This is a genomic window from Modestobacter muralis (assembly GCF_010682105.1).
GTDB lineage: Bacteria > Actinomycetota > Actinomycetes > Mycobacteriales > Geodermatophilaceae > Modestobacter > Modestobacter muralis.
This window is the reverse complement of the sequence record NZ_JAAGWH010000051.1, coordinates 1-41,938: the sequence shown is the minus strand read 5'-3', so window position 1 is coordinate 41,938 and position 41,938 is coordinate 1. Positions and strand designations below refer to the sequence as shown.

At 73.6% G+C, this 41,938-nt stretch carries 37 protein-coding genes, 4 tRNA genes and 1 pseudogene; 5 read left to right on the top strand and 37 right to left on the bottom strand.

Annotation, left to right across the window (positions count from 1 at the left end; translation table 11 throughout):
• From GCU67_RS17270 to GCU67_RS17190, 17 genes and pseudogenes are all read right to left on the bottom strand, one after another.
• Positions 1 to 1,080: pseudogene (locus GCU67_RS17270) on the bottom strand (DNA-directed RNA polymerase subunit beta); the annotation flags it as partial.
• Between the two features lie 572 nt (positions 1,081 to 1,652).
• On the bottom strand, positions 1,653 to 2,036 hold the full coding sequence (rplL, locus tag GCU67_RS17265) for a 50S ribosomal protein L7/L12 (protein ID WP_163612596.1): 384 nt from the start codon (positions 2,034 to 2,036) through the stop codon (positions 1,653 to 1,655).
• A gap of 18 nt (positions 2,037 to 2,054) precedes the next feature.
• Positions 2,055 to 2,699, bottom strand: a complete 645-nt coding sequence (rplJ, locus tag GCU67_RS17260; protein WP_163612594.1) for a 50S ribosomal protein L10 — start codon at positions 2,697 to 2,699, stop codon at positions 2,055 to 2,057.
• Positions 2,700 to 3,080: 381 nt separating this feature from the next.
• Complete coding sequence (gene rplA, locus GCU67_RS17255) at positions 3,081 to 3,800, bottom strand: 50S ribosomal protein L1 (RefSeq protein ID WP_163612592.1); 720 nt, start codon at positions 3,798 to 3,800, stop codon at positions 3,081 to 3,083.
• Between the two features lie 139 nt (positions 3,801 to 3,939).
• A complete protein-coding gene (gene rplK, locus GCU67_RS17250) occupies positions 3,940 to 4,368 on the bottom strand; it encodes a 50S ribosomal protein L11 (protein WP_163612590.1) in 429 nt (142 codons plus the stop codon).
• Between the two features lie 83 nt (positions 4,369 to 4,451).
• Positions 4,452 to 5,459 (bottom strand): transcription termination/antitermination protein NusG, encoded by a 1,008-nt coding sequence (nusG, locus tag GCU67_RS17245; protein ID WP_338105109.1) that lies wholly within the window; start codon positions 5,457 to 5,459, stop codon positions 4,452 to 4,454.
• 44 nt (positions 5,460 to 5,503) lie between these two features.
• On the bottom strand, positions 5,504 to 5,974 hold the full coding sequence (gene secE, locus GCU67_RS17240) for a preprotein translocase subunit SecE (protein ID WP_338105108.1): 471 nt from the start codon (positions 5,972 to 5,974) through the stop codon (positions 5,504 to 5,506).
• A 45-nt stretch (positions 5,975 to 6,019) separates the two neighbouring features.
• A tRNA-Trp gene (locus GCU67_RS17235) sits at positions 6,020 to 6,095 on the bottom strand.
• A 165-nt stretch (positions 6,096 to 6,260) separates the two neighbouring features.
• Positions 6,261 to 7,649, bottom strand: a complete 1,389-nt coding sequence (locus tag GCU67_RS17230; protein WP_338105107.1) for a M1 family aminopeptidase — start codon at positions 7,647 to 7,649, stop codon at positions 6,261 to 6,263.
• A 34-nt stretch (positions 7,650 to 7,683) separates the two neighbouring features.
• Positions 7,684 to 8,106 carry a MaoC family dehydratase gene (locus GCU67_RS17225; protein ID WP_163612586.1) on the bottom strand — a complete coding sequence of 141 codons (423 nt, stop codon included), beginning with the start codon at positions 8,104 to 8,106 and terminating at the stop codon, positions 7,684 to 7,686.
• Complete coding sequence (locus GCU67_RS17220) at positions 8,103 to 8,549, bottom strand: MaoC family dehydratase N-terminal domain-containing protein (protein WP_163612585.1); 447 nt, start codon at positions 8,547 to 8,549, stop codon at positions 8,103 to 8,105. Before GCU67_RS17220 ends, GCU67_RS17225 begins: the two co-directional genes overlap by 4 nt.
• 31 nt (positions 8,550 to 8,580) lie before the next feature.
• Positions 8,581 to 8,745 carry a 50S ribosomal protein L33 gene (gene rpmG, locus GCU67_RS17215; protein ID WP_014742879.1) on the bottom strand — a complete coding sequence of 55 codons (165 nt, stop codon included), beginning with the start codon at positions 8,743 to 8,745 and terminating at the stop codon, positions 8,581 to 8,583.
• 115 nt (positions 8,746 to 8,860) lie between these two features.
• Positions 8,861 to 8,934, bottom strand: a tRNA-Met gene (locus tag GCU67_RS17210).
• Positions 8,935 to 8,992: 58 nt separating this feature from the next.
• Positions 8,993 to 9,065 (bottom strand) — tRNA-Thr (locus tag GCU67_RS17205).
• A 133-nt stretch (positions 9,066 to 9,198) separates the two neighbouring features.
• On the bottom strand, positions 9,199 to 11,739 hold the full coding sequence (locus GCU67_RS17200; RefSeq protein WP_163612584.1) for an EAL domain-containing protein: 2,541 nt from the start codon (positions 11,737 to 11,739) through the stop codon (positions 9,199 to 9,201).
• 454 nt (positions 11,740 to 12,193) lie between these two features.
• Positions 12,194 to 14,212 carry a hypothetical protein gene (locus tag GCU67_RS17195; RefSeq protein WP_163612583.1) on the bottom strand — a complete coding sequence of 673 codons (2,019 nt, stop codon included), beginning with the start codon at positions 14,210 to 14,212 and terminating at the stop codon, positions 12,194 to 12,196.
• On the bottom strand, positions 14,209 to 14,490 hold the full coding sequence (locus GCU67_RS17190) for a hypothetical protein (protein ID WP_163612582.1): 282 nt from the start codon (positions 14,488 to 14,490) through the stop codon (positions 14,209 to 14,211). Before GCU67_RS17190 ends, GCU67_RS17195 begins: the two co-directional genes overlap by 4 nt.
• 166 nt (positions 14,491 to 14,656) lie before the next feature.
• On the opposite strand from GCU67_RS17190, the gene GCU67_RS17185 reads away from it, so the two are divergent.
• Positions 14,657 to 15,088, top strand: coding sequence for a pilus assembly protein TadG-related protein (locus GCU67_RS17185; protein ID WP_163612581.1), 432 nt, complete (start codon positions 14,657 to 14,659; stop codon positions 15,086 to 15,088).
• A 47-nt stretch (positions 15,089 to 15,135) separates the two neighbouring features.
• Here GCU67_RS17185 and GCU67_RS17180 read toward each other — a convergent pair.
• Positions 15,136 to 15,217: transfer RNA gene (locus GCU67_RS17180), tRNA-Tyr, on the bottom strand.
• Positions 15,218 to 15,304: 87 nt separating this feature from the next.
• Between GCU67_RS17180 and GCU67_RS17175 the strand changes: the two genes are divergently transcribed.
• On the top strand, positions 15,305 to 15,796 hold the full coding sequence (locus GCU67_RS17175; RefSeq protein ID WP_163612580.1) for a YajQ family cyclic di-GMP-binding protein: 492 nt from the start codon (positions 15,305 to 15,307) through the stop codon (positions 15,794 to 15,796).
• A 77-nt stretch (positions 15,797 to 15,873) separates the two neighbouring features.
• Here the strand turns inward: GCU67_RS17175 and htpX are convergent, their stop codons facing one another.
• Complete coding sequence (gene htpX, locus GCU67_RS17170; RefSeq protein WP_163612578.1) at positions 15,874 to 16,740, bottom strand: zinc metalloprotease HtpX; 867 nt, start codon at positions 16,738 to 16,740, stop codon at positions 15,874 to 15,876.
• 213 nt (positions 16,741 to 16,953) lie between these two features.
• On the opposite strand from htpX, the gene GCU67_RS17165 reads away from it, so the two are divergent.
• Both GCU67_RS17165 and GCU67_RS17160 read left to right on the top strand, forming a co-directional pair.
• Positions 16,954 to 18,945 carry a 2-oxoacid:acceptor oxidoreductase subunit alpha gene (locus GCU67_RS17165; RefSeq protein ID WP_246215288.1) on the top strand — a complete coding sequence of 664 codons (1,992 nt, stop codon included), beginning with the start codon at positions 16,954 to 16,956 and terminating at the stop codon, positions 18,943 to 18,945.
• The gene (locus tag GCU67_RS17160; RefSeq protein ID WP_338105106.1) at positions 18,942 to 20,054 is read left to right on the top strand and encodes a 2-oxoacid:ferredoxin oxidoreductase subunit beta; all 1,113 of its coding nucleotides are present in this window, start codon (positions 18,942 to 18,944) and stop codon (positions 20,052 to 20,054) included. Before GCU67_RS17165 ends, GCU67_RS17160 begins: the two co-directional genes overlap by 4 nt.
• Positions 20,055 to 20,200: 146 nt before the next feature.
• Here GCU67_RS17160 and pdxR read toward each other — a convergent pair whose 3' ends face one another.
• Positions 20,201 to 21,628: a MocR-like pyridoxine biosynthesis transcription factor PdxR gene (pdxR, locus tag GCU67_RS17155; protein ID WP_338105105.1), complete on the bottom strand. Its 1,428-nt coding sequence runs from the start codon at positions 21,626 to 21,628 to the stop codon at positions 20,201 to 20,203.
• A gap of 21 nt (positions 21,629 to 21,649) precedes the next feature.
• Between pdxR and GCU67_RS17150 the strand changes: the two genes are divergently transcribed.
• Complete coding sequence (locus GCU67_RS17150; RefSeq protein WP_163612577.1) at positions 21,650 to 22,312, top strand: pyridoxamine 5'-phosphate oxidase family protein; 663 nt, start codon at positions 21,650 to 21,652, stop codon at positions 22,310 to 22,312.
• Here GCU67_RS17150 and GCU67_RS17145 read toward each other — a convergent pair.
• From GCU67_RS17145 to GCU67_RS17065, 17 genes are all read right to left on the bottom strand, one after another.
• Entirely contained in the window at positions 22,296 to 23,492 is a 1,197-nt protein-coding gene (locus GCU67_RS17145) for a PQQ-dependent sugar dehydrogenase (protein WP_163612575.1), read from the bottom strand. The two genes, GCU67_RS17150 and GCU67_RS17145, sit on opposite strands and share 17 nt — an antisense overlap.
• 34 nt (positions 23,493 to 23,526) lie before the next feature.
• Entirely contained in the window at positions 23,527 to 24,603 is a 1,077-nt protein-coding gene (locus GCU67_RS17140) for a polyprenyl synthetase family protein (RefSeq protein ID WP_246215287.1), read from the bottom strand.
• Between the two features lie 63 nt (positions 24,604 to 24,666).
• Positions 24,667 to 26,199, bottom strand: coding sequence for an NADH-quinone oxidoreductase subunit NuoN (gene nuoN / locus GCU67_RS17135; protein WP_163612573.1), 1,533 nt, complete (start codon positions 26,197 to 26,199; stop codon positions 24,667 to 24,669).
• The gene (locus GCU67_RS17130) at positions 26,199 to 27,749 is read right to left on the bottom strand and encodes an NADH-quinone oxidoreductase subunit M (RefSeq protein WP_163612571.1); all 1,551 of its coding nucleotides are present in this window, start codon (positions 27,747 to 27,749) and stop codon (positions 26,199 to 26,201) included. Before GCU67_RS17130 ends, nuoN begins: the two co-directional genes overlap by 1 nt.
• A gap of 19 nt (positions 27,750 to 27,768) precedes the next feature.
• The gene (nuoL, locus tag GCU67_RS17125; protein ID WP_163612570.1) at positions 27,769 to 29,673 is read right to left on the bottom strand and encodes an NADH-quinone oxidoreductase subunit L; all 1,905 of its coding nucleotides are present in this window, start codon (positions 29,671 to 29,673) and stop codon (positions 27,769 to 27,771) included.
• 7 nt (positions 29,674 to 29,680) lie between these two features.
• The gene (gene nuoK / locus GCU67_RS17120) at positions 29,681 to 29,980 is read right to left on the bottom strand and encodes an NADH-quinone oxidoreductase subunit NuoK (RefSeq protein WP_163612568.1); all 300 of its coding nucleotides are present in this window, start codon (positions 29,978 to 29,980) and stop codon (positions 29,681 to 29,683) included.
• Positions 29,977 to 30,786, bottom strand: coding sequence for an NADH-quinone oxidoreductase subunit J (locus GCU67_RS17115; RefSeq protein WP_163612566.1), 810 nt, complete (start codon positions 30,784 to 30,786; stop codon positions 29,977 to 29,979). Before GCU67_RS17115 ends, nuoK begins: the two co-directional genes overlap by 4 nt.
• On the bottom strand, positions 30,783 to 31,373 hold the full coding sequence (gene nuoI, locus GCU67_RS17110; RefSeq protein WP_163612564.1) for an NADH-quinone oxidoreductase subunit NuoI: 591 nt from the start codon (positions 31,371 to 31,373) through the stop codon (positions 30,783 to 30,785). The genes GCU67_RS17115 and nuoI overlap by 4 nt, the downstream gene beginning before the upstream one ends.
• Entirely contained in the window at positions 31,366 to 32,775 is a 1,410-nt protein-coding gene (nuoH, locus tag GCU67_RS17105; RefSeq protein WP_163612562.1) for an NADH-quinone oxidoreductase subunit NuoH, read from the bottom strand. The genes nuoI and nuoH overlap by 8 nt, the downstream gene beginning before the upstream one ends.
• Entirely contained in the window at positions 32,772 to 35,168 is a 2,397-nt protein-coding gene (locus GCU67_RS17100) for an NADH-quinone oxidoreductase subunit G (RefSeq protein ID WP_163612561.1), read from the bottom strand. Before GCU67_RS17100 ends, nuoH begins: the two co-directional genes overlap by 4 nt.
• Positions 35,165 to 36,508 (bottom strand): NADH-quinone oxidoreductase subunit NuoF, encoded by a 1,344-nt coding sequence (nuoF, locus tag GCU67_RS17095; RefSeq protein WP_163612559.1) that lies wholly within the window; start codon positions 36,506 to 36,508, stop codon positions 35,165 to 35,167. The genes GCU67_RS17100 and nuoF overlap by 4 nt, the downstream gene beginning before the upstream one ends.
• A 1-nt stretch (position 36,509) precedes the next feature.
• Positions 36,510 to 37,511, bottom strand: a complete 1,002-nt coding sequence (gene nuoE / locus GCU67_RS17090) for an NADH-quinone oxidoreductase subunit NuoE (RefSeq protein ID WP_163612557.1) — start codon at positions 37,509 to 37,511, stop codon at positions 36,510 to 36,512.
• Positions 37,508 to 38,830, bottom strand: coding sequence for an NADH-quinone oxidoreductase subunit D (locus tag GCU67_RS17085; RefSeq protein ID WP_163612555.1), 1,323 nt, complete (start codon positions 38,828 to 38,830; stop codon positions 37,508 to 37,510). The genes nuoE and GCU67_RS17085 overlap by 4 nt, the downstream gene beginning before the upstream one ends.
• Positions 38,827 to 39,510, bottom strand: coding sequence for an NADH-quinone oxidoreductase subunit C (locus GCU67_RS17080; protein WP_163612553.1), 684 nt, complete (start codon positions 39,508 to 39,510; stop codon positions 38,827 to 38,829). The genes GCU67_RS17085 and GCU67_RS17080 overlap by 4 nt, the downstream gene beginning before the upstream one ends.
• Positions 39,507 to 40,181 carry a NuoB/complex I 20 kDa subunit family protein gene (locus GCU67_RS17075; protein ID WP_163612551.1) on the bottom strand — a complete coding sequence of 225 codons (675 nt, stop codon included), beginning with the start codon at positions 40,179 to 40,181 and terminating at the stop codon, positions 39,507 to 39,509. Before GCU67_RS17075 ends, GCU67_RS17080 begins: the two co-directional genes overlap by 4 nt.
• Before the next feature lie 6 nt (positions 40,182 to 40,187).
• Positions 40,188 to 40,550, bottom strand: a complete 363-nt coding sequence (locus GCU67_RS17070) for an NADH-quinone oxidoreductase subunit A (RefSeq protein WP_420846365.1) — start codon at positions 40,548 to 40,550, stop codon at positions 40,188 to 40,190.
• Between the two features lie 639 nt (positions 40,551 to 41,189).
• Positions 41,190 to 41,938: HNH endonuclease signature motif containing protein (locus GCU67_RS17065; RefSeq protein ID WP_163612549.1), on the bottom strand; the 749-nt coding region annotated here is incomplete at its 5' end.

The following is a 41,938-nucleotide window of genomic DNA, read 5'->3' as shown; positions in this document are numbered from 1 at the left end:
GTCGTCGACGTCGAAGTCGGGCTCGCCGGCGTGCAGACGCACGACGTACTCGATCGTGGCGACGATGTCGTCCTCGGTCAGCGTCGAGGTGCCCTGGGCGACCCCCACCTGGAGCTTCTTGTTCACCTTGTAGCGACCGACCCTGGCCAGGTCGTAGCGCTTGGGGTTGAAGAAGAGGTTCTCCAGCAGCGCCTGCGCGGACTCACGCGTCGGCGGCTCGCCCGGGCGCAGCTTGCGGTAGATGTCCAGCAGCGCCTCGTCCTGGCCGGCGATGTGGTCCTTCTCCAGCGTGGCCAGCATGGTGGGCGACCACTGGAAGTGCTCGCGGATGCGGTCCTCGCTCCAGCCGAGCGCCTTGAGCAGCACGCTGACCGGCTGACGCCGCTTGCGGTCGATCCGGACGCCGACGGTGTCGCGCTTGTCGACGTCGAACTCCAGCCACGCACCGCGGCTGGGGATGACCTTGGCGCTGTAGACGTCCTTGTCCGACGTCTTGTCCAGGGTCTTGTCGAAGTAGACGCCCGGGGAACGGACCAGCTGGGAGACGACGACGCGTTCGGTGCCGTTGATGACGAACGTGCCCTTGCTCGTCATGACCGGGAAGTCGCCCATGAACACCGTCTGGCTCTTGATCTCGCCGGTGGTGTTGTTCATGAACTCGGCGGTGACGAACAGCGGCGCCGCGTACGTCATGTCCTTGTCCTTGCACTCCTCGAGGGACGCCTTGACGTCCTCGAAGCGCGGGTTGGAGAAGGACAGCGACATCGAACCGCTGAAGTCCTCGATCGGGGAGATCTCCTCAAGGATCTCCGCGAGACCGCCGACGGCGTCGGCCTGGTCCTCGGGGGCGAGGGTGGCCTTCCACGCCGGGCTGCCCACCAGCCACTCGAAGGAGGCGGTCTGCAGCGCGAGCAGGTCCGGGACCTCGAGGGGCTCCTGGATCTTGGCGAACGAGACGCGGAGCGGGGCACCGGGGGTCTTGAGCTGGGCGGCGCCGCCGGTGCGGGGACCGACCTGGACGTCGACCGGGGTGGTGCTGGGATCAGTGGTGGTGGTGCTGGTGGGGCGAGAGCCTGCCAAGATGCGTCCTTCCAAGGACCTCACGACGTGCGGGCGGGTGCTTTTCGTCCTGGGTCGTCGTCGGTATCGGCGAGGCTGACCGCTTCGGCCGGACACCGCCGGGGAGGTCAGCACGAGGTGGCCGGTCGACGTCGTCCGGGCGGAGGACGTCGTGGGGTCCGGGCACCTCTGGTGACCCACGTCGGCGGGGTGGGCAGTCAGAGGGCAGCGCAACAGGAGACCCTACCCCTGCTGGGCGCCGCTGTCCACGTCGCTGGGCGACGGAGCCGGGGCCACCTCCGGAGGGGGAGCCGTGGCGGGGCGTCGCGTGCGGGCGGACCAGCCGCCGCACCCCGCACCGGGGGCGACGAGGAGTGCTCTCGATCACCGATGATGCCAGTGCCGGGGCCCGCGTCGAGCAGCCACGCCGGGCGCCGGCAGACGGGGGCAGTGGACTCCGGCGGGTCGCCGCGACTGGTCGGGGACGCGGACAGGGGCCGCTCCACCGGAGTGGAACGGCCCCTGTCGGGCGTGCGGGTGGTGCTACCCGGCGAGTGCCGGGGCCCCGGCGGCCTGGGCCACCGGGAGGGGGGTCACTTGACGGTGACGGTGGCGCCGGCGCCCTCGAGGGAGGCCTTGGCCTTCTCGGCAGCGTCCTTGGCGACCTTCTCCAGCACCGGCTTCGGCGCGTTGTCGACCAGGTCCTTGGCCTCCTTGAGGCCGAGCGAGGTCAGCGTGCGCACCTCCTTGATGACCTGGATCTTCTTGTCGCCGGCAGCCTCGAGGATGACGTCGAACTCGTCCTGCTCGACGGGGGCCTCGGCAGCGGGGCCGGCCGGACCGGCAGCCGCGACGGCCACGGGGGCAGCGGCGGTGACGTCGAAGGTCGTCTCGAACTGCTTCACGAAGTCAGACAGCTCCAGGAGCGTCATCTCCTTGAAGGCGTCGAGGAGCTCGTCGGAGGAAAGCTTGGCCATGGGTGTCTCCTAGGGGGTTCAGTCGGTGCTGACCGCGGTGTCCGCGGCAGCATCGGTCGTGTCGGGGGTGGTGTCAGCAGCAACGGTGACGTCGTCGGTCGCGGCGTCGTCGGCGGCAGGGGCGTCGGCGGCGGGCAGGCTCTCGCCGGCCGCCTCCTTCTTCTCCTGCAGCGCGGCGGCCAGCCGGGCGACCTGCGACAGCGGGGCCTGGAACAGCCCGGCGGCCTTGGTCAGGTTGCCCTTCATGGCGCCGGCCAGCTTGGCCAGCAGGACCTCACGGGACTCGACGTCGGCGAGGCGGATGACCTCGGCTGCGTCGACCGTGCGGCCCTCGACCACGCCGCCCTTGACGACCAGGAGCGGGTTGGCCTTCGCGAAGTCGCGGATGGCCTTGGCCGCCACGACCGGGTCGCCCTCGATGAAGGCGATCGCGGTGGGGCCGGTGAGCAGCGGGGCGAGGTCGGAGTGACCGACCGCGTCCGCCGCCCGCTTCGTCAGGGTGTTCTTGACGACGGCGTAGCTGCTGCCCGCACCGAGGTCACGGCGCAGCGTGGTCAGCTGCGCCACGGTGAGCCCGCGGTACTCGGTGAGCACGGCCGCACTGGAGTTCTGGAACCGCTCGGTGATCTCCTCGATCACCGCGGCCTTCGCCTGCGTGGGCATGGGCCTCCTCTCGTCTGTCGGGCGACCACCGGCGGCGCGTGCTGCGGGTGATCGGGCCCGGAGACGAGGAACGCCCCGGCGCAGGGCGCACGGGGCGAGGGACGGGCCGCGGATGCGGGCGCTCAGCCCGTGCCACGACGCGTTCGTCGAGCCGTCCACCTGCGCAGGACGTCCGGTGTCCGGACCTTCGATCACACGCGGACGTGCGACGACCAGCGGTCTTGGGGGGAACAGCGAGAAGGGTACACGGGCCACAGGACCCGGCGCCACCGGCCCGGGAACGCCGAACGGCGCCGCCCCAGGGGGACGGCGCCGTTCGGTCAGGCCTCGTTCAGAGGCTCGCCCCGAGCGTGCGAGGGGTGAGGAGAACGAGGTCCTTCGTCAGGCGTTGACCTCGTCGACGGTCAGGTTGCGCGTGCGGTTCGGGTCGACCGGGATGCCCGGGCCCATGGTGGTGGAGACGGTGACCTTGCGCAGGTACCGGCCCTTGGCCGCGGACGGCTTGGCGCGGAGCACCTCGTCGAGGGCGGCGGCGTAGTTCTCCACCAGCTTGGTCTCGTCGAAGGAGGCCTTGCCGATCACCAGGTGCAGGTTGGCCTGCTTGTCGACGCGGAAGTTGATCTTCCCGCCCTTGATGTCGTTGACGGCCTTGGTGACGTCGGGGGTCACCGTGCCGGTCTTCGGGTTCGGCATCAGGCCACGGGGGCCGAGGATGCGGGCGATCCGGCCGACCTTGGCCATCTGGTCCGGGGTCGCGATCGCGGCGTCGAAGTCCAGGAAGCCGCCCTGGATGCGCTCGATCAGGTCCTCGGCGCCCACGACGTCGGCGCCGGCGGCGGTGGCCTCGGCGGCCTTGTCGCCGGTGGCGAAGACGATGACGCGGGCGGTCTTGCCGGTGCCGTGCGGCAGGTTGACCGTGCCGCGGACCATCTGGTCGGCCTTGCGGGGGTCGACGCCGAGGCGGATCGCGACCTCGACGGTCGCGTCGTACTTGGTGGTCGAGGTCTGCTTGGCCAGCCCCGCGGCCTGCAGCGGGCTGTACAGCGAGTCCTGGTCGACCAGCTCGGCGACCTTGCGGTAGTTCTTCCCGTGCTTCGCCATGGTGGTGCTCCTCTCCCCCGCTACCGGGGGGTCATGTGGTGAACGGGCCGGCGAAGGCCCTCCCACGACTACGTGGTGGAACGGCCCTCTCGCAGGGCCCCGCCGCGAGCTCGCTCGTGGCGGGGGGCGAGAGGGTCCTTCACTTGACCGTGATGCCCATCGACCGGGCGGTGCCGGCGATGATCTTTTCGGCCTGGTCGAGGTCGTTCGCGTTCAGGTCCTCCATCTTGACCGTGGCGATCTCGCGGACCTGGTCACGGGTGACGGTGGCGACCTTGGTCTTGTGCGGCTCGCCCGAGCCCTTCTCCACACCGGCGGCCTTCAGCAGCATGCGGGCTGCCGGCGGCGTCTTGGTGATGAAGGTGAAGGACCGGTCCTCGAAGACCGAGATCTCCACGGGGACGATGTCCCCACGCTGCGACTCGGTCGCGGCGTTGTAGGCCTTGCAGAACTCCATGATGTTGACGCCGTGCTGGCCGAGCGCCGGACCCACGGGCGGCGCAGGGGTGGCCGCGCCGGCCTTGATCTGGAGCTTGATGACCGCGGTCAACCGCTTCCTGGGGGGCATGACTTCCTTCTTCGTGACGGGATGGAGATGGCCCCGTCGCAGGGCCCCAGTGCGAGTTTACGAGCGCTGGGGGGCGACGGGGTTCAGATCTTGGAGACCTGCGTGAACGACAGCTCGACCGGGGTCTCGCGGCCGAAGATCGAGACCAGCACCTGCAGCTTCTGCTGCTCGGGGTTGATCTCGTTGATGGTGGCCGGCAGCGTCGCGAACGGCCCGTCCATGACGGTGACGGACTCGCCGACCTCGAACTCGGCGACGGCGGCCGGGCTGGCGGCGGGAGCCGTCTCGGTCGCGGCGGCGGAGGTCTCCGGGATCGCGGTGACGAGGAGGTTCACGACCTCGTCGATGCTCAGCGGGGAGGGCTTGGAGGTCGCGCCGACGAAGCCGGTGACGCCGGGGGTGTTGCGCACAGCGCCCCACGACTCGTCGTTGAGGTCCATCCGGACGAGCAGGTACCCGGGCAGCTTCTTGCGGTTGACCTGGGTCCGCTTGCCGTTCTTGATCTCGGTGACCTCCTCGGTGGGCACCTCGATCTGGAAGATGTAGTCCTCCATGTCCAGCGACGTGATCCGGGACTCGAGGTTGGTCTTCACCTTGTTCTCGTAGCCCGCGTAGGAGTGGATCACGTACCAGTCGCCGAACTGGCTCTTCAGCGTGCTGCGCAGGGCCTCGGCCGGGTCCTGGTCCTCGGCGACCGCTTCCTCGAGGGTCTCGGTGACCAGCGGGTCGTGGTCCGGCGCCGGCTCGGCGAGCGGGTCGGCGACCAGGACGTCGTCCACGGACCCACGGGAGTTGCCGTTGCCGGACACCGACGCGTTGCCCATCGGGTTGTCGGCGGTCAGGTCCGGGCTGTCGAGCGACCCCTCGACGGCACCCGTCTGACGGACGCCGGACTCGCTGTCGGGGGCGACGTCGACGTCCTCGGTCTCGGTGTCCTGGTCGGCGGTGTCGATGGACCCCTCGGCGGACCCGGTGCTGTCGTCGGTGCCCGTCTCGAGGTCGGTGCTGCCGCGCTCGTCGAACCGGGCGTCGTCGAGGTCGATGGCCTCGACGGCGCTGTCGGTCTCGAAGGGTTCACGGGGGTCGGTCACAGGTGTCTCTTCCTTCTGGAGGGTGGTGCAGTCGCGAGGCGCGGTCAGCCGAAGACGGCGAGCACGCCCTGGGCGAAGAGGATGTCGAGGCCGGCCACCAGGGCCACCATGACCGCCACGAAGACGATCACGACGGTCGTGTAGGTGATGAGCTCCTTGCGACCGGGCCAGATGACCTTGCGCAGCTCGGCGACGACCTCGCGGAGGAACCGGGTGATGCTGCGCTTGCGGCGCAGCTCCGCGACCCGGGCCCGCTCGGCGTCGGCCCGCGACCGGGTCTTGTCGCCGGTGGGACCGTCGGTGCGGGCGGCAGCGCGCGCGGCGCGGCCACGGCGGGCGACGGAGGCGGCGACGGTCTTGTCCTCGTCGGTCGCTGCCTCGTCGGCGAGCTCGGCCTCGGCGGCCTCGAGCTCCGCGGCGTCGTCGACACCCGGGGCCTCGGCGTCCAACGGGTCGACGCCGGGCTGCTCGGCGTCGGGCCGCTGGTCGTCCGGCTCGCCGTCCTTCTCGCTCACAGCGCCTCGCTCACGTCGGTAGGGCTCTCTTCGGTCGTCGGACGGTGGCAGGGGTGACAGGACTTGAACCTGCAGCCTGCGGTTTTGGAGACCGCTGCTCTGCCAATTGAGCTACACCCCTAGGGGAAGCCGGCCCGCGTGCGGCGCGGCCACGTCACGCCCCCCGAGAGGGGCCTCCGGGGCACGCCGGTGGCGGGGTCCCACTGGCCCCAGCCGACGAGTGTACGGGACCGTGCCCCCGGGCAGCGAACACGCCCGGCACCACCCTCCGGACGGGGGCCTCCGGTCAGCGCGGGAGGTCCTCGGGGTCCAGCGCGCCGGCCTCCTGCAGCACGGCGAGCGCGGCCGGCAGGTCGGCCAGGGCGGCCGCGACGTCGGCCGGCGTCGCGGTCGTCCACGCCGCGGCGTCGGCGTAGCAGCGCAGCGCGGCGTCGAAGGCGTCCGCGCCGGACCGCTCCCGGGCGGTGAGCAGCACCGCCCCGCCCGTGACGTAGACGGCCCGGACGTAGGCCCGGTCGTCGGCGAAGTCGGCCATGGACCCGCCGACGTCCCCCTCGGTGGCCAGGTCGCGGGCCACCGCGGCGGCCGGCGGCTGCCCGGTGACCGACTCGGCGTAGCTGGCGAGGGACTCGTCCAGCCACGGGTCGCGGAACTGGCTGTTCCCGACCATCCCGTAGAACCACATGTGGGCGACCTCGTGCACCAGCACCTGCTCGTCGGTGCTGGCCAGCAGGACCGACGACGGGTACTCGATCCCGCCGCCGAGGTCGGGCAGCCACGGCACGGTGAGGGTCGCGTAGGGGAACGGGCCGAACCGTGCCGTGAGCGCCTCGATCGCCGCGGCGGTCTCCCTGGCCAGCCGTGCGGGGTCCCGTCCGGCACCGGGCAGCACACCGGTGGTGACCCGGACGCCGTCCACGTCGGTCTCGGCGGTCGTGAAGGCGCCGACGGCCACGCTCACGTCGCGGGCGACCGGCTCGTGGGACGTCCAGGTGCGCCGGCCGTCCCGCTCCCTGGTCGGCTCGGCCTGGTCGCCGGTCATCAGCACGGTGAGCTCCGCCGGCGCGTCCACCGAGACCGTCGTGTCGGCGACCGGGCTGCTGGCCGTCTCCCCGGTGAGCGCGGTGAACGGGTCCCGCGCCCAGCCGACCCCCGGCTCCCAGGCCAGCAGCGGCGCCCCGCTGGCCCACCAGGAGACGTCGGGTGCGGTGCCGAGCCGCTCGAAGCCGCCGCCGCCGAGGCGCAGCGTGAAGTCCAGCGCGACCTCGGTGGACTCCCCCGCCGCGAGCGTCCGGGTCAGGGCGACGACGTACCGGCCACCCGGGCCGGCCGCCCCGGCGTCCTCGTGGCCGCCACCGCCGACGTCGGCCCCGCGGACGGCACCGACGGTGAGCTCGTTGCCCCGCGAGGTGGTGTCCGGGCCGTTGGGCACCAGCCGGAACACCAGCTCGTCGGTGGGCAGGTCCGGGGTGAAGACGACGGTCTCGGTGCCGGTCACGGTGCGCCGGTCCTCGGCCAGGGAGAAGGCGAGGTCGACCACCGGCCGGTCCGGGTCCGGCGCCGCCCGCCCGGCCGCACAGCCGCCGGACGACGAGGCCACCGCGGCAGGCGCCTCACCGGGCCCGGAGTCCGTGCACCCGGTGACGAGCAGCAGGACGGCGAGCGGCGCGAGCACCCCGCCCCGGCGCACCGTCGTCCGCCGGGTTCGGTCAGCCCAGCGCGACGACGGCGCGGGCCAGGGAGAGGACCTTCTCGCCGCCGCTGGTGACCGTGAGGTCGACCCGCACCCGGCCGTCCTCCAGCAGGGCGGCGACCCGGCCCCGGACGGTGAGCTCGGCACCGTCGGCGTCGTCGGGGACGACGACCGGCCGGCTGAAGCGGACGGAGTACTCCACGACCGCGCCCGGGTCGCCGGCCCACGCGGTGACGGCGCGGGCGGCGAGGCCGGCGGTGAGCATGCCGTGGGCGATGACCCCGGGCAGGCCGACCTCACGGGCGACCCGCTCGTTCCAGTGGATGACGTTCAGGTCACCGGAGGCGCCGGCGTAGCGGACCAGGTCGGCGCGGGTGACGCGGGAGACCTGCTCGGGCAGCTCGGTGCCCACGGCGACGTCGACCGGCCGGGGGCTCATGCCGTGCCCCGGGCGACGAGCATGGAGTGGGTGGTGCAGACCGGCTCGCCGTCCTCCGTGGCCAGGTCGACCCGGGTGGTGAGCATGTCGTTGCCGGCCACGGTGCGCACCGCGTCGATGACGGCGGTGGCGACCAGCCGGTCACCGGCCCGGATCGGGCGGTGGTGGGTGAACCGCTGCTCGCCGTGCACGACCCGGCTGTAGTCGAGGCCGACCTCGGGGTCCTCGACGACCGCGTTCCCGGCGCCCAGGCTCAGCACGATGGCGAAGGTGGGTGGGGCGATCACGTCGGGGTGGCCGGCGGCGCGGGCGGCCGCGGCGTCCCGGTAGACCGGGTCGGGGTCGCCGAGCGCGGTGGCGAACTCGGCGATCTTCTCCCGCCCGACCTCGTACACGGCAGAGGGCGGGTAGCTGCGCCCGACCAGTCCTGCGTCCAGCGCCATGCTCCCGCCCTCTCCCCTGCGACCGTCCGGGTCAGCGCGTCTCGCGGTGGACCGTGTGCTTGCGGTCGGTCGGGCAGTACTTCTTCAGCTCGATCCGGTCGGGGTCGTTCCGACGGTTCTTGCGGGTGATGTAGTTGCGGTTCTTGCACTCCTGGCAGGCCAGGGTGATCTTCGGACGGACGTCTGTGGCTGCCATGGGTGCATCCTCGCCTTGTCGGTGGTCGAGAGGTCTCGACGCTCTTCGGGTCGTGCCCGTGTCCGGCAGGGGCCGGACACGACGACGGACCCCGGCTGGCGGGGTCCGTCAGGAGTAGCGGTGACCGGACTTGAACCGGTGACACAACGATTATGAGCCGTTTGCTCTACCAGGCTGAGCTACACCGCCAGGTGACCGCGCGGCCCGGGTCTCACGACTGGACCGGTGGTCGGTGCTCGATCCTACGAGCCCCTTTACGGAATCGAACCGTAGACCTTCTCCTTACCATGGAGACGCTCTGCCGACTGAGCTAAAGGGGCCTTGCTCGGAAGCGATGGAGACTCTACCAAGTCGCTGGCGGCGACTCGGCGGCCCCCCTCGACCGCGCTCGGAGACTGTAACAGGCGGCGTGCACGACGCCGTCCGGAGGCCCGCCGACGGCGGCGTCCCCGCTCAGGTGCGGACGAACAGGCGCCGGTGGGTGGCACCCGGAGGGGCCGACCGGACACCGGTGCGGGCCAGCAGCCAGCCCTCCAGGCGGTCCTCGGGCAGCGGGCGGCTGACCAGGAAGCCCTGCAGCTTGTCGCAGCCCATCTGCGCCAGCAGGTCGCGGGTGACCTCGTCCTCGACGCCCTCCGCGACGACGCGCAGCCCCAGGTTGTGGGCCAGCTCCACGATCGACCGGGCGATGAAGGACTCGTTCTGGCTGGTGGACATGCCCAGCACGAAGGACTTGTCGATCTTCAGCTCGTCGATCGGGAGCAGTCGCAGCTGCGACAGCGACGAGTAGCCGGTGCCGAAGTCGTCCATCGACAGCCGCAGCCCCAGGGAGTGCAGGTCGGCCAGGACGGTGCTGTTGCGCACCGTGTCGTCCACGACGCTGCCCTCGGTGAGCTCGAGGGTGAGCAGCTCACCCGGGACGCCGTGCTCGCGCAGGGCGTTGCGGACGCGGTCGACCAGGTCGGGCTCGACCAGGCAGCGGGCGGAGAGGTTCACCGCCACCGACAGCGCGATGTCCTGGTCCAGCCAGCGCCGGCAGCGGTCCAGCGCCAGCCCCAGCACGTGGTCGGTCAGCGAGCCGATCCGGCCGATCTGCTCGGCCAGGCTGATGAAGTCCTCGGGCGGGATGTCGCCGTAGCGCGGGTGGTGCCAGCGGACCAGGGTCTCCACCGAGACGATGTCGGCGGTGCGGCTGTCGATGATCGGCTGGAAGACCACGCTGATCTGGCCCTCGGCCATCGCCGTCTCCAGCTCGGTGCCCAGCTGCAGCCGGCGCAGGCTCTGCTGGTCCAGCACCGGGTGGTAGGTGGCGACCCCGCCGGAGGTGTGCGCGGCGAGCAGGGCGACGTCGGCGCGCTGGATGAGCGTGCCGGAGTCCGAGCCGTGCACCGGCGCCGCGGCGACCCCGATGGTCAGCGAGACCTCGAGGTCCAGCCCGGCGACGCGCGCCCGGGTGGACGCCGCCTCGCGCAGCCGGCGGGCCGCCCGTTCGGTGGCCGCCAGGGACAGGCCGGGCAGCAGGACGGCGAACTGGCCGCCCTCCATCCGGGCGACGACGGCCTGCGGGGGCGCGTGCTCGCGGAGCAGGCCGGCGGTCACCAGCAGCAACTCGTCGCTGGCCGCGTGGCCCAGGGTGTCGGTGACGTCGGTGTAGCCGTCCAGCGCGGCGAGCACCAGCCCGGCGCGGGCGTCCACCGGGTCGGCCACCAGCAGCGCGTCGATCTCGGCGGCCAGCCGCTGGCGGTTGGGCAGCCCGGTGAGCCGGTCGTGGTCGGCGTCGTGCCGAATCTGGCTGAGCAGCTGCTGCTGGCGGATCGCGGCGTTGACGTGGGTGAGCATCGACTCCAGCGCCCCGCGGTCCTCCGGCCCGAAGGAGAGGGCGTCGCTGCGCCGGTCGCAGACCTCCAGGTAGCCGGGCTCACCGGCGGCGGTCACCACCGGGGCGCCGAGCACCTCGCGGGCCTGGCGGCGGGCCAGCGCCGACAGCTCGTCGACGTCGGCCCGGGACGCCGTGAAGAGCAGGGGCCCCCCGGCCTCCGCGGCGACGACGCGTCGGCGGAACAGGTCATCGGGGTCGCCGGGGCCGTCGTACCAGCCCAGCGGCCCGTCGACGGAGGTCACGACGAGCTGGGGGCCGTCGTCGAGGTAGGGCGGCAGCCACAGCGCGACCCGGTCGGCGTTGAGCAGCTCACGGACCGCGGTGACGATCTCGCGGGTGCCGGCCTCGTCGGGGGTCATGAGCTCGACCCGGCGGGCGAAGTCGTACACGCGCTGGACGGTGCGCCGTTCGCGCGAGGCCCGGGCCGCCTGTCGGAAGATCGCCACCACCCCGAAGACCAGCGGCACGATCAGCGCCCACGCCCACGGTGTCTCGTCGATCACCAGCAGCGCGATGACCCCGACGCCGACGCTCATCGGCCCCACGACGAGGGTCGGCAGCGCGGTGCTCCAGAACTGCCGGCCGGGGAGCCCGTCGGTGAGCGTCACGGCTGCACCCACACCGACCAGCCCGACCAGCCCGGTCACGAGCACCGCCAGCACCAGGGACAGCCAGGTCACCGGCGAGGAGACCTGCAGCGCCGGGAGGACCGCCAGCACGGCGAGGCTCGCCGAGACCTCGGCGACGACCAGTGCCGCGTTGAACACCAGCTTGGCCAGCGGGTAGCGCTGCACGCCCAGGACGACGACGGTGGCGATCAGCCGGGCGGCGACCACCCAGGCCCCGCCGACCTCGACCAACCCGACGACGAGGGCGAGCTCGGTGGGTGAGACGGTCAGCGTCTGCCGGCGGATCTCCAGGTCCAGGCGCAGCGACTCGGCCAGCAGGAAGGCACCGACCAGGAGGACGACCGCGAGCGGGGACGGCGACGCGCCGCTGGACCAGAGCACGGGCACGCCGAGAGCAGCGGCCGCGGCGACCGCCAGCAGCGCGATCGTCCACGGTCGCCGGATGAGAGCGACCACCCGCTCGGGGGCAGCCGTGTCCTCGGCCAAGATGAGCCTGTCTGTCGGTGGGGCTGCGCCGTTTTCCGCAAGGTAACAGCGCAGACCCCCTCCCGGCCTCGTGCCTCACCCGGGCGGGGCACACCCGTGACCGGAGGGACCCCCCGGACGGCGGGGCGTCAGCTCCAGCGCCAGCTGCGGCTCCACCGCCAGCTGGAGCGGGCCACGGTGGTGGGACGCGCAGCGGTGCGGAGGGCAGGCAGGGCGGCCGAGCGGGACATTTGTTCTCCTCGAGTACGCGTCAGACGGGGCTCGCGGCAGCCGCCCACGCGGGGGCAGAGCGTTGTCCGGCACAGACCGCGATTGGGAGACTGCAAGCTGTCACCCACACGGGGCAAGCATTGACACGACCGGGTGAACGTCGCCCGTCGCGTCGTGACTCTCTGCACTCGGACATGACCGTGGGGTCAGCGGCGTGCTGAGCAGCTCTGCTGCGGTCGCCCGCCTAGCGGCTCCGGTCCGGCAGATCGCCCTGCAGGTCGTCGAGCTGGCCGAGGACGTCGGGCTGCGGAGGCAGCGGACGCCCCAGCACCGCCGTCGCCCGCGCGAAGCCCACCTCCGCGGACAGCCCGACCTCCGACGAGCTCCCTGCCCGCGACCCGAGCGCGGCCCCCGCCCACCGCCGGGCGTCCCACGCCGTGTGGGTCTCGCCGTTGTCCGGGCCGATGTCGACCGTGCCGTCGAAGCCGACCTGGCGCTGCACCTCCCCGACGACGGCCTCGACCGCCGGCCCGTACGGGTTCCGCCACGTCACCAGCTTCACCGGCAGGGTGACCGCGACGTCCCAGAGGAGCTGCTGGTCCACCTCCCAGGACAGCGCCCGGGCGTGGGCCAGCACGTAGCCGAGCCGCTGCCCGTACTCCTCCACCGCCACGAAGCCACCCGCGAGCAGGCCGGTGACCGGACTCCCCGGCCCGGCGGCGAGCGCCTCGTGGACGGCGGCGCTGAGGGTCCGCGCGCGGTCGCCGTCGACCAGCAGGTGCCCGAGGCCGCGCAGTGCCGAGTCGGTCGCCGCGTCGACCCCGCCCGCGACCGAGCCGGTCGCGGCGCCCAGCAGGGGCAGGACGACGTCCAGCCGCCCGGCCACCAGATCGGTGACCGCGCCACCGACCGCTGTGCCCAGCACGTCGCCGACCACCACGGGCTGGGTGGTCCCGGGCCGGAGCCCCTCCCCCAGCGCCTGCAGCGCCGAGCTCGCCACCGGGGCGGCCTGCGGTGACCGGGAGGCCAGGCCGATCACCTCGACCAGGTGGTCGACGCCCCCGGGCCGGGACCGGCCGAGCAACCTCGTCCAGGACGCCGGGTCGGAGAGGAGGGCCGCTGCCGCGCCCTCGTCCCCCGCGGCGACCAGGACGGCCAGCACCGCCACCACCGGGTCGGGCAGCGTCGCGGTGGTGCGCTCGACCGCCGTCGCGCCCCGCTCGGCCTCCCGGGCCAGCAGCTGCCCGCCCCAGCCCACCGCCAGGCCGACGCCCCGGCCCGCCCGTCCGCCGGCGGCGAGTGCGGTGAGGACGAGCCCCATCCCGACCGCGACGGCGTCGGGGGCGCTGCTCGGGTCGGCGGTGTCGAGCCGGACCGTGTCCAGCACCTCGGCGGCCCGGCTCCCCGTCCCGGCGGCGCCGACGGCCGAGGCGAGCAGTCCGGCCAGCGGCTCCTGCTCGGCCGCGACGGTCCGGTTGCCCAGGAGGGTCAGCAGCCAGGTCACGCCGTCCTCGTCGAGCCGGCCCAGCAGCGCGTCGGCGAAGGCGGGCGCCGCGGCGTAACCGGTCCAGCGGCGGGCCGCGGCGTCCAGCTGCTCCGCCGTGCCCGGGCCGCCCAGCTCGTCGGCGGCCTGCACACCGAGCGCGGTGAGCGCACCGTCTCCCCAGCCGGGCAGCACGGTGGCCAGCCGGAGCGTGACCCGCTCGACGTCCCCGGGGCGGGCGGTCCCGCCGAACGGGGCGCTCAGCGAGCCGAGCAGCGCGGCGGCCGAGGCGGCGTCGTCGGCCAGGTCGGCCAGCAGCGCGCCGTGCTGGGCGCCGCGTGCGGCGTCGTCGCCGACGACCTCGCGGACCAGCGCGACGGCCGCGGGCGGGACGGTGGCGCCGGCGTCCGGGGTGTCGGCGAGCAGGGTGGCCAGCCGGGTCGCCGAGGAGTCGAACTGGTGCCGCTGGTCCTCGCGCAGGGAGGCGACCCGGGCCAGGACCGCCGCCCACAGCTCCGCGTGGTCACCCAGCCGGCCCGCGGCGGCGGTCAGCGCGTCGTGCAACCCGGCGGCGACCGTGCCGGCGGCGGCGATCTCCGCGGCGGCCGCCGCCGCGTCGGCGCCCTGCCAGCCCGGGACGGCGGCCGCGGGCTGCAGCAGGTGGACGGTCAGCCCGGCGGCGAACCCGGCCGACGTCAGCTGGTCGAGCACCGCCCCGAGCGCCGCTGCGGAGCCGGGCGGGTCCGGCAGCGGCACCGGCGCCGGCAGGACGGCGCTCATGCGGGCACCCCGGCACCGTGGGCGGGCAGCAGCGACCCGTCCAGGTGCAGCCAGGAGTCCGCGGTGGCGGCCACCGCACCGCCGAGCCAGGACAGCTCACCGGCCAGGGCGCCGCCGGCGGTGGACACCGTCTCGGCGAACCCGGTGACGGCGGCGCCCAGCGGGCCACCGACCGCAGCCGGGTCGACGGCGGTGCCGGCCTGGGCGGCCCGGACGGACGCACCGTCCAGCACGGCGGCCAGCGCGTGGAGCTGCTCGGGGAGGACCTCGATCGCCATGACCGGGGAGTGTGCGGCCCGGGACGGCGTCGGCGGGGGCGTCGTCCACAGGGAGCGGGCCGCCACAGTGGGGGACACCGGTCGTCGTCCACACCGTCCACAGGCGCTGTCCACAACCGGTGGACAGTCGTGCGCCCGGTCGTGGGCAGGCCCTACGCTCCCGAGCGTGCGCCCGAGCCGGCCCGACCCCGAGGCGGGGTCCTCGCTGCCCTTCGTCCTGGTCTGCTGGCTGGTGGCGGCACTGATGGTGCTGGGCGGGATCGCGGCCTCCGACGCCTTCCTGGAGCAGCAGGAGGTGCAGTCGATCTGCGACGGCGCCGCCCTGGCCGCCGCCAACCAGGCCGACGAGGCCGCCGTCTACGCCGGCGGGGTGGGTGAGCAGCTGCCGCTGACCCGGGCCGCCGCCGAGGCCGCGGTCGCCGACCAGCTCGCCGACGCCGGGAGCACGCTGGACTCCTGGTCGGCGGAGACCGACGGCGCGGAGGTGACGGTGCGCTGCACCCGGTCGGTGCACATCGCCTTCGACCAGGTGTTCCTGGGCGGCCGGCCGCTGGAGCGCACCGCGGTGGCCAGCGCCCGCGCGCCCACCGTCCCGTGAACGAGGACGGCCCCCGACCGTGAGGTCGGGGGCCGTCGTACCAGGTGTGGCGGGTGAAGGGTTCGAACCTTCGTAGGCTAAGCCGGCGGATTTACAGTCCGCTCCCATTGGCCACTCGGGCAACCCGCCGTGGTGGTACCGAGAGATCGTACAAGACGGGGGACGACGTCCTCGCCGGGTCCCGGCGGGGTGTCTCCCCACAGAGGAGGAACCGACATGGCCGATGCGTCCTTCGACGTGGTCAGCAAGGTCGACCGGCAGGAGGTCGACAACGCCCTCAACCAGGCCGCCAAGGAGCTCTCGCAGCGGTTCGACTTCCGCGGCGTGAACGCCACCATCACCTGGGCCGGCGAAGAGGGGGTGACCCTGCAGGCCGACACCGAGGACCGCGTGGTCGCCGCCCTCGAGGTCTTCCGCGAGAAGCTGGTCAAGCGCGGCATCTCGATGAAGGCCCTGGACGCCGAGGACCCCCAGTCCTCGGGTCGGATCTACAAGATCTCCGCGACGATCAAGCAGGGGATCGCCTCGGACAAGGCCAAGGAGATCGCCAAGGCCATCCGGGACGAGGGCCCCAAGGGCGTGCAGGCCCAGATCCAGGGCGACCAGCTGCGGGTCACCGGCAAGAAGCGCGACGACCTGCAGGCGGTCCAGCAGCTGCTCAAGGGCAAGGACTTCGAGATCGCCCTGCAGTTCGACAACTACCGCTGAGCTCAGGCCCCGCGCAGGGCCCCACGGCGCGCCGATCGTGACGTGGGGCCCGAGGGGTCCTCCAGCGGGCCGGGGGGTCAGAGCTGGCCGCACTCCCGGGCCATCTGCTGCAGCCGGGCGATCCGCTCGGCCATCGGCGGGTGGGTGGCGAACATCGACGCCATGCCCTGCCCGCGGAACGGGCTGGCGATCATCAGGTGGCTCTGGGTCACCAGCCGGTCGTCCTGCGGCAGCGGGCGGGCGGCCACGCCCCGCTCGAGCGCGCCCAGCGCGGCGGCCAGCGCCAGCGGGTCGTGCGACAGCTGCGCCCCGGAGGCGTCGGCCTGGTACTCGCGGCTGCGGCTGACCGCCATCCGCACCAGCCCGGCGGCGACGGGGCCGAGGAAGACCAGCAGCAGCCCGCCGCCACCCCCGCGTTCGTCGGACCGGCCCCCGAAGACCGAGGCGAACATCGCCAGGTGCGCCAGGTAGGTGATCGCGGTGGCCATCGCACCGGCGACCGAGCTGATCAGGATGTCGCGGTTGTAGACGTGCGAGAGCTCGTGGGCCAGGACCGCGCGCAGCTCCCGGCGGTCGAGCAGCTCGAGGATGCCCTGGGTGCAGCACACCGCGGCGTTGCGCGGGTTGCGGCCGGTGGCGAACGCGTTGGGCTGCGCGGTGGGGCTGACGTACAGCCGCGGCATGGGCTGGCGGGCCTCGGTGGCCAGCTCGCGGACGATCGCGTAGATCTGCGGCGCCTGGGTCTCGGTGACCGGGAAGGCCCGCATCGACCGCAGCGCCAGCGAGGCGGAGTTGAAGTAGGCCCAGCCGTTGACGCCCAGGGCGAGCAGCAGGGCGACGAAGAGCCCGGTGCGGCCGGCGACCAGTGCCCCGGCGGTCATGATCAGCCCGGCCATGAGGCCGAGCAGGACCGCGGTCTTCAGGCCGTTGTTCCAGCGTTGCACGAGAGAGGAACGCCCCCCGGGCAGCACCCGTTCCCGCCGCCCCTGTGAGGTCGCGGGGGTCAGGGCAGGCTGTCCTGTGTGGCTTCGCTCACGTTGGGTGCACCCGGGACCGGCCCCGGCCACCCGCACGTAACCTGAGCGGTCGGAGGTACCTCACTGATGACTGGCACCAATCCCGGAATCACGCCCGCGGCGAGCGGCGTTGCCCCGGGCATGCACACCGCAGCCGATGCCGAGTTCCACGCTGCCGAGACCCACACCGCCACCGGCGGCCTGGTCAAGAGCGTGGTCGCCCTCGACCGAGTCGTGATCCGGCTGGCCGGCGACTCCGGCGACGGCATGCAGCTGACCGGCAACCGCTTCACCAGCGAGACGGCGGCCTTCGGCAACGACCTGAAGACGCTGCCGAACTTCCCCGCCGAGATCCGGGCGCCCACGGGCACCCTGCCGGGCGTCAGCTCCTTCCAGCTCCACTTCGCCGACCACGGCGTGATGACCCCGGGCGACGCCCCCGACGTCCTCGTCGTGATGAACCCGGCGGCGCTGAAGGCCAACCTGATGGACCTGCCCGGCGGTGGCCTGCTGATCGCCGACTCCGACGAGTTCACCCCGCGCAACCTGGCCAAGGTCGGCTACGCGAGCAACCCGCTGGAGGACGGCTCGCTGGAGGGCTGGCAGCTGGTCAGCGTGCCGCTGACCTCCATGACCACCGAGGCGCTCAAGGACTCCGGGCTGGGCAAGAAGGAGGCCGAGCGGAGCAAGAACATGTTCACCCTTGGCCTGCTGTCCTGGATGTACCACCGGCCGACCGAGGGCACGATCCGCTTCCTGGAGCGCCAGTTCCGGCGCAAGCCGCTGATCGCCGCGGCCAACATCGCCGCGTTCCGGGCCGGCTACAACTACGGCGACACCACCGAGGCGTTCGCGGTCTCCTACGAGATCAAGCCCGCACCGATGGCCCCCGGGCGCTACCGCAACATCTCCGGCAACCAGGCGCTGTCCCTGGGCCTGGTCGCGGCGGGCCAGCTGTCGGGCCTGCCGGTCTTCCTCGGCGCGTACCCGATCACCCCGGCCAGCGACATCCTGCACGAGCTGAGCAAGCACAAGGCGCTGGGCGTGCGGACGTTCCAGGCCGAGGACGAGATTGCCGGCATCGGCGCGGCGCTGGGCGCCTCGTTCGGTGGGGCGCTGGGCATCACCACGACCTCCGGTCCCGGTGTGGCGCTCAAGGCCGAGACCATCGGCCTGGCGGTCATGACCGAGCTGCCGCTGGTCATCGTCGACGTCCAGCGCGGTGGCCCCTCGACCGGGCTGCCCACCAAGACCGAGCAGTCGGACCTCCTGCAGGCGCTCTACGGGCGCAACGGCGAGGCGCCGGTCCCGGTCATCGCCCCCCGCTCCCCCGGCGACTGCTTCGACGCCGCCGTCGAGGCCGCGCGGATCGCGCTGACCTACCGCACCCCGGTGATCCTGCTGTCCGACGGCTACCTGGCCAACGGGGCCGAGCCGTGGGCGGTGCCGGCGCAGGCCGACCTGCCCGACCTGCGGCCGGTCTTCGCGACCGAGCCCAACGGCGAGGACGGCGAGTTCCTGCCCTACCTGCGCGACCCCGAGACGCTGGCCCGCGCCTGGGCCGTCCCGGGCACCGCCGGTCTGCAGCACCGCATCGGCGGGCTGGAGAAGGCCGACCGGACCGGCAACATCTCCTACGACGCGGACAACCACGACTTCATGGTCCGCACCCGCCAGGCCAAGATCGACGGCATCGCGGCGTCCCTCCCGGCCACCGAGGTCGACGACCCGGACGGCGACGCCCGCGTCGCGGTGATCGGCTGGGGCTCGACCTACGGGCCGATCGGGGCCGCCTGCCGGCGCATCCGCGCCTCGGGCCGGTCGATCGCCCAGGTGCACCTGCGGCACCTGAACCCGCTGCCGGCCGACCTGGGCGAGATCCTGGCCCGCTACGACCGGGTGGTGTGCCCGGAGATGAACCTCGGGCAGCTCGCGATGGTCCTGCGGGCCAAGTACCTGGTCGACGTGCACAGCCACACGCAGGTGCGCGGGCTGCCCTTCCGAGCCGCCGAGCTCGCCGCGGTCCTGCAGGACGTCATCGACGGCACCCCCGCCGGGACGACGCACGAGACCGCCGACCGCACCGACACCACCATCCTGGACACCCCTGCCCCGACGGGAGCAGCACTGTGACGGCCATCGAGCACACCTCACCGCACGTCCACGACCTCGGCATGCCCGGCAACCCCATCTCCGCGGCGATCGCCGAGTCGGTGGAGGCCTCCGGGGAGAAGAACGCCACCCTCAAGGCCAAGGACCTCAAGACCGACCAGGAGGTGCGCTGGTGCCCGGGCTGCGGTGACTACGTCATCCTCAACGCCGTCCAGAGCTTCCTGCCCAGCCTCGGGATCGCCCGCGAGGACATGGTCATCGTCTCCGGCATCGGGTGCTCCAGCCGCTTCCCGTACTACATGAACACCTACGGGATGCACTCGATCCACGGCCGCGCCCCGGCCATCGCGACCGGCCTGGCCGCCTCCCGGCCCGACCTGTCGGTGTGGGTCGTGACCGGGGACGGCGACGCGCTGTCGATCGGCGGCAACCACCTGATCCACACGCTGCGCCGCAACGTGAACCTGACGATCCTGCTGTTCAACAACCGGATCTACGGGCTCACCAAGGGCCAGTACTCCCCCACCTCCGAGGTCGGGAAGGTCACCAAGTCCACGCCGATGGGCTCGATCGACGCCCCGTTCAACCCGGTCTCGCTGGCCCTGGGCGCGGACGCCACGTTCGTGGGCCGGGCGATGGACTCCGACCGCAAGGGGCTCACCGACGTGCTGCGGCAGGCCGCCGAGCACCAGGGCACCTCGCTGGTGGAGATCTACCAGAACTGCAACATCTTCAACGACGGCGCCTTCGAGCTGCTCAAGGACCCGACCACCGGCCCGATGTGGACCATCCCGCTGGTGCACGGCGAGCCGCTGGTGTTCGGCCCGGGCGGCGCCTCCTGCGTCGTCCGCGACGACTTCGGCGGCCTGCGGATCGCCGAGACCAACCAGGTCGACGCGTCGCAGATCGTGGTGCACGACGCGCACCGCGAGGACCCGTCCTACGCGTTCGCGCTGTCCCGGCTGTCCAGCCAGGACCTGCGCTACTCCCCGATGGGCGTCTTCCGGTCGGTGGCCAAGCCCACCTACGACCGGATGATGACCGACCAGCTCGAGGACGCCGCGGCCCAGTCCAGCGCCACGCTGGACGACCTGCTGGCAGGCAACGACAGCTGGACCGTGTCATCGTGATCCTCCAGATCACCGCGCGGCCAGGTGCCGTGCCCCGGCGGCGCTGAGCCGCTTCCGTCACACGTCGGGAGGGCCTCCGGCCCCCCACTCCGTGCGACCCGCTCCGCGGTCCGTAGAGCCCGTTCCCCTGTCTCGGGGGACGGGCTCTACGCGTTTCTCCGCAGCACCTCGGTGAGCACTGGCAGAACTGCGGTCAGCTCGGCGCGGGTCGGGGCTGCCCAGCCCAGCACGATCCCGGCCGGGCCGTGGTCACCGAGCCGGTGCCCGGAGAGCGGGTCCAGGCGCAGGCCGCGCCCCGCCGCTGCGGCGATCACCGCGGCCTCGGTCGCGTCGTCGGGCAGCGGGACGACGACGTGCGCACCGGCGTCGTCGCCCAGCGCACGCAGCCCGGCGGCGGTCACCGCGGCGAGCACCTCGTCGCGGCGGGCGTGCAGCTCCCGCCGCAGCCGGCGCAGGTGCCGGGACAGGTCGCCGGAGGCCGCCATCGCCGCCACGACCCGCTGCCCGGCGCGGGCGGGACGGGTGCCGGTCGCCGTCCGGCGGGCCAGCAGGGCGTCGCGGACAGCGGGCGGGGCGACCAGCCAGCCGACGCCCAGGGTCGGGCTGAGGAGCTTGCTCGTGGTGCCGAGGTGGACGACGACGTCGGGAGCGAGCGCGGCCAGCAGCGGCAGCGGCGCCACGTCGTAGCGCAGCTCGCCGTCGTAGTCGTCCTCGACGACCAGGAACCCCTCGGCGCGGGCCCGACCGACCAGCGCCGTGCGGCGGGTCGCGGCCAGCCGGCCGCCGAGCGGGAACTGGTGGGCCGGCGTGCAGTAGACGGCGGACAGTCCGGCGGGCAGTTCGTCGACGACCAGCCCGTCGTCGTCCACCCGCAGCGGGACGACCTCCGCGCCCGCGTCGCGCAGCGCCCCGACGGCGCGGCCGTAGCCGGGGTCCTCCACCCCGACCCGGGCGCCGGGCGGCAGCAACCGGGCCAGCTCGCCGACCGCGGCCGAGGTGCCGGCCGTGGCCACCACGTCGGTACCGGTCGCGGGCAGCCCGCGGTGCCGGAGCAGGTGCTCGGCGACGGCGGCGCGGTAGGCCGGCGCCCCGGCGGCGCTGGTGGCCCCGTCGGGTGCCTCGTCCCCGGCCGCCCGCCAGGCCCGGCGCCAGACCGCCCGGTCCAGCACCTCCAGACACGGCGCCCCGGGTCGCAGGTCCGTTCCCGGCACCGGCCGGTCGAGGACGGGAGCAGGCCCGGCGGCAGGGACCACCGGACCGGGGGTGCCCACCACGAACGTGCCCGCGCCGTGCCGGCCGGCGACCCAGCCCTCGGCGAGCAGCTGGTCGTAGGCGGCCGCGGTCACCGTGCGGCTGACGCCCAGCTCGGTGGCCAGCTGCCGCGTGGAAGGCAGCCGGTCACCGGCCCGCAGGCTCCCCTGCGCGGTCACCGCACGCAGCGCGTCGGCCAGCTGGACCGCCAGCGGCACCCGGGAGGTGCGGTCCAGCAACAGGGGCGGGACGTCGACCACGCGGACCTCCGGGGTGAAGTGGCCTCCCAGGATGCCAGCCCAGTGGCTCTCGGGTGAGGCCACTCGCTGCGCGACGATGACCGGGTGACCACACCGCTGTCCCCCACCGCCCGCAGCACCGTGCGCCGGGGCTCGTCTCGCGCCCGCACCGACCGGGCCGAGCTGTACGCCGTCCTCGACGCCGGGCTGGTCGGGCACCTCGGCGTCGTGCTGGACGGCGCGCCCGTGGTGCTGCCCACGGGCTACGGCCGGGTCGACGACACCCTCTACCTGCACGGCTCCACCGGGGCGGCCATCCTGCGCGCCGCCACGGCCGGCGCCCCGGTGTGTCTCACCGTCACCCACGTGGACGGGGTCGTCTACGCCCGCTCGTCGTTCCACCACTCGATGAACTACCGCTGCGCGGTGGTGCACGGCGTGGCCCGCCCGGTCACCGACCCGGCCGAGCGCGAGCGCGGCCTGGCCGCCCTGACCGAGCAGCTGGCCCCCGGCTCGTGGGACGCGACCCGCCGGCCCGACCGCAGGGAGCTGGCCGCCACCGCCGTCCTCGCGCTGGACCTCACCGAGGCCAGCCTCAAGGTGCGCACCGGCCCGCCCGGCGACGACGACCGTGATCTGGCCGCGCCGGTCTGGGGCGGGGTGCTGCCGGTGCGCACGGTGTTCGGCGAGCCGGCGGACGACCCGCTGCTCCCGCCCGGCGTCGGGGTCCCGGCGCGGGTGCGGGACCGGGTCAGCCCCGCGGGGTGACCCGCAGCAGCTGGTCCTCGCCGTCGCCGTTGTCGGTGGTCACGTACAGCGCGCCGTCGTCGCCCTGGACCGGCGAGCGCACCCGGCCGTAGGTGTCCTCCAGCTCGGGCACGCGGAACTGCTCGACCAGCGCGCCGTCGTCCCCGAGGCGCAGCGCGAGCACGCCGGTGTCCTTCTGCACGCCGAGCAGCAGGACGCCGTCGTAGCCGCCCCACTGCGGGCCGGACAGGAAGCCGCCACCGCTGGCGGCGATGGTCGGGTCGCCGGAGGACCACACCGCGGCGATCGCGCCGGGCAGCGCGAGGTCGGTCATCGGCACGCTCTCGTCGTAGTCGCCGCCCTCGCCCTCGGGGGCCCAGCCGTAGTTGCCGCCCGGGACCGACCGGTTCACCTCGTCGTCGCGGTCACTGCCCTGCTCGACGCTGTAGACCGCCCCGGTGCCGGGCTGGACGGCGATGCCCTGCACGTTGCGGTGGCCGTAGGTCCAGATCAGCCGGGTGACCGGGTCCGGCGAGTCGAGGAACGGGTTGCCGGCCGAGGCCTCGCCGGTGGCCGGGTCGATCCGCAGCACCTTGCCCGCCAGGGTGCCCAGGTCCTGCGGGTTGCTGCCGACCGCGTTGTCGCCGGTGCCCACCAGCAGCTGGCCCTCGGTGTCGAAGCGCGGCCGGCAGCCGCCGTGCCGGCCGCTGGACTCGTTGACCGGGATGCCGCCCAGCAGCGGGTCGGCCACCCGGGTGGCCGCCGTCCAGCCCTCGTCGACGGTCCAGGCGATCACCTGGACCTCGGCGCCGTCGTCGGTCCGGACGCCCTGACAGGTGTAGAACCGCCGGTTGTCGGCGAACGCCGGGTCCAGGGTCAACCCCATGAGCCCGGTCTCCCCGTCGGCGAACAGGTCGTCGAGGTCGGCGTCGAGCTCCTGCACGCTGCCGTCGGGGCGCACCGCCGTGAAGGCCCCGCCGCGCTCGTCGACCAGCAGCGTGCCGTCGGGCGCGCGGGCGACGTCCCAGGGGTGGTCGAGGTCCTCCGCGAGGACGTCGACCTGCAGCGCCGGCACCCCCTGGGCGGAGGCGGCGGCGTCCGGGACGTCAGTGGCCGCCTCCTCCCCCTGCTCACCGGGTGCGGCGCTGCAGCCCGCGAGGGCGAGGACGGCGGCGAGCGGGAGGAGGGCGGCGCGGTTCACCCGCCCCAGGATGCCCCGGGATCGGGTGGTGCGTTCAGGAGGTGCGCGTGACCACGTAGGTGCACAGCGCCGACAGCGCCTCGCGGACCGGCCCCTCGGGGACGGCGACCAGCCGGGCGCGGGCCCGGTCGGCGTAGTCGTTGAGCACCGCGGTCGCCCGGGCCAGCGAGGCGGAGGAGCGCAGCAGCGCCAGCGCCTCGGCGTGCTCGGCGTCGTCGACCACGGGGCCGGCGACCAGCTCACGGAGCCGGGCCTCGGCCGGGTCGTCACCGGCCAGGGCGAAGAGCACCGGCAGGGTGGCGATGCCCTCGCGCAGGTCGGTGCCCGGCAGCTTGCCCGACGCCCCGCCCTCGCTGACGATGTCGATCAGGTCGTCGGAGAGCTGGAAGGCGACGCCGACCTCCTCACCGAACGCGGTCAGCGCGGTGACCAGCTCGGCGGGGGCGCCGGCGAAGGTGGCGCCGAAGCGGGCCGAGGTGGCGACCAGCGAGCCCGTCTTGTCGGCCAGGACGCCGAGGTAGTGGTCGACGCGGTCCTCGCCGGGCGCGGCGCCGACGGTCTCCCGGAGCTGACCGGTGACCAGCCGCTCGAAGGTCTTCGCCTGCACCCGCACGGCCTCGGGGCCGAGGTCGGCGAGCAGGTCCGAGGCCCGGGCGAAGAGGAAGTCACCGGTCAGGATGGCGACGCTGTTGGTCCACCGGCTGTTGGCACTCGGCGCCCCACGGCGGACGGAGGCCTCGTCCATCACGTCGTCGTGGTACAGCGTGGCCAGGTGGGTCAGCTCGCAGACGACGGCAGCGGCGACCACCTCGTCGGCCTCGCCGTTCCCCAGCTGGGCGGCCAGCAGCGCCAGCATCGGCCGGAACCGTTTGCCGCCGGCGGCCATCAGGTGACCGGCCGCCTCGCTGACGAAGGCGTGGTCGCTGGCCACCGCGGTGGCCAGCGCCGACTCGACCCGCAGCAGCCCCGCGGACAGCGCGAGGCCGAGCTCGCCCTCGGGCAGCCAGGGGCCCATCGTCGAGGGAGGGGTGGAGGGCCGGTGCCACAGCTGGGTGTCCCGCTGGGTCTCGCTCCCGCCGCCACGTGGGCTGGTGGTGCCGGCTCCGGTCATCAACCGCTGAAGATACAGCCCGCCGGCCCCGGCCCGGACCCGACCACCTGGCTGCCGCCCTGCTCAGCCGACGAGGACGGCCGCGGACCGGGCGAGGTCGAGCACCGTCCCCGGCAGCAGGCCCAGCAGCAGCGTCGCGGCCGCCGTGACGGCCAGCACCACGGTGGTCGGCAGGCCGGGAACCCCGACGGTCGGGCCGTCGGCCGCGGGCTCGGCGAAGTACATGAGCACGACCACCCGCAGGTAGAAGAAGGCCGCCACGGCGCTGGCGACCAGGGCCACCACCGCCAGCGGCCAGGCCCCGGCCTCGATGGTGGCCCGGAAGACGGCGAACTTGCCGGTGAACCCGCTGGTCAGCGGCAGCCCGGCCAGGGCGAGCAGGAAGAAGGTCATCAGCGCCGCCACCACCGGCGACCGCTGGGCGAGCCCGGCCCAGCCGCTGAGGGCGCTGGCCTCCCCGTCGCCGTCGCGGACCAAGGTGAGCAGCCCGAACGCGCCGAGCGTGGTCAGCCCGTAGGCCAGCAGGTAGAACATCGTCGCCGCGAGCCCGGAGCCGTCGACGCCGAGGACGCCGGTGAGCAGGAACCCGGCGTGCGCGATCGAGGAGTACGCCAGCATGCGCTTGAGGTCGGTCTGGGTGAGCCCGAGCACGGCGCCGACGACCATCGACACGATCGCCAGCGTGTAGACCAGCGGCCGCCAGGTGTCCGCCGCGTCGCCGAACCCGACGTACAGCAGCCGGAGCACGGCCCCGAACGCCGCGACCTTGGTGGCCGAGGCCATGAAGGCGGTCACCGCGGTGGGCGCGCCCTGGTAGACGTCCGGCGTCCAGCTGTGGAACGGCGCGACGCCGGCCTTGAACATCAGCCCGACCACGAGCAGGCCGAGGCCCAGCAGCAGCAGCGGCTCGCTGCCGGTCCGGCCCGAGGCGGCGCCGATGTCGGACAGCCGGATGCTGCCGGTGGCGCCGTAGACCAGCGCCAGCCCGTAGAGGAAGAACGCCGAGGCGAAGGCGCCGAGCAGGAAGTACTTGACCGCCGCCTCCTGGGACAGCAACCGCCGGCGGCGGGCCAGCCCGGCCATCAGGTACAGCGGCAGGCTCAGCACCTCCAGCGCCACGAACATGACCAGCAGGTCGTTGGCGGCGGTGAACAGCATCATGCCGCCGACGGCGAAGGAGGCCAGCGGGTAGACCTCGGTCTGCACCCGGGTCGAGGTGGCCAGCTCCCGGTCGCGCACGGTGCCGGCCGGGACCGCGGCGGCGGCGACGAACGCCGAGCGGGCCGGGTCGAGGGCGCGCTCGCTGAACAGCAGCACCGACAGCGCCCCGAGCGCGGCGATGGTGCCCTGCAGGAACAGCGCGGGCCCGTCGACGGCGAGCGCGCCGGCGGCGGTCACCTCCTGGGTGCCGGCCAGCAGGACGGTGCCCACGAGCGCGCCGAGCATCCCCACCAGGGCGAGGGCCACCTGCGTGCGGTGCCGGGCGGCGCGGGGCACGAACGCCTCGACCAGCACACCGGCCGCGGCCGCGCCGAGGACGAACAGCAGCGGCGCGAGGGCGGCGAAGGACAGGTCCGGTGCCTGGATGTCGGGCATCAGCGGGCTCCCCCGAGGTCGGTGAGCGTGGCCTCGACGGCCGGGGTGACCAGGTCGACGAGCGGCTGCGGGTACACCCCGAGGACCACGACCAGGGCCACCAGCGGCGCGACGACGGCGGTCTCCAGCCGGGTCAGGTCGCGCACCCGTGACCGTGCCTGCACCGCGACGGCGGTCGCGCCACCACCGGACGGCGCCGGGGCGTCCTCGTCGTCCGGCGGTGGGCCGTGCAGGGTGCGCTGGACCAGCAGCAGAACGTAGAGGGCGGCCAGCACGATGCCGACGGTGGCCACGATCGTGAACACCGGGCGCTCCGGGAAGGAACCGATGAGCACCAGGAACTCCCCGACGAAGCTGCCGGTGCCCGGCAGCGCCAACGAGGCCAGCCCCGCGACCAGGAACACCCCGGCCAGCACGGGGGCGGTCGCGGCCAGCCCGCGGGCGTCGGCGACCCGCCGCGAGCCGGTGCGGCTGATGACCATCCCGACCACCAGGAAGAGCAGGCCGGTCGCGATGCCGTGGTTGACCATGTAGACCACCGCGCCGGTGGCCGCCTCGGTGGTGAAGGCGAAGATGCCCAGCGCGATGAAGCCGAAGTGCGCGATGGACGTGCAGGACACCAGCCGCTTGAGGTCGCTCTGGCCCACCGCGAGCAGCGCGGCGTAGATGATGCCCGCGACGGCGAGCACCAGCACCCACGGGGCGAGGTCGCGTGAGGCGTCGGGGAACAGCGGCAGGCAGTACCGCAGGAACCCGTAGGTGCCCACCTTGTCCAGCACCCCGACCAGCAGCACCGAGCCCGCGATCGGGGCCTCGGCGCCGGCGTCGGGCAGCCAGGTGTGGAAGGGCACCAGCGGCGACTTGATCGCGAACGCCAGGAAGAAGCCGGCGAACAGCAGTTTCTGCACGCCCGGGTCGATGTCGAGCTGCCGCAGCGCGTCGAAGGCGAACGTGCCCCGGCCGAGCTCGGACTCGCTGACCACGTACAGGCCGATGACCGCGGCGAGCATGACCAGCCCGCCGAGCAGGCTGTAGAGGAAGAACTTCACCGCGGCGTACTGCCGGGCCGGCCCGCCGAAGCTGCCGATCAGGAAGTACATCGGGACGAGCATCGCCTCGAAGAAGACGTAGAACAGGAAGACGTCGGTGGCGGCGAAGACGCCCACCAGCGTCGCCTCGAGCAGCAGCAGCCAGGCCCAGAACACCCGCATCGAGCGCTTCGCCGGGGCGGTGTCATGCCACGAGGCGCCGATCACGACCGGCACCAGCAGGCCGGTGAGCAGCAGCATCGCCAGCGCGATCCCGTCGACGCCGAGGGCGAAGCTGACCCCGAAGTCGGGGATCCAGGCGACGGAGGTGACGTGCTGGAACCGCTCGCCGCCGGGGTCGAAGGAGACGGTGGCCCCGACGGCCAGCAGCAGCACGAGCAGGCTGACCGCGAGGGTGAGCTGCCGGGCCAGCGCCTCGCGGGCCGGCGGCAGTGCTGCGACCACCGCCGCCCCGACGGCGGGGACGACGATCATCAGCAGCAGCCACGGGACGTCTGTCACCGGGTCCTCCCTCGGTCGGTCATCCGGTGGTCCCGGCGAGCAGCGCCCCGGCGATCAGCACGGCGCCGCCGAGGATGCCGAGGGCGTAGCTGCGCACGAAGCCGGTCTGCAGCCGCGCGAGCCGGGACGACGAGCCGCCCAGCCCGGCCGCGGCCCCGTTGACCAGGCCGTCGACGCCGCGGGCGTCGACCCACACCAGCGCCCGGGTCAGCCAGGTGCCCGGCCGCATGAGGAGCGCCTCGTTGACCGCGTCGGCGTACAGCCCGCGGCGGGCGGCGGTGACCAGCGGGGAGACCCGGGCCGGCGCGGTCGTGGGCACCTCGCGCCGGCCGACGACCAGCCAGGCGGTGAGCGCCCCGGCGGCGACCACGGCGGTCACCACCAGCGAGACCAGCGCCGGGGCGACCACGTGCGCGGCCTCGGCGGGCTCGCCGAACACCGGCTCGAGCCAGTCGGTGAGCGGGAAGACCTGCACGAGCAGGAACCCGGCGGCGACCGACCCGACAGCGAGCACCACCATCGGCGCGGTCATCACCGTCGGGGACTCGTGCGGTTGCACGCCCTCACGCCAGCGGGCCCTGCCGAAGAAGGTCATCAGCATCAGCCGGGTCATGTAGAACGCGGTCAGCCCGGCGCCCAGGACGGCGACCCCGCCGAGCAGCCAGCCCGACCAGCCGCCGCGGTTCAGCGCCGCCTCGATGATCGCGTCCTTGGTCCAGTACCCGGACAGGAACGGGAAGCCGATCAGCGCCAGGTAGCCCAGCCCGAAGGTCACGAAGGTGACCGGCAGCCGCCGGGCCAGGCCGCCGAAGCGGCGCATGTCGGTCTCGTCGTCCATCGCGTGCATCACCGAGCCGGCCCCGAGGAACAGCCCGGCCTTGAAGAAGCCGTGGGTGAGCAGGTGCGCGATGCCGGCGGCGTAGCCGACCGGGCCGAGGCCCACGGCCAGGAACATGTAGCCGATCTGGCTGACCGTGGAGTACGCCAGCACCTTCTTGACGTCGTCGAACGCGCAGCCCACGACCGCCCCGATCAGCAGGGTGACCGCGCCGATGACCAGGACGACGGTGCGGGCGGTGGGCGTCGCGTCGTACAGCGGCGCCGACCGGGCGATCAGGTAGACCCCGGCGGTGACCATGGTGGCGGCGTGGATCAGCGCTGAGACCGGCGTCGGGCCCTCCATGGCGTCGGGGAGCCAGGCCTGCAGCGGGAACTGCCCGGACTTCCCGCACGCACCGAGCAGCAGGAGGAGCCCGATCGCGGTGACCGTGCCCCCGGCGAGCAGGCCGACGGAACCGAACACGCCCGCGTAGGACGTCGTCCCCAGCTGGGCGAACATCACGAAGACGGCCAGCGCCAGGCCGACGTCGCCGACCCGGTTCATCAGGAACGCCTTCTTCGCCGCGGTGGCGGCCGCCGGGCGGGTGTGCCAGAAGGCGATGAGCAGGTAGGACGCGAGCCCCACGCCCTCCCAGCCGACGTAGAGGGCGACATAGCTGTTGCCGAGGACCAGCAGCAGCATCGCGGCGACGAACAGGTTCAGGTAGGCGAAGAACCGCCGGCGGGCGGGGTCGTGCGCCATGTAGCCGATCGAGTAGACGTGGATCAGCGCGCCGACACCGGTGATCAGCAGCACGAACACCGCCGACAGCGGGTCGAACAGCAGCCCGGCCTGCACGTCCAGCTCCCCGGTGGACAGGAAGGTGAACAGGTCGACGCTCACCGAGCGCTCGTCGAGCCCGGCCAGCTGCACGGTGCACAGCACGGCGAGGAGGAACGCGGTGGCCACGGTTCCGGTGGCCAGCAGGTGGCCCCACCGGTCGGTGCGCCGGCCGCCGAGCAGCAGCACCGCCGCCCCGGCGAGCGGCAGGGCGATCAGCAGCCAGGAGGCGCCGAGCAGACCGGGGGTCGTGACGGTGTCCATGGCCGGCTCAGTACTTCAGCAGGTTGACGTCGTCGACCGAGGCCGAGCGGCGGGTGCGGTAGACGCTCATGATGATCGCCAGGCCCACCACGACCTCGGCCGCGGCGACCACCATCACGAAGAAGGCGATCAGCTGGCCGTCGAGGCCGCCGGTGGAGCGGGCGAAGGTCACCAGGGTCAGGTTCACCGAGTTGAGCATCAGCTCCACGCACATGAAGACGACGATGGCGTTGCGCCGCACCAGCACCCCGACCGCGCCGATGGTGAACAGCACGGCGGCCAGCACCAGGTAGTTCGCGATCGTCACTCGGTCCCCCTCAGCGTGCCGAGCGCGGCGTCCGGTCCGCCGCCGGTGCGCCGGGACAGCGGCAGCTCGTCGACGACCTGCGGCTCCACACCGGTGCTGGCGCTGGCCGGTGACGGGCTGCCGTCGGGCAGCCGGCCGGGTGCGGCGATGGAGTTGGCCCGGGCGTAGACGCCGGGGCCGGGCAGGGTCTGCGGGTGGTCGCCGGTGAGGAAGCGGGCGCGCGACAGCTCCTTCTGCGACGGCCGGCTGCCGGGCTCGCGCTCGACGTGGGCCAGCACCATCGCGCCGACCGCGGCGGTGATCAGCAGCGCGCTGGTGACCTCGAAGGCCAGCAGGTAGCGGGTGAACAGCAGCTCGGCGATGCCCTCGACGTTGCCGCCCGCCGCACCGTCGCCCAGCCCCTGCGGGACGACGTCGGTGGTGGCCCGGGCGACCCCGGCGCCCACCAGCCCGGCGAAGCCCATGCCGAGCACGATCGCCGCGAGCCGCTGGCCGCGCAGGGTCTCCACCACCGAGTCGGAGGTGTCCCGGCCGACCAGCATCAGCACGAAGAGGAACAGGATCATGACCGCGCCGGTGTAGACGATGATCTGCACCGCGCCCAGGAACGGCGCCCCCTGGACGACGTAGAAGACCCCGAGCACGAGCATGGTGTTGACCAGCCACAGCGCGGAGTGGACGGCGTTGCGCGAGAGCACCGTGCCCAGCGCCCCGGCCAGCGCGATCGGCCCGAGCACCCAGAAGACGACGGCCTCCCCGGTGCCCGGCTGCCCGGCGGTGTCGGCGGCTGCGGCCAGCACGCTCATGCCGGCGTCCCCGCGTCGCGGACGTAGTAGTCGCGCTCGTCGTCGCCCAGCCGCAACGGGTGCGGCGGCTGCTCCATGCCCGGAAGCAGGGGGGCGAGCAGCTGCTCCTTGGTGTAGATCAGCTTCTGCCGGTCGTCGTCGGCCAGCTCGAAGTCGTTGCTCATGGTCAGCGAGCGGGTCGGGCAGGCCTCGATGCACAGCCCGCAGAAGATGCAGCGCAGGTAGTTGATCTGGTAGACCGCGCCGTACCGCTCGCCGGGTGAGAACCGGGCCTCGTCGGTGTTGTCCCCGCCCTGCACGTAGATCGCGTCGGCCGGGCACGCCCAGGCGCACAGCTCGCAGCCCACGCACTTCTCCAGGCCGTCGGGGTGCCGGTTGAGCACGTGCCGGCCGTGGTAGCGCGGCTTGGTCTGCTTGGGCACCTCCGGGTACTCCTCGGTGGTGACCTTCGCGAACATCGCCGCGAAGGTGACGCCGAAGCCCTGCGCGGGCCCGGGCAGCCGGGACGTGCGCTTCGCCGGGGCACCGGTCTCAGCGGGCCGCGTCACCTCGGCGCCGCGGCGCGGTTCGGGCAGGTGCTCAGACATCGCCGTCCTCCTCGGTGGTGAGGGCCGGCGCGCCGACCCCGACGGGTTCGCGGGTGCGCAGCCGTGGGGACGGCGGCACGACCAGGTCCAGCGGGGGCACCGGGAACCCGCCGGCGGCGCTGGAGCTGCCGCGCGGGGGCAGCACCTCGGCGCCGGTGGGCTGCAGTGCGCCGGCCGCGGCGGCCCGGGCGACCACCCGGGTGTCGCGGTTGCGGCGGCGGGAGGCGATCAGCAGGCCGGCGATGACCACCAGCGCGAGCGGCACCCCGACGAACACCGCGATCACGCCGCCGTCCAGGCCGGCCTCGCGGGAGACGGTGCGCATCGTGGCGACGACCAGGATCCAGACCAGCGCCGTGGGCACCAGCACCTTCCAGCCGAAGCGCATGAACTGGTCGTAGCGGAGCCGGGGCAGGGTGCCGCGCAGCCAGATGAAGACGAACAGCGCGGCGACGACCTTGCCGAAGAACCACAGCAGCGGCCACCAGCCGGTGTTCGCGCCGTCCCAGACCGAGATCGGCCACGGCGCGCGCCAGCCGCCCAGGAAGAGGGTCGCGGCCAGCGCGGAGACGGTGACCATGTTGACGTACTCGGCCAGGAAGAAGAGCGCGAACTTCAGCGACGAGTACTCGGTGTGGAAGCCGCCGACCAGCTCGCTCTCGGCCTCGGGCAGGTCGAACGGCGCCCGGTTGGTCTCCCCCACCACGGCGATCACGTAGATGACGAAGGACACCGGCAGCAGGACGGCGAACCAGCCCGGGCCGTTGCCGGTACCCCCGAACAGCGACGTCCCGTTCGCCTGGGCGGCGACGATCTCCGAGGTCGACATCGACCCGGCGTAGAGGAAGACCGCCACGATCGACAGCCCCATGGCGATCTCGTAGCTGACCATCTGGGCGGCGCTGCGCAGCCCGCCGAGCAGCGGGTAGGTCGAGCCGGACGCCCAGCCGGCCAGCACGATGCCGTAGACGCCCATCGCCGAGCAGGCCAGCACGATCAGCACGCCGATCGGGGCGTCGGTGAGCTGCAGCGGGGTGCGCTCGCCGAAGATGCTCACCGTCGGGCCGAGCGGGATGACCGAGAACGCCAGGAACGCCGGGATGGTGGCGATGACCGGGGCCAGGAAGTACACCGGCCGGTCGGCCAGCGCCGGCATGATGTCCTCCTTGAACGCCAGCTTCAGGCCGTCGGCGAGGCTCTGCAGGTAGCCGCGCGGGCCGACCCGGTTGGGGCCGGTCCGCTGCTGCATCCGGGCGACGACCTTGCGCTCGAAGACGATCGCGAACAGCGTCATGGCGACGAGCACGCCGAAGATGCCGACGATCTTGATGAGCACGATCCACCACACGTCGTGCCCGAAGTCGGCCAGCGTGGGCTGGTCGGCGCTGGCCAGGGCGGTCATGCCGCACCGCCGCTCAGGGTGACGACGGCGCCCGGCCGCAGGCCCGAGCCCATGGGCACCCAGACGACGCCCTCGGGCAGGTCGCCCAGCTGCAACGGCAGCGTGAGCGACCCGGCGACGGTGAGCGGGTCGCCCTCGGCCAGGCCCAGCCGGGCGGCGGTCGCGGCACCCAGCCGGGCGACCGGCCGGCGGGCGGTGCCGGCCAGCGCCGGCTCGTCGCGCAGCAGCGTGCCGCCGTCGAGCAGCTGCCGCCAGGAGGCGAGCACCGCCTGTCCCGCGGCGAGCCGCGGAGCCGGCGCCGGGGCGACGTCCGGCCCGGGCGGCGGCGCCTGCGCGGCACCGCCGAGGGCGACCAGCTCGGTGCGGGCGGCGGTGGTGGTCGGCAGGCCGAGGTCGACCCCGAGGTGCTCGGCGATGCCGTGCAGCACGCGGGCGTCGGTGAGCTGGCCGGTGCCGTGCAGGGTGGCGTCGAAGGCGCGCACGCGGCCCTCCCAGTCCAGGTAGGCGCCGGCCTTCTCCGGTGCCGCGGCGACGGGGAGGACGACGTCGGCGTGCGCGGTGACCGCGCTGGGGAACAGCTCCAGGCTGACCACGAACCCGGCGGCGGCCAGCGCGTGGGCGGCCAGCGCGGGGTCGGGCAGGTCGGCGGGGTCGACGCCGCCGACGAGCAGCCCGCCCAGGGCGCGGTCCCGGGCGGCGGTGAGGATGCCGGTCAGGTCGCGGCCGGGGCACGCCGGGAGGTCCACCCCCCAGACCCGCTCCATCTCGGTCCGGTCGAGCAGGGTGGTGAGCACCCGCCCGCCGGGGAGCAGCCCGGGCAGCGCCCCGGCCTCGATCGCGCCCCGTTCCCCGGCCCGACGCGGCACCCAGCCCACCCGGGCACCGGTGGCCCGGGCCAGGGCGGCGACCGCGGTGAACCCGCCGGGCACCTCGGCCAGCCGCTCCCCCACCAGGACGACGGCGCCGGGACGACGCAGCTCCTCGCTGGCGTGCAGACCGGCCAGGGTGCGGGGCTCGTCGCCGGGGACCGTGGTCAGCACGGTCGCCTGAAGCTTCGTCGCGGCGCGGGTGGCGAACGGGACGACGTCGAGCACGCGCAGGCCGTTCTCGCGGACCGCGCGGCGGAGCCGGAGGAAGACGATCGGCGACTCCTCCTCCGGCTCGAAGGCGACCAGCAGCACCGTCGGGGCGGCGCTGAGCTCGTCGTAGGTGACCGCACCGGCGCCGGGTGCGGTCCCGGCGACGGCGGTGGCGAGGAAGGCCAGCTCCTCGGCGGAGTGCGCGCGGGCCCGGGCGTCGACGTCGTCGGTGCCGAGCGCGACCCGGGCGAACTTGGCGTAGGCGTAGGCGTCCTCGACGGTCAGCCGGCCGCCGGGGAGCACGCCGACCCCACCGGCCGCCCGCGCCGCCGCCAGCCCCGCGGCCGCGGCGGCCCACGCCTCCGGCCAGGAGGCGGGGCGCAGCTCGCCGTCCCGCCGGACCAGCGGGGTGGTGAGCCGGGCGTCGCTGGCCGCGTAGCGGAAGGCGTAGCGGCCCTTGTCGCAGGTCCACTCCTCGTTGACCGCCGCGTCCTCCCCGGCGAGACGGCGGGTGACCTCGCCGCGGCGGTAGTCGGTGCGCTGGGCGCAGCCGCTGGCGCAGTGCTCGCAGACGCTGGGCTCGCTGCGCAGGTCGAACGGGCGGGAGCGGAACCGGTAGGTCGAGCTGGTCAGCGCGCCGACCGGGCAGATCTGGGTGGTGTTGCCGGAGAAGTAGGACTCGAACGGCTCGTCGTCGTAGACCGCGACCTGCTCCAGCGCGCCGCGCTCGAAGAGCTCGATGAACGGGTCGCCGGCGATCTGCTGGCTGAACCGGGTGCACCGGGCGCAGAGCACGCAGCGCTCGCGGTCCAGCAGCACCAGCGGGCTGATCGGCATCGGCTTGGGGTAGGTGCGCTTGACCTCGACGAAGCGGGTCTCGGTGCGCCCGTTGCTCATCGCCTGGTTCTGCAGCGGGCACTCGCCGCCCTTGTCGCAGACCGGGCAGTCCAGCGGGTGGTTGGCCAGCAGCAGCTCCATCGTGCCCTGCTGCGCCTTGTCCGCGACCGGGCTGGACAGCTGGGTGTGCACCTCCATGTCCGGGGTGACCGGGGTGGTGCAGGAGGCGACCGGCTTGCGCTGCCCGCCCACCTCGACCAGGCACTGCCGGCACGCACCGACCGGCTCCAGCAGCGGGTGGTCGCAGAACCGCGGGATCTGCACGCCGATCTGCTCGGCGGCCCGGATGATCAGCGTGCCCTTGGCCACCGCGACCGGGAAGCCGTCGATGGTCAGGTGGACGGCGTCGTCCGGAGTGTGCGGGCCGGGGACGGCCGGGGGCGTGGCCGGGGCGGGAGTGGGGACGGTGGTGGTCATGCCATCGCTCCGACGGGCACGGCCGCCACGGGCTCGATGCGGAGCGAGCGGCCGAGTCGTTCCTGCTCGTCCAGCGGCAGCAGCGCCACGTAGTCGTCGCGGAAGTACTTCATGGAGCTGGCGATGCAGCTGGTGGCACCGTCACCGAGCGCGCAGAACGACCGGCCGAGGATGTTGTCGGCGATGTCGGTGAGCAGGTCCAGGTCGGTGGCCATCCCCCGCCCGTGCACCAGCCGTTCCAGCACCTGGACCAGCCAGGACGTGCCCTCCCGGCACGGGGTGCACTTGCCGCAGCTCTCGTGGGCGTAGAACTCGGTGAACCGCAGCGTCGCCTCGACGATCGAGTCGGTCTCGTCGAAGACCATCAGCGCGGTGGTGCCGAGCATGGAGCCCGCCTTGCCGACGGAGTCGAAGTCCAGCGGGACGTCGAGGTGCTCAGGGGTGAAGTACGGGGTGGAGCTGCCGCCCGGGGTCCAGAACTTCAGCTCGTGCCCGGGCCGCACGCCGCCGGCCATCGCCAGCAGCTCGCGCATCGTCGTCCCCATCGGGGCCTCGTACTGGCCGGGGTGCACCACCCGGCCCGACAGCGAGTAGATCTTCGGGCCGGGGCTCTTCTCCGGGCCGAAGCGCTTGAACCAGTCCGCACCGCCGCGGACCACGTAGGGCACGGTGGCCAGCGTCTCGACGTTGTTGATCACCGTCGGAGAGCCGTAGAGGCCGGCGACGGCGGGGAACGGCGGCTTGAGCCGGGGCTGGCCGCGGTAGCCCTCCAGCGACTCCAGCAGCGCGGTCTCCTCACCGCAGATGTAGGCGCCGGCGCCGGCGTGCACGACCAGCTCCACGTCCCAGCCCGAGCCGAGGACGTCGGTGCCGAGGTAGCCCGCGGCGTACGCCTCCTGCACCGCGGCGACCAACCGGCGGTGGGCGTGCACGGCCTCGCCGCGGACGTAGATGACGGCGAAGTGCGAGCGGATGGCGTAGGCGGCGATGACCACGCCCTCGATCAGCGAGTGCGGGTCGGCCATCATCAGCGGGACGTCCTTGCAGGTGCCCGGCTCGCCCTCGTCGGCGTTGACCACCAGGTACTTCGGTGCGGCCGCCGGGCCGGTCGGGGTCTCCCCCGGCTTGGGCTGCGGGATGAAGCTCCACTTCATGCCGGTCGGGAAGCCGGCGCCGCCGCGGCCGCGCAGGCCGGAGTCCTTGACCAGGGCGACCAGCTCGTCGGGCGTCATCGCCAGCGCCTGCCGGAGCGCGGCGTAGCCGTCGAGGCGTTCGTAGGTCTCCAGCGTCCAGGAGCGCTCCGCGGCGAAGCGCTGGGTCAGGACCGGGGTCAGGGGCATGTCAGACCTCTCGCTCGACGGACGTGCCGGACCCGGACTGGCCCTGGGTGGCGGGCCGGTCGGTGCCCTCGGCACCGCGCTCGGCGAGCTGCCGACCGGCGGGCTCGGGGGTGTCCGGGTGGTGCTGCTCGGCACCGGCCTGCTCGGCCGGGTTGCCGGCTGCGGCGACCGCCGTGTCGGCGGCCTGCTCGGCCGGCGTCTCCCCCGCCGTCCCCGCCGTGGGCACGTCGGGTGCGGGGGCGGGGTCCGGCTCGGGGATCCCGTAGGGGGGTGCGGTCTCGCCGCGCTCGGCGGCCAGCCGGACGCCGACCAGCGTCGGGACACCGGCCGACGGCCCGTCCACCGCGGCCTGTGCGGCGGCGGCGTCGGGGTGCTGGGAGAGGCCGGCGAGCTGGCGGGAGACGCCGCGGAAGTCGGTCAGCGGGGCGCCGCGGGTGGGCGGCGGCTTCTCCCCCATCCGCAGCGCGGTGACCAGGGAGCGGGCAGACTCGACGTCCTGCTGGTCGTAAAACTCGTAGTCGACGGTGACGACGGGGGCGTGGTCGCAGGCGGCCAGGCACTCGGCGTGCTCGAGGGTGATCGTGCCGTCGGGGGTGGTCTGGTCGTGGCCGACGCCGAGGTCGGCCGACAGCGCGTCGTAGATCCGCTGTCCGCCGAGGACGGCGCAGAGGGTGTTGGTGCAGACGCTGACCAGGTGCTCGCCGGTCGGGTGCCGCTTGAACATCGTGTAGAACGTCGAGACCGCGCCGATCTCGGCCTTGGTGAGCCCGAGCAGTCGCGCGCAGAAGCCGACGCCCTCGGGCGAGACGTACCCCTGCACGGACTGGACCAGGTGCAGCATCGGCAGCAGCGCCGAGCGCGGCTGCGGGTAGCGGGCCATCAGCTCGCGGGCCTCGGCCTCGGTCTGCGCGGTCAGCGGCGGCAGGCCGGCGACGTGCGCGGTCGGGCTGCCGTCGAGCCCGGTGGTGGCGGCGGCCTCCGGGGACCCGTGCAGCGCGGTCACCGGTCCACCCCGCCCATGACCGGGTCGATGGAGGCGATCGCGGCGATGACGTCGGCGATCATGCCGCCCTCGCTCATCGCCGCCGTGGCCTGTAGGTTCACGAAGCTGGGGTCGCGGACGTGCACCCGGAACGGGCGGGTGCCGCCGTCGCTGACCACGTGGTAGCCGAGCTCGCCGCGGGGGGACTCGATCGCCTGGTAGACCTGCCCGGCCGGCACCCGGAAGCCCTCGGTCACCAACTTGAAGTGGTGGATCAGGGCCTCCATCGACTGGCCCATGATGTGCCGGACGTGGTCGAGGGAGTTGCCCATGCCGTCGGCGCCCAGGGACAGCTGCGCGGGCCAGGCGATCTTCTTGTCCTCCACCATGACCGGGCCGGGTTCGAGCCGGTCGACGGCCTGACCGACGATCTTCAGCGACTCGCCCATCTCGGCCACCCGCACCAGGTAGCGGCCCCAGGCGTCGGCGGTGTCGGCGGTCGGCACCTCGAAGTCGTAGGTCTCGTAGCCGCAGTACGGCTCGACCTTCCGCAGGTCCCAGGGCAGGCCGGCGGCGCGCAGCACCGGGCCGGTGACGCCGAGGGCGAGGCAGCCGGTCACGTCGAGGAAGCCGACGTCCTTGAGGCGCCGCTGCCAGATCGGCTGGCCGGTGAGGAGGCGGTGCATCGCGGCGATCCGCTCCGGCATGACGGTGAGCAGCTCGCGGATGCGGACCTCGACGCCGGCGGGCAGGTCCTGGGCCAGGCCGCCGGGGCGGACGTAGGCGTGGTTCATCCGCAGCCCGGTGATCTCCTCGAGCACGTCGAGCACCAGCTCGCGCTCGCGGAAGCCGTTGGTCATCCCGGTGAGGGCGCCCATCTCCATGCCGAAGGTGGCGAGCCCGACCAGGTGCGAGGCGATCCGGTTGAGCTCCATCACCAGGACGCGGATCGTCTGCGCGCGTTGTGGCACCTCGATGCCCAGCAGCTTCTCCACGGCCAGGCAGTAGGCGGTCTCGTTGAACAGCGGGGCGAGGTAGTCCATCCGCGTGACGAGCGTCGTCCCCTGGGTCCAGGTGCGGTACTCCGTCGTCTTCTCGATGCCGGTGTGCAGGTAGCCGATGACCACGCGGGCCTTGGTCACCGTCTCGCCCTCGAGGTCGAGCACCAGGCGCAGGACGCCGTGGGTGGAGGGGTGCTGAGGACCCATGTTGACGACGAGCCGCTCGTTCTCGTGCGGGTCGGCGCCGAAGGTCTGGTCCCAGTCGCCGCCGGTGACCGTGTAGACCCGGCCCTCGGTGGTCTGGCGCGAGCCGGCGTACGGGTCCTGCGTCGTGGTCATCGGTAGCTCCGGCGCTCGTCGGGCGGCGGGATCTGGGCGCCCTCGAACTCGACCGGGACGCCGCCGAGGGGGTAGTCCTTGCGCTGGGGGTGGCCGTCCCAGTCGTCGGGCATGAGGATCCGGGTCAGTGCGGGGTGGCCGTCGAAGACGACGCCGAACATGTCCCACACCTCCCGCTCGTGCCAGTCCGCGGTCGGGTAGGTGCCGGTGACGGAGGGGACGTGCGGGTCCTCCGCGGTGACGGCGACCTCCAGCCGGATCCGGCGGCGGTAGGTCATCGAGGTCAGGTGGTGGACGACGTGGAAGCGCGGCCGGCCGGTGTTCGCGGCCGGACCGCCGGAGTCGAGGTAGTCGACGGCGGAGACGCTGCTGCACAGCTCGAAGCGCAGCGCCTCGTCGTCCCGCAGGGCCTGCACCAGGGTGAGCAGGTGCTCGCGGTCGACGAAGTAGGTGATCTCGCCGCGGTCGACCAGCACCCGCGGGACGGCGGCGGCGAAGGTCGCCTCACCCACGGCGTCGACGAGCGCGTCAGTGACCTCGTCGAACCAGCCGCCGTAGGGACGCTCGGTGGAGTGCAGCGCGACCGCGCCGCCGGGCTCGACGCGGACCAGGCCGCCGAAGCCGGAGGTGTCGCCGCTGCCGGTGACCCCGAACGCGCCGCGACGGAACCCGTCGGTCATCGGGGCCCTCCCGGCCCCGGCAGGAGGACGGCGTGGCCGCCGCGCTCCTCGCTGGTGAACTGGCCGGTGCGGCCCGCGGCGGCCGCGGCCTCGTAGGCGCGGCGACGCTCGGGGTCGACGCGGACGCTGGAGGGCATCTCCAGGTGCAGGTCGGGCGCGGTGCCGTCGGCGCGGGCGGCGGCCTGCTGGGCGGCCCGCTTCGCGCCGAGCGGCTGGTGCTGGATCTTGGTGTGCAGCTTGAGGATGGCGTCGGTGAGCATCTCCGGCCGCGGCGGGCAGCCGGGCAGGTACATGTCCACCGGGACGACGTGGTCGACGCCCTGGACGATCGCGTAGTTGTTGAACATGCCGCCGGAGCTGGCGCAGACGCCCATCGCGAGCACGTACCGCGGCTCGGGCATCTGGTCGTAGATCTGGCGCAGGACCGGGGCCATCTTCTGGCTCACCCGTCCGGCGACGATCATCAGGTCGGCCTGGCGCGGCGAGGCGCGGAAGACCTCCATGCCGAACCGGGCCAGGTCGTAGCGGCCGGCGCCGGAGGCCATCATCTCGATGGCGCAGCAGGCCAGGCCGAAGGTGGCCGGCCACAGCGAGGACTTGCGGGTCCAGTTGACCAGCTTCTCCACGCTGGTCAGCAGGACGCCGGACGGCAGCTTCTCTTCCAGGCCCATGTCAGCTCACTCCCACTCGAGCCCGCCACGGCGCCACACGTAGGCGTAGGCGATGAAGACGGTGCCGATGAAGACGGCCATCTCGACCAGGCCGAAGACGCCGAGTGAGTCGTTGGCGACGGCCCAGGGGTAGAGGAAGACGATCTCGATGTCGAAGACGATGAACAACATCGCGGTCAGGTAGTACTTGACCGGGAAGCGGCCGCCGGTGAGCGGCTGGTCGACCGGCTCGATGCCGCACTCGTAGGCCTCGAGCTTGGCGCGGTTGTAGCGGCGCGGGCCGATGAACGGGGCGGCCGTCACCGAGAACAGGGCGAAGGCGGCGGCAAGGGCGAACAGGCCGACGAGCGGGACGTAGTTCGACAGCATCAGGCGTGCTCTCCGCCCACGGAGGCCGGCGGCGGACCAGCCGCCGTGCGACCGCCGCGGGGTGTGCACCTCGTCGTGCAGACCACCGGACGACCTCTCTTCCGCACCCGGCGGACCGGGTCGGCGCTTGTGAACTACTTCACAAAGTCGAGCGTTTGGAGCCTATCTCCGCTGGTGACCGGCGCACCAGACCTTTCGTGAGACATTTCACAAACGGTTGTCACGGGCGCACTGAGCTGGACGTTCGTCGGTCAGGCGCGTGCTCCGCCGGGGACGGATGGGCGCGCGACGGGGTCGGCCGGCCTCGGCGCCGGCGCGGGGGAGACGGAGCCGCCGGGTCCACGAGCGACGGGGCGGCGCGAGCGCAGGCGACGCCATCGGGGCAGGGGCTGCTGCGCACTGTCTGCCGGTGCTGCCCTCGCGCCCTCCGCTCAGGGCATGACCGTGGGCGGGGGCTGATCCCCGATGCGGGACGACGCCACGGCGCATCGCCCGACACCTGCTCGTCCGAGTCCCACTGGTCGATTGGACGTCGTCGCCACGGATCGCTCGATGCTCGGGACCACGGCCCTCCATCGCCGCACAGCCACCGGCATGCCGCCGAGCGCAGCGGCGGCGCTGCGCTCGGCGGGTGGGGCGTCAGAAGGGCGGGGGGTCGGCGCGGGCGCCGCTGGCCACCAGCTGGCGACTCGGTGGCCACTGCTGTCCGATGGTCAGCCGCAGGCCCGGCGGACGGGTGGTGCGGGTGACCCCGCTGGGCGTCGTCACCGACAGGACCCCGTCGGCGGTCATGGTGAACCGCCAGCCGGGGGCGTGGGTCTTGAGCCGGTGGTGCCGGCGGCACAGGCAGCACAGGTTGGCGCAGTCGGTCGGGCCGCCGTCGCCGTGGGCGTGCACGTGGTCGAGGTCGGTGCGCGCGGCGGGACGACGGCAGCCGGGATGCCGGCAGGTGCGGTCGCGGGCGTGCAGGAACCGGCGCTGCGCGGGGGTGGGGGTGTACCGGTCGACCGGCGGTGGACGGTCGACCGCCGGGCACCCGCACCTGCCGCCCGGGTGGTCGGTGCACCCGCGGCGGACCAGCCGCTGGAGTTCTGGTCGGCTGACCGTCGCCCGCAGCGCGCCGGTGAGCGGGTCGACCAGTGAGATCCCCAGCGAACCGCCGGTCGGGGCCTGCAGACCACCCGGGCACAGGGAGTCGAGCTCCTCGAGCAGGTCGCGGAGCTGCTGGTGGGTGATCGGCGCACCGTCGACCGACGCGGCGTCCTCATCCGTCGGCAGCCCCGCTGACTGCGCACGACCGGTGCCGGCGGTCGGACGTCCATCCGGGTCGTCCGGCGTCGTGGTGGGGCTCGGGCGCGAGTGCCCGCCCACGGCGCCCAGCGGCGCGA

Bases quoted from the DNA above. Each gene is read 5' to 3' on its own strand.
- rplA (WP_163612592.1), bottom strand. From the start codon at position 3,800: ATGGCGAAGCACGGGAAGAACTACCGCAAGGTCGCCGAGCTGGTCGAC.
- nuoF (WP_163612559.1), bottom strand. From the start codon at position 36,508: ATGCCCCTGACCCCGGTCCTGACCCAGCGCTTCGCCGCGGAGCGCTCC.
- nuoL (WP_163612570.1), bottom strand. From the start codon at position 29,673: ATGGACACCGTCACGACCCCCGGTCTGCTCGGCGCCTCCTGGCTGCTG.
- GCU67_RS17075 (WP_163612551.1), bottom strand. From the start codon at position 40,181: ATGGGCCTGGAAGAGAAGCTGCCGTCCGGCGTCCTGCTGACCAGCGTG.
- rplK (WP_163612590.1), bottom strand. From the start codon at position 4,368: ATGCCCCCCAGGAAGCGGTTGACCGCGGTCATCAAGCTCCAGATCAAG.
- GCU67_RS17165 (WP_246215288.1), top strand. From the start codon at position 16,954: ATGCACACCGCAGCCGATGCCGAGTTCCACGCTGCCGAGACCCACACC.
- GCU67_RS17190 (WP_163612582.1), bottom strand. From the start codon at position 14,490: ATGGCGATCGAGGTCCTCCCCGAGCAGCTCCACGCGCTGGCCGCCGTG.
- GCU67_RS17175 (WP_163612580.1), top strand. From the start codon at position 15,305: ATGGCCGATGCGTCCTTCGACGTGGTCAGCAAGGTCGACCGGCAGGAG.
- rplJ (WP_163612594.1), bottom strand. From the start codon at position 2,699: ATGCCCACGCAGGCGAAGGCCGCGGTGATCGAGGAGATCACCGAGCGG.
- GCU67_RS17220 (WP_163612585.1), bottom strand. From the start codon at position 8,549: ATGGCGCTGGACGCAGGACTGGTCGGGCGCAGCTACCCGCCCTCTGCC.
- GCU67_RS17080 (WP_163612553.1), bottom strand. From the start codon at position 39,510: ATGACCGACGGGTTCCGTCGCGGCGCGTTCGGGGTCACCGGCAGCGGC.
- GCU67_RS17085 (WP_163612555.1), bottom strand. From the start codon at position 38,830: ATGACCACGACGCAGGACCCGTACGCCGGCTCGCGCCAGACCACCGAG.
- GCU67_RS17140 (WP_246215287.1), bottom strand. From the start codon at position 24,603: ATGACCGGAGCCGGCACCACCAGCCCACGTGGCGGCGGGAGCGAGACC.
- nuoN (WP_163612573.1), bottom strand. From the start codon at position 26,199: ATGCCCGACATCCAGGCACCGGACCTGTCCTTCGCCGCCCTCGCGCCG.
- GCU67_RS17070 (WP_420846365.1), bottom strand. From the start codon at position 40,550: ATGCTGTCGAACTACGTCCCGCTCGTCGGCCTGTTCGCCCTTGCCGCC.
- nuoI (WP_163612564.1), bottom strand. From the start codon at position 31,373: ATGTCTGAGCACCTGCCCGAACCGCGCCGCGGCGCCGAGGTGACGCGG.
- GCU67_RS17195 (WP_163612583.1), bottom strand. From the start codon at position 14,212: ATGAGCGCCGTCCTGCCGGCGCCGGTGCCGCTGCCGGACCCGCCCGGC.
- rpmG (WP_014742879.1), bottom strand. From the start codon at position 8,745: ATGGCAGCCACAGACGTCCGTCCGAAGATCACCCTGGCCTGCCAGGAG.
- GCU67_RS17100 (WP_163612561.1), bottom strand. From the start codon at position 35,168: ATGACCACCACCGTCCCCACTCCCGCCCCGGCCACGCCCCCGGCCGTC.
- GCU67_RS17225 (WP_163612586.1), bottom strand. From the start codon at position 8,106: ATGAGCCCCCGGCCGGTCGACGTCGCCGTGGGCACCGAGCTGCCCGAG.
- GCU67_RS17115 (WP_163612566.1), bottom strand. From the start codon at position 30,786: ATGAGCGTGCTGGCCGCAGCCGCCGACACCGCCGGGCAGCCGGGCACC.
- nuoH (WP_163612562.1), bottom strand. From the start codon at position 32,775: ATGACCGCCCTGGCCAGCGCCGACCAGCCCACGCTGGCCGACTTCGGG.
- rplL (WP_163612596.1), bottom strand. From the start codon at position 2,036: ATGGCCAAGCTTTCCTCCGACGAGCTCCTCGACGCCTTCAAGGAGATG.